This window comes from Alcaligenes nematophilus (assembly GCF_026344155.1).
Taxonomy (GTDB): domain Bacteria; phylum Pseudomonadota; class Gammaproteobacteria; order Burkholderiales; family Burkholderiaceae_B; genus Alcaligenes; species Alcaligenes phenolicus.
This window is the reverse complement of the sequence record NZ_JAPKMZ010000003.1, coordinates 1-57,671: the sequence shown is the minus strand read 5'-3', so window position 1 is coordinate 57,671 and position 57,671 is coordinate 1. Positions and strand designations below refer to the sequence as shown.

Genomic DNA, 57,671 nt, shown 5'->3' with positions numbered 1-57,671 from the left:
GCTGTATTGGCGTTGCAGTGTGGAATAGCGAGAGCCAAACGCGCGGTTTTCCACTGTTTCTTTGCTTAGCGAGGCACTCAGGCGGCTGGTCCACAACTCAGACAGCTTGTTGGTGCTGGTCAGGCCGTAGGCTTGCTGACGTGTTTGCGTGCTGGGGGTGCGGCGTTCGGACAGGCCGTTGTCGAATTGACCATCCATAAAGCTGTTGATGGCAGTCATGCCCAGGTGTTGGCCTTGTGCCCATTCATATCCCAGAGAACCGTTCAGTCCGTGCTGGGTGTAGCCATTTTTGTCCGGGTTGTAGCTGAAGGACAGCGGGTTGGTTGCGTTGAAACCATCGCTGGTGCCGTAGCTGGAAGCCAGGCTGTAGTCCCAGCCTTGGGCCGCACCTGAAAAACCGGCGCTGGCTTTGAAGGTGTCTTGCGAACCCAGGCCTACATTCCCCCATGCGCTCAAGGCACGGTCGCCGCCGCCTTTTTTGGTGATGATGTTCACCACACCACCAATGGCATCCGAGCCATAGAGGCTGCTGCCTGCGCCACGCACAATTTCAATGCGTTCGATCAGGGCGGGGTCAATCGCTTGCCAGTTCACCGAACCACTGGTGGAGCTGTTGATGCGCATCCCGTCGATCATGACACGGGTATGTTGTGGATTGGTACCGCGCAGGTAAATGCCCGTTGTAGTCTGCGGGCCCCCACTGCTGTAAATCTCCACCCCAGGCTGACGTTGCAAAATTTCGGCCACACTGCTTTGACCTGCTTTCTGCAAGGTTTCCTGATCAATCACCGTCACGTCACCCACCACGTTTTTCAGTGGCTGAGCCATGCGGCTAGGGGTAACAACAATTTGATCCAGTTTGGCGACAGGGGCAGTTTGGGCCGTGGCGATCAAAGGCAGGGCGCCCGCCAGGGCGACCATCAAAGGTCTGATGGACAGTAGTGTCATGGAGATTCCTGTGAGATGTGCGTCCCCGCACATCAGTAAGCGAAGCCGCCCACCGTGGGACGGCCATGAATTCAGGGTCGAGAAGCAGGCTGGTGTCGGGCTTTGCGTGTAGCAGGTACCGTTGCGGGGGCAGCACGTTTGGCAGTTCCAGGGCGGAACCGCTCACGTTTCCCATTTGACTTTCCCAGGCCCAAGGCTGCATGGGCCGGAAAGCACCTCTTTCCGAGCGGAAAATGTTACATGCCGCTGGGGCAAAGGTTAAGTGTTTAGGGTGGATTCGCTGTACAAAGCGCTACAATTGTGGCGCCAATCCACCATTCTCGCGGCTCTTGCTGTCAGATGCCGTCAACGTCCCGTTTCGTGTTACGGAGCTTTTAGTGTCCTATCCTGCTTTGCCTTATCCGATCTCTGCCTATTCGCGTGGTGCTGAATTTGCGCGCCGTTTGGGGCAGCAAATTCTGATTCTGGATGGTGCAATGGGCACCATGATTCAGCGTTACAAATTGGGCGAGGCTGATTTCCGAGGCGAGCGCTTCGCGAATCACCATAAGGACGTCAAAGGCAATAACGAATTGCTGTCGCTGGTACGCCCTGACATCATTCGTGAAATTCACGAGAAATATCTGTCCGCCGGTGCCGACGTCATCAGCACCAACACGTTTGGTGCAACGGATATTGCCCAGGGTGACTACGATTTGCAGGGCATCAGCTATGACCTGAACCTGGCTTCTGCCCAACTGGCCTGTCAGGCGCGCGATGCCTTCAGTACACCCGAGTGGCCGCGTTTTGTAGCCGGTGCCTTGGGCCCACAGCCCAAGACGGCTTCTATTTCCCCGGATGTGAATGACCCGGCCGCCCGTAACGTCACCTTTGAGCAGCTGCGTGTAGCGTATACGGAGCAGGTTCGAGCCTTGCTGGATGGTGGCGTCGATATTCTATTGATTGAAACCGTCTTTGACACGTTGAATGCCAAGGCGGCTGTTTTTGCTCTGGAAACGGTCTTTGATGAACGCGGTGAACGCGTTCCGGTGATGGTGTCGGGCACGGTCACGGATGCCTCGGGCCGTATCTTGTCTGGTCAGACCGTGGAGGCCTTCTGGAACTCCATGCGTCATGCCCGTCCTATTACGATTGGCCTGAACTGTGCCTTGGGCGCTGCCTTGATGCGTCCCTACGTGGCCGAGCTGTCCAAGATTTGTGACACCTATGTGTGTGTCTACCCCAACGCTGGTTTGCCCAACCCCATGGCGGAGACCGGCTTTGACGAGACGCCTGCCGATACCTCCAGCCTGCTGCAAGAATTCACGCAAGCCGGTTTGGTGAATATGGTGGGTGGCTGCTGTGGCACGACGCCAGAGCACATTGCCGCCATTGCCGAGCTGTGCCGCAAGCTGCCTCCCCGCATTGTTCCTGACGTTCCTGTCAAAACCCGTTTGTCGGGTCTGGAGCCACTGAATATTGACGAAGAAACCCTGTTTGTGAACGTGGGTGAACGTACCAACGTCACGGGCAGCAAGGCTTTCTTGCGCCTGATTCAGCAAGAAAACTACGAAGAAGCCTTGTCGGTGGCCCGTCAGCAGGTGGAAAACGGTGCACAGATTATCGACATCAATATGGACGAAGGCATGCTGGACTCGGCAGCCTGTATGCATCGTTTCCTGAACATGATTGCCTCCGAGCCGGATATTGCCCGCGTGCCCATCATGATCGACAGCTCCAAGTGGGATGTGATCGAAACGGGTTTGCGTTGCGTTCAAGGCAAGGCCATCGTGAACTCCATTTCCATGAAAGAGGGCATTGAGCCTTTCCTGGAACATGCCCGTCTGTGTCGTAAATACGGTGCCGCCATTGTTGTGATGGCGTTTGACGAGCAAGGTCAGGCCGATAGTTACGAGCGTCGGGTGGAGATTTGTGAGCGCGCTTATCGCTTGCTGGTGGACGAAGTCGGTTTCCCACCTGAAGACATTATTTTCGACCCCAACGTCTTTGCTGTTGCAACCGGCATGGACGAACATGCGACTTACGGTCTGGACTTTATCCGCGGGGTAGGCTGGATTCACAAGAATCTGCCGCATGCACGCTTGTCCGGTGGTATTTCCAACGTCAGTTTCTCCTTCCGTGGCAACGAAGCCATGCGCGAGGCTATCCACACCGTCTTCCTGTACTACGCGATCCAGGAAGGCCTGACCATGGGTATTGTGAATGCCGGTCAGTTGGGTGTGTACGCCGATATCGAACCGCATCTGCGCGACTTGATCGAAGACGTGATTCTGAATCGTGCCGAGCCCAAAGGAAAAACCGATCCGGCTGACGAACGCACCCCCACTGAACGCCTGGTGGAAATGGCCGAGAGCGTCAAAGGCTCCGGCGCCAAGAAAGAGGAAGACCTGAGCTGGCGTGAAACCACCGTCGAACAGCGTCTGATCCACTCTTTGGTGCATGGCATTACCAGCTTCATTGTGGAAGATACGGAAGAAGTTCGTCAGAAGATCGATGCCCAGGGTGGTCGCCCCATCAGCGTGATTGAAGGCCCCTTGATGGACGGCATGAACGTGGTGGGCGACCTGTTCGGTCAGGGCAAGATGTTCCTGCCGCAGGTGGTGAAATCCGCGCGTGTAATGAAGCAGGCCGTGGCCCACCTGATTCCCTTTATCGAAGAAGAAAAGCGCCAGATCGAGGCCGCAGGTGGTGATGTGCGCTCCAAAGGCCGCATGGTGATTGCCACGGTGAAGGGCGACGTCCATGACATTGGCAAGAACATTGTGTCCGTGGTGATGCAGTGCAATAACTTTGAAGTGGTCAATATGGGCGTGATGGTGCCTTGTGCCGAGATCCTCGCCAAGGCCAAAGAAGTGGAGGCCGATATCGTGGGTTTGTCCGGCCTGATTACTCCCAGCCTGGAAGAAATGGCCTATGTCGCTTCCGAGATGCAGCGCGACCCGTACTTCCGTGAGCGCAATATTCCTTTGATGATTGGCGGCGCAACCACCAGTCGCGTGCATACGGCGGTGAAGATCGCCCCGCATTACGACGGCCCGGTTATCTATACTCCGGACGCCAGCCGCTGCGTGGGTGTGGCTACCCAATTGGTGTCGGACAATGTGGAAGAGTTTTTGGCCGAAGTGCGCGAGGAATACGAGCAAGTGCGCCAGCGCCATGCCAATCGTAAAGCCACGCCTTTGATCTCGCTTGAAAAAGCGCGCGAAGACAAGCCTGCCATCGACTGGTCCACCTACGTGCCGCCACGCCCCAAATTCATTGGCCGCCGCACTTTCAAAAACTACGACTTGGCCGATATTGCCCAGTTCATCGATTGGACGCCGTTTTTCCAGACTTGGAGCTTGTTCGGCAAGTATCCGGCCATTCTGGAAGACAAGGTGGTGGGCGAACAGGCCAAGACGCTGTTTGCTGAAGGGCAGGCCATGTTGAAGAAAGTCATTGAAGGACGCTGGTTGACGGCAAACGGTGTGATTGCGTTCTACCCCGCCAACACCGTCAATGGCGAAGATATCGAGGTCTACTCGGACGAATCGCGCAGCGAAGTCCTGTTCACCTGGCGCAACCTGCGCCAACAAGGCGTCAAGCGTGAAGGCGTGGATAGCAAGTGTCTGGCTGACTACATTGCTCCGAAAGAAAGCGGCGTGGCCGATTACATCGGCATGTTTGCGGTTACTGGCGGGATTGGCGTGGACAAGCTGTCCGAGCGCTTCCAGGCTGCCGGCGACGATTACTCGGACTTGATGATCAAGGCACTGGGCGACCGTTTTGCCGAGGGCTTTGCCGAATGTCTGCATGCTCGCGTACGTACCGACTTGTGGGGCTATGTCACCGACGAGCGCCTCTCCAACGAAGAGCTGATCGACGAGAAGTACCAGGGCATTCGTCCTGCTCCCGGCTATCCGGCCTGCCCGGAGCACGTAGTCAAGCACGATATGTTCCGTGTCCTGCAGTGTGAAGACATCGAGATGTTCATCACTGACAGCTACGCCATGATTCCGGCTTCCAGTGTGTCGGGCTTCTACTTCAGCCACCCGCAGTCCAAGTACTTCAACGTGGGCAATATTGGTGAAGACCAGTTGCAAGACTATATCCAGCGCAGTGGTCGTACGGAAGAAGACGTACGCCGCACCTTGTCGGGCGTATTAGGCTGATATGGGAACGACGGGGCCAACAGGGGCTAATCCGGGCGGCGCCGAGAGCGCCTCTCAAACCCGGCGTCAGGCTTTGGGACGATTTTTGCGTAATGCACGCGAGCGTATCCAGCCTGTAGATCTGGGGCTGGCCCCCGGTGTGCGCCGTCGCACTCCTGGTTTGCGTCGCGAAGAAGTGGCGCAGCTGTGCGATATCAGCACCACCTGGTACACCTGGATCGAGCAGGGTCGCGACGTTACCGTGTCCCCCACGGTCTGCGCCCGCCTGGCGACGGTCCTGAAACTGGCCCGGGCCGAGCGCCACTATCTGTTTGAACTGGCTGATTGCGCCGACCCTGAACATTGGCAGGGTGATATTCAACCCTTGCCGCAAGGCTTGAGCGCATGTGTCGATAGCATCTCCGCTCCGGCCTACATTCTGGACCGCAGCTGGAACGTACTGGCCCGCAACGAAGCCTTGTTGGGTTTGTTCGATGGCTGGCCCGACCGTAGCGAGCAGCCCAATCTGCTGCGTTATATCTTCCTGGACCCCGCAGCGCGTGAGCTGGTGGTGGACTGGGAGCAGCGCGCCAGCCGCGTCGTGGCCGAGTTCCGCGCTGACGTAGGCGCCCATGCGGACGAGGCCGATATACAGGCTTTGATCCAGGAGTTGGCGCAGCAAAGTCAGGTATTCGCTTTCTGGTGGGGACGTCAGACCGTAGTGGAGCGGGAAGGGGGCTTGCGGGATTTCCGGCACCCCAGCCAGGGAGTGCGCCGCTTTCAGCAATTTACCTTTCGCCTGGCGATACGGCCGGATTGCAAGCTGGTGATGTTGCTGGAGGATGAGGATAAGCCGGCGTAAGCGCAGCTTGAGCAAGACAGCAGCTTGAGCCGCTGCGTGCCTTGCTCCTTCAGTCTTCCTGGCCTATTTTTTATGTGAGTAAAGCAGACCTACTTTTTCTGCAAAGACTCACCATCGCTGGCTGACAGTCGGGCAAAAGACAGGCTGGAGATGGCGGTGATAGCACCCAGAATCAGAAAGGCCCAGATCGTATCCTGGGTCTCCACGCTGCTGGCTCCGCGCAATGCCATGCTGATATTCAGCGTTACCGCCGCACATGCTACCCCCAGACTGATAGCCAGTTGCTGCGCCATGGCAGCAAAACTGCTGGCCTGGCTCATGGCTTCAGAATCCAGGTCGGCGTAGGTCAGGGTGTTGACTGCGGTGAACTGCAGGGAGCGGAAAAAACCGCCTGCGGTCAGGACGGCAATCATGAGCCACATGGGCGTGGTGGCCTGGAACATGGCACACAGGGCAATGAACAGGCCCGTCAGCCAGGCGTTGACGATCAGGACTTTGCGAAAACCGTAACGCCGGATGATGGGTGGGGCCACCAGTTTCATGCCCAAGGCACCAATGGCACCGGTGAAGGTGATCAGGCCTGCTGATAATGCGCTCATGCCAAAGTTGGTTTGCAGCATGATGGCCAACAGGAAGGGCGCAGCGCCTAGCGAGAAACGACACAGATTGCCGCCAAGCACGGAAATGGCAAAGGTTTTGGTGCGCAGCAAGGACAAATCAATGATTGGGTAGGCAACTTGCCGGGAGTGCCAGACGTACCAGGCGCCAGCGACCAGACCGGCCATTGTCAGCCAGCCCAAGGTATCCCAGCCCAGCGTGCCATGGCCTACGTTCTCGAAGCTGGTCACCAGAGTGGCTAGACAGATGGCGCTCAAGATAAAGCCCAGCCAGTCCAGGGGCGGGCGCTCTGTGGGGTAGTCCTCGCGGATATAGCGCAGCACCAGGGCAATGCCCAGTATGCCAACGGGGATGTTGATCAGGAAAATCCAGTGCCAGCTGGCGTACGTGACTAAAAAACCACCCACGGGCGGGCCGATGATGGGGCCCAGCAAGGCAGGCAAGGTCAGCACCGCCATAGCGCTTAAAAGCTCATCTTTAGGGACGCGCCGCAGTAAGATAATGCGTCCCACCGGCACCATCATGGCCCCAGCCATGCCTTGTATTACGCGGGAAATAATCAACTGAGACAGGGTCTGGGACAGGGCACATGCAACAGAACTGGCGGTAAAGAGTAGAATGGCGGCCAGGAACACCTTGCGAGCACCAAAGCGGTCTGCAGCCCATCCACTGATTGGAACGAATACCGCCACGGCCAGCAGGTAGCTGGTAATGATGGTATTCATGCGGATGACGCTGGTATCCAGCGACAAGGCCATCGTGGGCAGGGCAGTGGCTACAACCGTAGAGTCCAGCATTTGCATGAACAATGCACATCCCACAATGTAGGGAATAATGCGTATGGCTCGACGCTCTTGAGGGGACATGGTCGCCGGTTTGGCGGCTTCGGTCTGTTCAGATGCCATGCGGCGAACTCTCTGGTGTGCGGTGCAGTAAACTCAAACTTTTCTGTTATCCAATTTATTTAGGCGTACAGGTATTATGGCAAAGAATTTCGAATCCGAAATTACCCAGTTTCTTAAACAGTATAAAGAGCAGAACGCGGATACCGAAGCACGGCAGCGTGAAGGCCGTTATCGTCTGTGGGACAAGCAGATTGACCAGGAACTGCAAGACGGTTACAAGGCTGCTCGCACGCCTCAGAAACCTTACGTGTACTACGAAAACAACTAAATCTGTACACCTGCGCCTGTGACTGAGATCGCACAGCAGACTGTTGTGGATACGCCAGCTCCTCAGCCCGAGGATGTGCTGGCGCGTCTTTATGGTGAGCCGCTGTTTGCGATCCCTCAGGATCTGTATATTCCGCCTGATGCGCTGGAAGTATTTCTGGACGCCTTTGAAGGCCCGCTGGATCTGTTGCTGTATCTGATCCGCAAGCAGAACTTCAATGTGCTGGATATTCCGATGGCCCAGGTCACCGGGCAGTATCTGGCCTATGTGGAGCAGATCCGCGCCACCAATCTGGAGCTGGCGGGGGAGTATCTCTTGATGGCCGCGCTGCTGATCGAGATTAAATCCCGCATGTTGCTGCCAGTGCGGCGCGCTGACACGGGCGAAGAGGTGGATGATCCGCGTGCCGAGCTTGTACGCCGGCTGCTGGAATACGAGCGCATGAAGGAAGGCGCGCGTCGTCTGGACGAGCTACCCTTGATGGGGCGCGACTATCTGCTGGCCAATGCCCAGGCCGAACTGGTTATTGAGGCCATTCCGCCGGAAGTGAATGCGGATGATTTGCGCGAGGCCTGGCTGGGCATCTTGAAGCGTGCCAAGCTCAATGCCAGTCACAAGATTACGCGTGAGCAGTTGTCGGTGCGGGATCACATGAGCCAGATTCTGCGACGTTTGCAGCATGTGCGCTTCATGGAGTTTACAGAGCTGTTTAATGAACGCCTGGATCAGGGTGATCCGGCGGCGGTGCTTGTCGTGCATTTTCTGGCGATGCTGGAATTGGCACGAGAGTCACTGCTTGAAATCACGCAGGCCGAGCCCTACGCTCCTATTTATTTGCGCCTGACTTATATTCGAGCGCAGGCCGATGGGCCTGATCTTATTCCGTAGCGGAGAATTTTTTGAAAGTCGTCCATAACATCCAAGAACTGCGCGATCAGCTCCAGGGCCAGACACGCGTGGCATTTGTTCCAACCATGGGGAATCTGCATCGAGCTCACCTGGACTTGATGAAGTTGGCTCGTCAGCATGGCGATCCGGTGGTGGCCAGTATTTTTGTGAACCGCCTGCAGTTTGGCCCTAACGAGGATTTTGATCGTTACCCGCGCACTTTGCAGGAAGATGCGGCCAAGATGGAGCAGGAGCGCGATGTGTATGTTTTGTTTGCTCCTTCGGAGCGCGAGATGTACCCCGAGCCACAGAGTTTTCGCGTCAGCCCGCCTGATCATTTGGGTCGCATTCTGGAAGGCCACTTCCGTCCCGACTTCTTTGAAGGCGTGTGTACGGTTGTGTTGAAGCTGTTTTCCTGTGTGCAGCCGCGTGTGGCCGTGTTCGGGAAGAAGGATTATCAGCAGTTGATGGTGGTGCGTCAGATGGTGCGCCAGTTCCAGTTGCCGGTAGAGATTCTGGCTCATGAGACGGTGCGGGAAGAGGATGGCTTGGCCATGTCTTCGCGTAATCGCTATTTGAGTCCGGAGGAACGCTCCCAGGCTCCGCAGATTTATTACGCACTGCAGGAAATGAATGAGCGTTTGCAGCAAGGTCAAAGCCGCGAGGAGATCGAGGCTTACGCGACTAAGAGGATGACGGATCTGGGCTGGAAGGTGGACTATATGGCCTTGCGTCGTCAGTCGGATTTGCTGGAACCGACGCCAGAGCAAATTGCAGCTGGTGAACCGTTGGTGGCATTGGCCGCTGCCAAATTGGGCGCGACGCGTTTGATCGACAACCTGGAAATGATTAAAGCCTGATTTCTTGTGTTGTTTGGTGAGAAAAGCACAGTTTTTACTGTGCTTTTTTTATATCTGCGTGGTTTATTTTTGCAGTCTTTGTCTTTGTCTGGTTCTTTGATTGGGGTTGTGGCAGTTCAGGCCCATTCATGCCAGGGAGGGACTCAGTAAGACGCCACTCTGACGCGCAGCTCTGGGGGGCGGCTGACTACTTGCCGGTGCTGCGCACCGGTGCCCTTGTCGAGAGATAGCTACGGGCGCACCCTGAACTCACCCGGTACTTGGTCCCCCGGACCAAGTACAAGCGTCGGGTTCAAACAGCAGGGTGCTTGCATCCCTGCGCTATCTCCCGCCGGCGGCAAGCAGTCTGAATCGCCGCCCCCCAGAGCTGCGCGTCAGAGTGGCTCATGGCCGTGAATGCTCATCTCTGCTGGCAGTTTATGGGGCCGGGTTTGTTGTGTTGCGTTGTGGTGAGGTGGGGTGAGGTGTTTGAGCGATCCGGGGGGGGGGACCCAGGTGATTGTTGTGTTTCTTGGGGGGATGAGGCTGTAGCTTTGTCTGCGTTTATCCCCAATTTGAGGCGTAAAAAGATAGTTGTCCGACGCATTGAAAACCGTGTATCTATATTAGTCCTGTGACAAAAACATCCCGTACAAGTTAACAGTCGCGTAGTCCCTGCCTAAAATGACAAACTCTGTCTATGGTTGATTTTTCACATCGCAGGCGGCCTGTTCGCCTGGTACAGATATACGAGACTGACATGGTATTGAATAGTCATTTGCCCGCCTCTGTGCTGTTTGAAAGTCTGACTCCGCGCGAGCGCGACGTGCTGTCTTATATCGCCATCGGCAAGGCGAACAAGGTGATTGCGGCTGAATTGGCGATTTCCCAGCGTACGGTGGAGGCGCATCGGGCACGCGTTTTTCAGAAGTTACGCGTGCGCAATGCGGTTGAATTGACCCGCTTTGTATTTAGCGAGCCGGGTTTGCGCGATGTGCTGCCGCCCAGCCTGGTGGGCAGCCTGTCTATGCCTTAGATTAGCGGCAGGCGGGAGTGGCCTGGCCGTCCAGCTCGCTGATCGGGTCGATGTCGGCTTGGCGAGTCAGGTGGCTCTCCAGCGTAGGGCGTTGCTGGTTAAAGGTGTGAATGCGCAGTACGTTGTTGTTCACAAAGCTCAGATCGGCCAAGGTCGAGTCGTTGTTGGCCAGCAAAGCGATGCGGGTAGGCTGTGTGCCGATAGGTACCCAGCAGCCGCTCATGCGGTGTTCTTCGCCAGCACCCAGCGGGGTGGCACGCAAGCGCCATTGGCCAGCAGGAGCCAGGGTTACGCTGATTTTGTAGGGCTCACATGCGCCGCCTTGTGGTGGGCAGGACAGGGTGCCCAGAAAGGTTTTGGGCTCGGCCAGCTCTGGAACGCTACGGTCGACCATGGCGGCAGGTTGCTGGGCGCGGGCCGGTGTAATGGCGTGCAGGCCTTCCTGGTTACCGAAGCCTAAATTGATTTGCGAGGGGGCACGGGCGGTGCCGCTACCTTGCGCTTGGCGCAGGGCGTCTTTCTGGGTGGAGTCACGACCTTCGTTGGGGGTAGGCTGAACGGGTGCCTGGGCACATGCTGCCAGCAAAACGACCGAAAGCAAGGTAAGGGAACGCAGGGGGGAAATCTTGGTGAAAGACATGGCGGGCTTCCGTGGACTGGTTGATAGCTGAATTCTACGCTAGACCTGGGGCGGCGGGACAGTATCAGGTCTATTCAGGGTAGGAGGATTGGCGCGGGTACGTTACAGTTTTGTTTTTTATCCGTGGATTGCGCATGCTGACAATTGGGCTGACCGGTGGAATTGGTTCGGGCAAAAGCCAGGTGGCCAATTTTTTTGCCTCTTGGGGGGCGGCTGTCGTGGATACGGATGTCATCGCGCATGAGTTGACCGCACCCGGTGGTCTGGCCATTGAGCCGATTCGCGCTGCCTTTGGGGCACAGGCCTTGGCCGCGGATGGTTCCATGGACCGGGATTGGATGCGGGCCTGTGTATTTGCCGATCCTGATGCCCGTCATCGGCTCGAGGCGATCATTCATCCCCTGATTTGGAACGTAACAAAAGCACAGACCTTGAAAGCGCAAGGATGTTATCTTGTTGTGGTTGTACCCTTGCTGGTGGAATCAGGACGATGGCGAGACCGTGTGGACCGGATTTGCGTTGTAGATTGTGATGAAGCGACCCAGATCGAGCGTGTTCAAAAGCGCAACGGGCTGGCAGTGGCCACAATTGAACGTATCATGGCAGCACAGGCGCAACGTCAGCAGCGCCTTGATGTGGCCGACGACGTGGTTCTGAATGACGGGCAGACGACTTTGCCCCTGTTGGAAGAGCGGGCGCGAGCCGTACACCAACGCTGGTGTGCCTTGACTGCCTGACAACACGACGTGTCTGACCCTCCAGTCGACAGAAAAAGGTTTTTAAACGCGTGACTCTATACGAATACCCCTGCAATGAGCGTGTCCGGGCTTTACTGAGAGTCGAATACTTGTTCGATAGGCTGTTTCATTTTTCGGCCAACCAGGATGCGTACTCGCATCAGATCGCTGTAGCGACTTTGTTTGATTTACTGGACATCTCGGATCGAACCGATTTGCGTTCTGCTGTTCTTCAAGACCTGGAGCGTCAACGCGTGGCGCTGGCTGCGCTGCGTGAACACCCCGGTGTTCAGCTGCAGGCGCTGGACAAGATGATTGAACAAATTGTGCGCGCTTCTGCTGACCTCTCGGCCCAGGGACGGGTGGGGCAGGGCCTGCGTGAAAATGAATGGTTAGCCAGTTTGCGGGGCCGGGTTGCTGTGCCCGGTGGTACGTCGCAGGTGGACATGCCTTCTTATTATTCCTGGCAACAGCGCCCCGATGCCGATCGTGTCCAGGATTTGCGCCGTTGGTCCGAGTCTTTCCTGCCACTGTATCAAGGTCTGGCCTTGATTTTGCGCTTGCTGCGTCAGTCGGGTGACTCGGCAGACCAACTGGCCCGTGACGGTTCCTATCAAGAAATGCTGGCAGGCAAGACCTTCCAGTTGCTGCGGGTGTGGGTGGACGCCGGTGCGTGCATCTATCCGGAAATGAGCGCTAACCGCTACGTCATCTGGATACGCTTTGTGCAGCAAGATAATCAATTGAAACCGCAGGCCGTGACGGGGGATATCCCCTTCAGGCTGGCCCGTTGCAACTTCGGCTGAAAACGCTGTTCATATAAGGTTCAGACTGCCGCTTTTATACTTGCTGTGCCAGCGTGGTCTAGCAGGGATGCGGTTTTGTCAGCGCTTGTATCTCTTTATCGTTTGAAACTAATTGCTATCGTGTTTTGGCTGCATAATGCGTGTCGCCGTCACGATCGGTAGTGCTTAAACGCTTATTTAGACCGTGCATAGAGACAATCAAGTTTTAGCCGGGGAGTATTCATGTCGGAGTTGAACACAGGCAGAGGTCGGCGGTCCCGATCCTTCTATGTCTGGGTGGTGGTGGGGCTGCTGGTGACAGCAGGCCTCGTTTATTACGCCCTGTCTTCCCCTTCCAGTACGTCCACTCCCATGCGCGGGCCTCGCGGCATGATGGGGGCGACTAAAGTCCCGGTGCAGGTGGCCACGGTCAAGGAAGGCCTGATCGACCAAACGGTCAATGCGATTGCCACGGTCAAACCTTTGCAAACAGTCGCCGTGCGCGGTGAAGTTGATGGTGTGCTCGAACGCATCCACTTCAAGGACGGCCAACGTGTAAAGGCCGGCGATTTGCTGGCCGAGATTGATCCGCGTACCTATCAGGTGCAACTGGATCAGGCGCGTGGCCAATTGGCGCAGAATCAGGCTCAGCTCAAAGGGGCGCAGCAGGAACTGGCCCGCCACCGCGTCCTGTTTCAACAGAATTCTATTGCTCGCCAGGCCTTGGAAACCAAGGAAACGGCCGTTCAGCAACTGCAGGCACAGATCAAATCCAATCAAGCAGAGGTGGCCCGTGCGCAGGTCCAGCTGGATCGCACTCGTATTACGGCGCCTTTGGATGGTCGCCTGGGTTTGCGCAAGCTGGACCAGGGCAATCTGGTGTCTGCCGGTAGTACCGATGGGATTGTCGTCATTACCCAGACGGATCCCATAGGCGTGGAGTTCTCCTTGCCGCAGAATCAATTGAGCAGCCTGCTGGAGGCCATGAAACAAAGCGAATCGCCTTTGCGGGTGTCCCTGATCGACAGCAAGGGTCAGCTCTTGTCGGACAAGGGCCGTTTGCAGGCACTGGATAACCAGATCGACATCAATACCGGCACGCTGAAAGTGAAGGCCGAATTTGATAATGCCGATGAAACCTTGTTTGCTAATCAGTTTGTCAATTCCCGTGTCTTTTTGGGCCAGGAACAAGGCTTGCTGATCCCATCGCACGCTGTGCAACGGGGGTCGGTGGGCACGTATGTGTACACCCTGGATGCCGAGGACAAGGTCCATATCCAGGTGGTGGAATTGGGTACGGCCACGCTGGAATTGACCTTGATTAAAACCGGCCTGAAAGAGGGCGATCGTGTGGTGGTTGAAGGGACTGACCGTTTGCGTGAAGGCTCGGAGGTCGAGGTCATGCAGCAAGATGGTCAGGCCAAGGAAAAGCCTGCGCCCGATGATGCCGCCGACAAGCCAGAGCAAGGCAAACGTCCGGGTGAGGGTCGCCGTCCACGTCCTGCAAGCGAGTAAGCCGTGAGCATGTCGCGTATCTTTATCCTGCGCCCGGTGGCTACCACCTTGGCGATGGTGGCCTTGCTGGTGTCCGGCTTGCTGGCCTATCGCATGTTGCCCGTAGCCGCTTTGCCGCAGGTGGATTACCCCACTATTCAGGTGGTCACGCTCTATCCGGGCGCTAGCCCGGATGTAGTGGCGGCCTTGATCACTTCACCGCTGGAGCGGCGTTTCGGCAGCATGTCGGGCCTGTCGCAGATGATTTCGTCCAGTTCAGGCGGGGCATCGCGCATTACCTTGCAGTTTGATTTGGGCTTGCCCCTGGATGTGGCCGAGCAAGAGGTGCAGGCGGCGATTAATGCCGCCTCCAATATGCTGCCCAATGATTTGCCTGCACCGCCTATCTATAACAAGGTCAATCCGGCTGATACCCCGGTTATTTCTTTGGCGGTGACTTCCCCCAATATGCCCCTGCACGAGGTGCGCGACCTGATTGATGTGCGGGTCGCACAAAAGCTCTCGCAGGTGACGGGTGTCGGACTGGTCAGCATTGCGGGTGGTCAGGAACCAGCCATGCGCATTCAGGCTGATCCCAACGCCTTGGCCGTCCGCAATCTGACCTTAAGTCACCTGCGGCAGGCGGTGGTCGCGGCCAACGTGAACCAACCCAAAGGCAATCTGGATGGGCCTCAGCGTTCCACCAGCATCGGTGCCAATGAACAACTGAAAACGGTACAGGATTATGAAAATCTGATCGTCAGCTACAAGGACGGTGCTGCCGTGCGTCTGGGCGAACTGGCCAAGGTGGTGCGGGATGCACAGGATGTGCGTCAGGCCGCCTGGATGGGGACTGTGCCTGCGATCTTGCTGAATATTCAGCGTCAGCCTGGCGCCAACGTCATTGATGTAGTGGACCAGATTCAAAGCCTGCTGCCCGAGATACGCCGTTCCTTGCCGGTCGGTGTGGATGTGGAAGTCGCCACGGACCGCACCCAGACCATTCGGGACTCGGTTGACCATGTGCAAAAGGAAATGATGCTGGCCATTGTGCTGGTGGTGCTGGTGACTTTTGTGTTCCTGCGCACCTGGACGGCTACGCTGATTCCCAGCGTTGTCGTGCCTATCTCCCTGATCGCCACCTTTGCCATCATGCTGATGTGGGGATTCAGTATTAATAACCTGACCCTGATGGCCTTGACGGTTGCCACCGGCTTTGTGGTTGATGATGCGATCGTGATGATCGAGAACATCGCCCGCTATATCGAAAAGGGCGAAACCGCCTTGCAGGCCGCCTTGAAGGGCGCGGCGCAAATTGGCTTTACCCTGCTGTCACTGACCATCTCCCTGATCGCCGTGCTGATTCCGCTGCTGTTCATGAGTGATGTCATCGGCCGTTTGTTCCGTGAGTTTGCCATTACCCTGGCCGTCGCCATCCTGCTGTCCCTGTTCATTTCGCTGACGCTCACGCCCATGATGTGTGCGCGTATGCTCAAGCCCGAGGACGAGCGCCAGTATGGCCGTTTCACGACCTGGTTGGGCGATCAGATGGACCGCATCATTGCGGCTTACGACCGTGGCCTGATTGTGGTGCTGCGCCACCAGACGCTGACCTTGTGGGTAGCTCTGGGCACAGTGGTGTTGACGGGCCTGCTGTACGTGATCGTCCCCAAAGGCTTTTTCCCGCAACAGGATACCGGCCTGATTCAGGCGATTACCCAAGGACCGCAAACCGCGTCGTTCCGCGCAATGGGGAATTTGCAGCAGCAAGCCGTTGCGATTGTGCTGGAAGATCCGGATGTGGAAGCCGTCACGTCCTTTATCGGGGTAGATGGCACGAACGCCACCTTGAACAATGGCCGTCTGCAAATTGCTTTGAAGCCCATTGGTTCAGGCCGGGCCAGCGCCAATGAAATCATGGCCAGGCTCGATGAGCGTCTGAAAGATATTCCCGGTTTGTCGGTTTACCAACAGTCCATTCAGGAGCTGACGGTAGACGATCAGATCAGCCGTAATGTGTACCAGATGGCCTTGTCGGACCCGGAAACAGAGGTGCTGACGACCTGGATGCCGCGTTGGCTGGATGCCGTCAACGCCTTGCCGCAGATTAAAGATGCATCCATGAGCCTGCAAAACGATGGCCTGCAAGTGCTGCTGGATATAGACCGGGATGCGGCAGCCCGTGTGGGCGTGACCAAGGCAAATATCGATGATGCACTGTACGACGCGTTCGGACAGCGTTTGATTTCCACGATCTACACGCAGTCTGCCCAGTACCGCGTCGTGCTGGAGGTAAAGGATCAATATCGCCAAGGCCCGCAGGATCTGGAAAATATTCATGTAATGACAGCGGCAGGTACACCTGTGCCGATTACTTCCCTGGCGCGCATTCAGTTGGTTCCCACAACGCTATCAGTAGAGCGCTTGGGACAGTTCCCGTCCGTGAACGTGTCCTTTGACCTGGCTGATGGCTATTCCTTGTCCGACGCCATTGAAGCCATTGAAACCGTGCCCGACCAGATCGGGATGCCCTCCTCGGTGGATACCCGTTACCTGGGTGCCGCCAAGGCCTTCCATGCCTCTTTGTCCAGCACACTGTGGCTGATGTTGGCCGCCGTGCTGACCATGTACATCGTGCTGGGTGTTTTGTACGAAAGCTATATCCATCCCATCACTATTTTGTCGACCCTGCCTTCGGCTGCCATCGGGGCGTTGCTTGCCTTGCTGTTGGCCGGGCGGGATCTGGATATGGTGGGGGTGATCGGGATCATCCTGCTGATTGGTATCGTGAAAAAGAACGCCATCATGATGATCGACTTCGCCCTGGAGGCGCAGCGCGAGCAGGGCATGAAACCACAAGAGGCCATTCATCAAGCCGCCTTGCTGCGTTTCCGCCCCATTTTGATGACGACTCTGGCGGCCTTGTTCAGTGCCATCCCTTTGATGCTGGCCACCGGCTCTGGCGCAGAGCTGCGTCAACCCTTGGGACTGGTCATGGTGGGCGGTCTCTTGGCTAGCCAAGTGCTGACCCTGTTCACGACTCCCGTGATCTATCTGTTTTTTGACCGCTTTACCCGTAATGGCGCCAAGTCGGTACGCGAGTCGACATGAAACGCTTGTTAGGGCTGTTTATCTTCCGGCCAGTGGGCTCCAGCCTGCTGGCACTGGCGATGGTCTTGGTGGGCGCATTGGCCTTGCGGCTCTTGCCCGTGGCGTCTTTGCCGGAAATGGATTTTCCGGTGATTGCGATTTCGGCCAATTTGCCCGGTGCCAGCCCTGAAACCATGGCTTCCAGTGTGGCCACGCCACTGGAGCAGGCTTTAGGTTCTATTGCCGGGGTGTCGGAAATGAGCTCTCGCAGCAGCGAGGGTTCCACCCAGATCATGCTGGTATTTGAACTGGACCGAGATATTGAAGGGGCTGCACGCGATGTGCAGGCCGCTATCAACCAGGCCCGGCCCATGTTGCCTTCGGGCATGTCCAGCGTGCCCACCTACGAGAAGGTCAACCCGTCGTCCATGCCTATCATGGTGCTGGCGCTGACCTCGCAGACGGCCAACAAGGCCCAGCTGTTTGATATGGCCAGCGGCATTGTGCAGCAGAAGCTGGCACAGATTCCGGGCGTGGGTTCGGTAGACGTGGGCGGTGGCTCCTTGCCAGCGGTACGGGTGGGATTGAATCCCAAGGCATTGGCCTCGGCTGGCATTGCGCTGGACGATGTGCGTTCGGTGATCAATAACGCCAACAGTTTGCGTCCTAATGGCTACCTGGAAAGTGAGCAGGGCCAGTGGCAGATCAACTCGGGCAAGCAGTACAACCAGGCACGGTTTTTTGACCCCTTGATTCTGAAGAATCAGGACGGGCAGGTTATCCGTTTGGGAGATGTGGCCAAGGTCGAGGACTCTGTTGAGAACATTCACAGCATGGGTTACTGGAATAACCAGGAAGCGGTGCTGTTGATTGTGCGTCGTCAGGCGGGCGCCAATATTATCGAGACGGTCAATACCATTCGTGAACGCCTGGCTGGTATCGAGGAAATGCTGCCCAGCCAGGCGCAATTGACAGTGGCTCAGGATCGTACGCCCAGTATTCGCGCCACGCTGGAAGAGGCTCAACTGACACTGATTATTGCGGTGGCCCTGGTGGTGCTGGTGGTCCTGCTGTTCCTGCGAAACTGGCGCGCTGCTTTAATTCCGGCCATTGCCGTCCCGGCGTCCTTGATCAGTACCTTTGCCTTCATGCATTTGTTCGGCTTTACGCTGAACACCATTTCCCTGATGGCTCTGATTGTCGCTACTGGTTTTGTGGTGGATGACGCCATCGTGGTGCTGGAAAGCATTATGCGTTACCTGGAAAAAGGCTTGTCCCCCATGCGGGCGGCCTTGCGCGGGACGCGGGAGGTGGGCTTTACCGTCACGGCCATGAGTTTGTCGTTAGTGGCCGTGTTCATTCCCTTGTGGTTGATCGGGGGGCTGGCGGGGCGCTTGTTCATGGAGTTTGCCGTCACCTTGTGTACCGCCGTGCTGGTGTCCCTGGTGATCTCCTTGATGCTGACTCCCATGATGTCATCGCGCCTGCTGCGTCCTGGGCCGCAAGAGCATGAGTCCACCAACCCTATCAGCCGCTTTTTGGGCTGGATAGGCAGCGTCAGCTGGCGTGGCTACCGTCGTTCATTGGGGTGGGCGCTCAAGCACCATCGACTGATGTTGTTCTCCTTGTTCGTCACAATTGGCCTGAATGTGTACCTCTACGCCGTAGTGCCCAAGGGGCTGTTCCCACAGCAGGATACTGGCCAGTTGATGGGTTTTTTCCGAGTCGACCGGGGGACCTCTTTCCAGTCCATGGTGCCCAAGCTGGAATACTTCCGTTCCATCCTGAATCAGGACCCGGACATTCGTTCGGTGGCCGTGTTTGCCGGTGGCCGCAGTGGCAGCACCTCGTCCTTTATTCTGGTTGAGCTCAAACCTATGGACGAGCGCAAGGCCAGCACGACGGATATTGTGAATCGTCTGCGCGAGCCTTTATCTACCACGCCGGGGGCGCGCATGTTCATGGTGCCGCAGCAGGATATTCCGGTCGGTAGCGGGGGCGGTGGGCGCAGTGGCTCTTACGACTATTCCTTGCTGGGCAGTGATCTGGAGCTGTTGAAAACCTGGTTGCCCAAGGTTCAGCAAGCCATGGCCGAATTGCCAGAGCTGGTGGACGTGGACACTGGCACGGACGATAAGGCCGGTCTGGTCCAGCTGGAAATTGACCGCGATATGGCCACGCGCCTGGGCATTGATATGTCCATGGTGGCGGGGACCTTGAATAACTCCTTTTCCCAGCGTCAGGTTTCCACGATTTTTGGCCGCTTGAACCAGTATTACGTAGTCATGGAAGTGGAGCCGCGTTTTGCGCAGGATCTGGAGTCCCTGAAGGAAATCGAGGTTGTTGCCAAAGACGGCACCCGCGTTCCTTTGTCTGCCTTTACACGCTTTACGACCGGCACCGCGCCGCGCAGCATTAACCATATGGGCTTGCTGGTGGCCGAGTCTGTGTCCTTCGGTTTGGCCGAAGGCGTCACCCTCAGTCAGGCAACGGCGGCCATTGAGCAGGCCATGGCTCGTATTCAGCTTCCTACACGCGAGATCCAGGCCGGGTTTGAAGGTAATACGGCGCAGATGCTCGATGCCCTGGCCAAGCAACCCATGATGTTCCTGGCTGCTTTGGTGGCTTTGTATATCGTGCTGGGGATGTTGTACGAGAGCTATATGCACCCGCTCACCATTCTGTCCACTTTGCCTTCGGCTGGGATTGGAGCATTGCTGGCCCTGATGATGACCAGTGGCGAGTTCAACCTGATTGCCATGATCGGGGTGTTCTTGCTGATTGGTATCGTCAAGAAGAACGCCATCATGATGGTGGATTACGCCTTGCAAATGGAGCGTGAGCGCGGCATGGGTTCGCGTGAAGCTATTTACGAAGCCTGCCTGGTGCGATTCCGCCCCATCATGATGACGACCTTGTCCGCCATTTTTGGTGCTATTCCTTTGATTCTGGCATCCGGGCCGGGCGTGGAAATGCGCCAGCCCTTGGGCGTCACCATTGTGGGTGGTTTGGTGCTCAGTCAAATCCTGACCTTGTACACCACGCCGGTGGTTTATCTTTATCTGGATCGTTTGCGCCATCGCTTCATGCGCCGCAAGAACCAGACAACTTTGAATATATAAGCTGATATGCCTACTTCTAACGCCATGATTCTTCCGCGCTTCGCACTGGCTGGGATGGTGCTGCTCCTGTCCGCATGTGCTGTTGGCCCTGATTATCAGCGGCCCGAAGCGCCGGTGGGCGAGCACTTCAGGGAAGAGGTACGGTCCACGGCCTGGAAGCAGGCCGAACCGGCTGATTTGAAAGACCGCGGCCCCTGGTGGGAAAGCTTCAACGATGGCGTGCTCAACACCCTGATGCAAAGCCTGAACGAGCAGAACTTCACTTTGCAGCAGGCACAGGCACGCGTTCGTCAGGCGCAGGCCACCCTGTCCAACACGCGTTCGACCCAGTTCCCGCAAGTAGGCAGTTCGGTCGGCACGACACGGCGTGGCAGTGGGTCGGGTGATACCAGCCAAAGCAGCAGCGCCTATGACGCCAGCATCACGGTGAATTGGGAAGTGGACTTGTGGGGGCGGATTCGCCGTCAGGTAGAGGCCGGTGATGCGGGCCTGCAAGCCAGTGCAGCGGATATGGCTGCTACACGCTTGAGCCTGCAGTCTCAATTGGCACAGACTTATTTGCAGTACCGCAGTGTGGAGTCCAGCGAGCGAGTGCTGGATGAAACCGTGGCCGCGTACGAGCGTTCTTTGCAAATCAATCAGAATCGCCTGGACGCCGGGTTTTCGGCACCGGGAGATGTGGCTGCAGCCTTAAGCCAGCTAGAGGGGGCTCGCACCCAGCGCTTGGCCTTGAATCGCGAGAAGGCCACCTACCTGCATGCGATGGCTGTGTTGGTAGGCCGCGCACCTTCCCAGTTTGAGGTGGTGCCTCATGCGCCCTGGCCTGTTGCTCCGGATATTCCGGTGGGTCTGCCATCCAGTTTGCTGGAACGTCGCCCCGATGTGGCCCGTGCCGAGCGTCGCATGGCGCAGGCCAATGCCCAGATTGGTGTGGCCAAGGCTGCCTGGTTTCCCAGTCTGAGCCTGAAGGCCAGTGGGGGGTTCAGCAGCAGTGATCTTAGCGAATGGCTGACGGCACCCGCGCGTGTCTGGTCCCTGGGCCCAGCCTTTGCCCTGACTTTGCTGGATTTTGGGGCACGCCGTGCGCAAGTCGAGCAGGCCGAGGCCAGCTATGACGAACAATTGGCTGCCTACCGTCAGACGGTGCTGGATGCGTTGAAGGAAGTGGAAGATGCCTTGTCTGAACGCAATGGCCTGGAGCTGGAGCAAGCCAGCCAGGCGCGTTCTCTGGCCGCGGCACGCGAATCCCTGCGGCTGACGCGCAATCAGTTTGATGCTGGTCTGGTGGATTTCCTGAGTCTGGCACAAACCCAGGCTACGGCACTGTCGGCCGAGCGGCAGGCTTTGGACCTGGAGTCTCAACGCCTGCGGGCGGCGGTCAAGCTGATGGTGGCCTTGGGTGGTGGCTGGGATGTAGCGACGGGTCTGAATCCCGAAGAGCCGAAAGCGGTGGAAGTTGATCCAGCTGCGAAAGCAGAATAGGTTTGGCCTGACCTACACTAATCTGACCTGACCTGACCTGACCTGACCTGACCTGACCCGATCCAATCTGGTCTTAATCAAGTTTGGTTTAGTTTGGTTTGATGTGGTTCGGCGTTGGCTGAACTTCTTGGCGCTTGGTTTGGTTTGGCCGTTTCACCGTGCTCTCCGGCCTGGCTGGGCCGGAGCTTCAACGCCCGGTTTGCTTCGTATGGACCAAGCAAGGATTGGATTACCGCCCAAGCTTTGGGCTGCAGTTTGCTTGCTTGTAGTTCAATAGCGGCTCATTCCTTGCTTGATAGTGCGCGGAAACCGCCTCAGTCCTGGTCCATCCAGGCATACAGTCCGTCAACCCATTCCTCGCCGTCGGCCAAGCCCAGGGTGGCGTGGATTTCTTCGGCCCGCTGGTACAAATCATCAAAATCAATTTGCGGCGGGTCAGCAAAGGCCAGGGCAACCAGATTGCCATCATGGGTTTCAGGTAACCAGACCACGGCCGGGAAACTCTCTTGCAGCGCATGCAGATTGCGCGCATGGACCAGTTCCGAGCCCAGCAAATTCACCGTTAACAGTCCTTGTGGCCCCAGAGCCTTGCGGCAGGCCTGATAGAAAGCTGCGCTTTCCAGGGCAGGGTGTTCGGCCTGGTCGGAGTACACATCAATTTGCAGCACATCCAGCTCGCCGTAGACGGCATCCAGATAGTCCAGCGCGTCTACCGTGTGCACGTTCAGGCGTTCGTCGTCGGGCGGCAGATTGAATAGCAGGCGACTGGCCTGCACCACTTCCGGGTTGATTTCCACGGCGTCGATGCGCGCCTGGGGGAAGTGCTGGTAGCAAAAGCGTGTCAGGCTGCCTGCGCCCAGGCCAAGCTGAGCAATACGGCGCGGATCGGTCTGGAACAAGGTCCAGATCATCATTTGACGAATGTAGTGCAGCTCTAGCTGATCGGGAGCATCCAGGCGCATGGCACCCTGCACCCAGGCAGAGCCCAGGTGCAGGTAGCGTACGCCTTCGTGTTCCGAAATAGTGACGTGTGGCGTCATGCCGGGTCGTTGTCCAGCATGTGGCGTATACCGGCAATACCGTGTGCACCGTGGTTGCGGGCGTCAGCCAAGGTCTTGGCCGATTGTCCGCCTATGGCAAACACAGGTAGTCCAGCCTGTTCCGCCAGGCTGGCGAAACGGGCCCAGCCCATGCCGGGATCGCCGGGATGGGAGGAGGTTTCCAGGACATGGCCCAGAACCAGAAAGTCCGCCTGGATTTTGCGGGCTATTTCAATATCACTTTCATTGTGCGTGGACATGCCGATCAGGCCTTTGCTGATTGCGGGAAATGTCGTCAGGGTGTCGTGGCATTTCGCGGACAGGGCTTGGGCGTCGCTGGCGCGCAAATGCACACCATCGGCATGGTCCCACCAGCTCTCGGGGTGCAGGCTATTGACCAGGCAGCGCGCTTGGTAGCGCTGGCACAGGTTCACAACTTGCAGGAACGCCTGGTGCAAATGGAATTCGGCATCGGGCCGGGCAGCCCAGGCTGGCTCACGAAACTGGACCAAGGCCGGGCCTTGTTGCAGGGCTTGTTCCAGTTGTTCCAGATAGGCGGGTAAGCGGGCCGGCTCGTCGATGTTGGTAATCAGATAGCGTTCGGGCAGTTGCAGCCATTTAAGCGGCGGTTCGGTAGCAGGCAGTACAGGGCCGACTTCCAAAGGACCTTTAGGGTTGACCCAGGCAAGCTCTTGGCCTTCCAGGCACTGGGGTTCGCCTTCCCATTCCCGCACCAGGCAGAAAGAGAGTTTGACGAAATTCTTGGGGTATTCGTGTGTATAGGTAACCCAGGGGTGTGCGTGGGTGGTTTCAATGCCGAGTTCTTCGCGCAGTTCCCGTACCAGCGCCTGTATGACGCTCTCGCCCGCCTCAATCTTGCCGCCTGGCAGTTCCCACCAGCCCGGCCAGGGTTTATCGGCTGGGCGTTTTCCCAGTAGCACTTGGCCGTGTTGGTTCAGTAAAACGCCAACGGCCACTTCCAACGTGGGTTTAGACATGTCTAGCGGTCCAATCTCTAGCAAATTGACGTGCTACCCGGCCGGAGCGAGAGCCACGTTCCAGAGCCCATTGCAAGGCTTCCATACGCGAGCTTTCGATGTGTTCTGCAGGGCAACCCAAAGCGCCAAGCCAGTAATACACAATGTCCAGGTAGTCGTCTTGTTTAAAGGGGTAAAACGACAACCATAGTCCAAAGCGCTCGGACAGGGATACCTTTTCTTCAACGGCTTCACCAGGGTGGATCTCGCCGTCTGCAGACGTGGAGGCACTCAGGTTCTCTTTCATGTACTCGGGCATCAGGTGACGTCGGTTGGACGTGGCGTAGATCAGTACATTGTCGCCAGGGGAGGCCAGCGAGCCGTCCAGCACGGATTTAAGCGCCTTGTAACCGGCTTCACCTTCTTCAAAGGACAGGTCGTCGCTGAAGATGATGAAGTGTTCGGGGCGGGTGCTGATCAGGTCAATGATGTAGCCCAGGTCGCCCAGATCGGATTTGTCCACTTCGATCAGACGCAGGCCCTGATCGGCAAATTTGGCCAGCATGGCTTTGACCAGCGAGCTTTTGCCCGTACCGCGAGCACCTGTCATCAAGACGTTATTGGCCGGTTTGCCTGCCAGGAAATGGCGGGTGTTGCGCTCAATAATGCCCTTTTGGCGTTCGATATGATGCAGGTCTTCGGTCTGGATGGTGGCTACGTGCTGGACACCTTCAAGCCAGCCGCGCGAACCATTGGTACGCCAGCGAAAAGCAATGGAATCCCAGTTGATAGGGGGTGGAGCAGGGGGCAGCCAGGCTTCCAGTTGAGCGAGAACCCGCTCGGCCCGGCTGATCAGGGTACTAAGGTCTTGCGAACTCAAGACAGTCTCCGTTTCAGGTTGAAATGCTTATTATCGCTAATTTGGCCCCTTTTTCTGTGATCACTGTTGTGCTTGACGCGTAACAATAGGCCCAAAGCGATTCAAAATCGTATAATCATCAAGTTACGGTTGGCCGATAGCGGCCCCCTCCCTTACTCGTCCGGAATTCTGTTTTGAACCTGTCCACCCTGATTGAACCTATTGCCGACGACATGAAGGCTCTTGATGTCGTCATTCGTGAGCGCTTGAATTCGGATGTGGTGCTGATACGCACAATCGGCGAATACATCGTTAGTGCTGGCGGCAAGCGCATGCGTCCTGCGCTGCTGTTGCTGGTAGCCCGTGCGCTGGCTTATCAGGGGAGCACGCACCATCTGTTGGCAGGTGTGGTGGAGTTCATCCACACCGCCACCTTGCTGCACGACGATGTGGTCGATGAATCCGATATGCGACGCGGTCGCCACACGGCCAATGCGGTCTACGGTAATGCCGCCAGCGTGCTGGTTGGCGACTACCTGTACTCGCGCTCCTTCGAGATGATGGTGCAGTCGAACTCCATGCCGGCCATGGCCGTGCTGTCGGCAGCCACCACGGTGATCGCCGAAGGCGAGGTCTTGCAGCTGCTGAACGTACACGACCCGGACGTTTCCCTGGAACGTTATCTGCAAGTCGTACGCTACAAGACAGCCAAGCTGTTTGAAGCGGCGGCGCAAGTGGGGGCGATTGTGGCCGGTGCTTCGCCTGAAATGGAAGAAGCCATGGCCGCCTATGGCCGCCACCTGGGTACCGCCTTCCAATTGGTCGACGACGTCCTCGATTACACCGGTGATGCCCAGGCCTTGGGCAAGAACGTGGGTGACGATCTGCGCGAAGGCAAACCCACCATGCCACTGATCCGTGTCATGGAAGTTGGCACACCCGAGCAGGTTCAACTGATCAAGTCGGCCATTGAAACCGGTGATGCGGATTTTGCCGCTGTTGCACAGGCTATCGAGCAAACCGATGCTTTGGCCTATACCCGTGAAGCGGCCAAGGCAGAAGCCCAGCTGGCTGTTCAGGCCTTGGCTGATGTTCCCGAGAGCGAATTCAAGCAGGTATTACTGAGCTTGTGCGCGTTTTCCATCGAGCGCGACCGCTAAGTCTCCAGCCTTTCCCAACCCGCCACATGGCGGGTTTTTTTGTAATAAAGCGGGCCGATTCAGGGAAATTGGCGTCATTAGGCGCCTGTTCATGTTATTTTTCTCGGTTTTACTACGCTGTTGGTGGTCATGCCTTTGTCCCACAAGGACGAAGTAGCGACGATAGACATGCCTATTTGAACAAATTGGTTTGAAGCCTCTGTCAGACACAAAGGTGCAGGCCCCTTATTCCAAAGATGTAAGGAACGGATAGATGAACATTCAGCTCGATATCGCGCAAACGGTAGGTTTGGCGGCTGTCTTTCTCGTGCTGGGAGAATATATAAAGAATCGCGTTGCTGTATTGGCCCGCTATTTTATTCCCAGCCCCATTATCGGCGGATTGATTTTTGCCTTGATTGCCTTGGTTGGACATCAGACCGGCTCGTTCAACTTTACGTTTAACGACGATATACGCAATTTCTTGCTGATGGCCTTTTTCACGACCATCGGTTTTTCAGCCAGCTTCGAGTTGCTGAAAAAGGGTGGTCTGGCCGTTGCTTTGTTCCTGGGCTGCGCGGTTGTCCTGATTATTTTGCAGAACGTGATGGGCGTGACCTTGGCGACCCTCATGGACGCTAACCCCTTGCTGGGTCTGGCCGCTGGTTCGATCTCCATGACGGGGGGCCACGGTACTTCGGCTGCCTTTGGTCCAATGCTGGAAAATGCCGGTGCTGTTGGGGCTTTGCCTGCTGCCATTGCTGCTTCGACATGGGGGCTGGTAATGGGTTGTGTCATCGGCGGCCCCTTGGGCAAGCGCTTGATGAAAAAATACAATATCGACGGCCCTGCTCCACACCGTCGTCATCGTCGTCAGCATGAGGGTGCAGATGCGCCTCATGTGGTGGAAACCACGGTTAAGGAAACCGTTAAGGTTGACGATGGTGGCTTTGAAATGCCGGTTTACGCCGTAGTCCTGTTGTCCATCGCGATTGGGGTGGGCAGTGTCATCATTGAATGGTTGGGCGAGCGCGGCATTGTGTTGCCAGCCTACCTGGGCTCCATGCTGGTGGCAGCCATCATCCGTAATGTGATCGACTGGCGTCGTTATCGCTTGCCGGAAAAAGAGTTTGAAACCATGGGCAATGTGTCCCTGGCTTTCTTCCTGGTCATGGCGCTGATGGTGATGAAGCTGTGGGAGCTGGCTGAAGTAGCGGGCCCGCTGTTGATCATCCTGATTGCCCAGACGGTGCTGATGTTCTTCTTTGCCAGCTACGTGACTTTCAAGGTCATGGGCAAGGACTACGATGCTGTGGTGATGTCGGCTGGTCATTGTGGTTTTGGTATGGGCGCAACGCCTAACGCCATGGCGAATATGCAGGCCTTTACGGAAGACAATGGTCCATCACGCAAGGCCTTCTTTGTGATCCCGCTGGTGGGCTCCTTGTTCATCGACTTCTTCAATGCCGTGATCATTACCGGTTTTGTGAATTTTCTGACTTAAGTACCGAGAAGTGGGCGCAATCAGCAATATCGCGGCCCTTGTCAGACAGCCCCTTGGATCGATATCCGGTCCCAGGGGCTTTCTTTTTACCTGTGTTGTTGAATCGTGAATCTTGGATCGCTTCTATTTTTGAGTCCTTAAGGACTCTGTTTGCCTTGGCGCAAGGACGCCTGCAGGCGCTTGGGCTTCAATTGTGCTTGTCTTTAGGGAGTGCGCAATGCGAAGCCATGTAGTGGGATCCGTGCTGTTAGTGGCCATTCTGGCCGGATGTTCGTCTGGCGAGCCCAGCAATCCAGCGGGTTTGCCCGAGCTGGTTGAAGTGGCCGGTCCGGCGCGTGAAGTTATGCAGGCCGGTGAATACTTGCTGGATGGGCGTCTGATTGCATCCGACACGGTGATGTACGCTCCTGTTCCCACCTTGAAAGCCATGAAGTATCAGGTCAGTCAGTTTGAGTACGATCAGTGCGTTCGTGCCGAGCGTTGTAAAGCTGCCGATGCGGTGGGCCAAGGACAGGCCAAGAATATGCCGGTGGTCGGTGTCAGCTGGCAAGACGGCCAGGATTACGCCGCCTGGTTAAGTGAGCGCACCGGCAAGCAATTCCGTCTGCCGGATTACCTGGAGTGGAGCTATTTCGCAGACCAGAAAGTGCCTGAGTCGGCCCAAAGCGGTCTGGACGAAAACGAGCAAGCTGCCTTGTGGCTGCAGGAGTATCAGGAGAGCTACAAACGCAAGCAGGAACAGGAAGTTCCCTTGGCACCCTTGGGGCAGGGCGTTGCCAATGCTTATGGGGTGTTTGATGCGGGCGGGCAGGTGGCTGAATGGACCAATACCTGCCATGTCCGGGTACACCGTATCAGCATGCCACGCGCAGAGTCTCGCCTGGAAAACTGCGGTGTCCGTACCCTGGGGGGCGAGCACATTGCGGTGATGCCCGACTTTATTCGCGACCCAAAAACCGGGGCGTGTTCGGTGGGTGTGCCACCGCGTTACTTGGGTCTGCGACTGGTCACTGAAGACTAAACCCGCGCTTAGCCGCGTTCCAGAACCGCTTGTGCAAACTTGTCCAGGTCCGCAATCGTAATTTGCTTGCGGCCTGCCAGAATCAAACCTTGATGATCCCAGCTGCTGACGACGCGGCTGGCCGTGTACAAGGTGGTTCCGGCCAGGTCAGCCAGATCTTGCCGGGTTACCGGAATACTCAAGGACGTCCCTTGTGCACCGCTTTGGCCCACCTGACGAATCAAGCGCAGCAGGCTGTGAGCCAGTCGCTGCTCCACTTCCAGACTATGAATTTCCAGCAGGCGATCATCGGCATCGCTTAGTCGTTGCGCGACCGTGTCTTGTGCAGAGCTGAGCAGGCAAGGAAAGCGTTGCGTCAGGCTGTCCCAGGACTTTTCAGGCCAGGCTAATGCGGCGCTGGTGGTTACGCTAATGGCGGTTGCCGGATAGTTGCGACGGCGCAGGGCAGGGGCAATGCCAATCACGTCGCCGGGCAAGGCAAAACGTACCAGGAGTTGTGAGCCATTGGGCATGGTGCGTACGACTTTGATCAGGCCTTGCAGCAGAACAAAAAAGTGGTCGCTGCTTTGTTCCTGACGAAAGACCTGGCTGTCCTTGTCGTAGTGGATCAGGCGTCCCTCTTGCCACAGTTCGTTAATGCTGGCTGCGTCCAGCTGGGAGAAAACGGGCAGGCTGGCTAACAAGGAGGGGTAGGATATGTCAGTCATCACTTAAGCTTTCTGAGCGGGTTTTAAGCCCTAGTTTGCTGGCCAGCTTGTGCAGATTGCTGGGGTCTATGCCTAGCTGCCGGGCAGCCTGGCTCCAGTTACCGTCAGTCTCATCCAGAGCTTGCCGAATCAGCCGGCTTTGCAGCTGCTCAACGGACTGACGCAAGGATGGGCGAGGTGAGCCAATAGCCGTACTGGTCGCTGCGACAGGCTGGTGGGTAGAAGGTAACAAATTGAGATTATCGGCGCTAAGCGTAAATATTTGGTTACGATCTGGCGTATCGACCAGCAGGCGGATGGTTGCCCGACTGATTAAATGTTCTAGTTCGCGAACATTACCTGGCCAATGATAAGCCAGTAAAGCGGCTTCTGCGTCGGGGGATAAGCGAATTCCGCGCAATCCCAAACGAGAACGGTTGGTTTCCAGAAAGTGGCCTGCCAGCAGCAGAATGTCCTGATGGCGCTCGCGCAAGGCGGGGATCGTGAGGGGGAAAACCGACAGACGGTGAAACAAGTCCGCCCGGAAACCACCTTGGGCGATCTGCTGGCTCAGATCACGGTTGGTGGCAGCAACCAGACGTACATTCAATTTGATGGGGTGGTCCGCCCCCAGGCGCTGAATCTCGCCGTTCTGCAAAGTACGCAGCAACTTGGCCTGTATCGTCAAAGACAACTCGCCGATTTCATCCAGAAACAGGGTGCCGCCCTGGGCCGCTTCAAAGCGCCCGGCCCGATTCTCATGGGCACCCGAGAATGCTCCCTTTACGTGCCCGAATAATTCGCTTTCTGCCAGAGACTCGGGCAGGGCAGCGCAGTTCACGTAGATCAAGGGTTTGTTGTGGCGTGGTGAGCGTTGGTGCAGGCGTTGTGCAAATAACTCCTTCCCCACGCCGGTCTCACCCAGCAAGAGCACAGGCAGCTCGGAGGTGGCCACCGTGTCCAGCAATTGAATGACCTCCAGCAGGGATTTGCTGTTGCCAATGATGGCGGCCGAGTTATTGCGCGACAGGTAATCGGGCGGCAAGGTGGAGAGCAGACGCAAGCTGCGGTTTTCTTCTTCTAGCTCGCTGATGCGAATTGCGCTTTCCAACACCAGACACCAGTGCTTGAGTTCCACCAGCGTGGAGGCTGAAAACGTCCCTGGTCGCAAGGCATCCAGCGTCAGAATGCCCCAGGGCGTGCCCTGGACTTGCAAGGTAATTCCCACGCAATCATGCACCGGCAGGGGCTGGCCCAGCTTGTCATCAAGCAGGCCGTCATACGGGTCCGGCAGGGCACAGTTGGGTTCAAAGCGGGTCAGGCTGGGGGAGTTCAAGATCCGCGTCAGTCGGGGGTGATCTGCAATGACAAAGTGACGCCCCAGGGTGTCATGGCCCAGACCACTGGCCGCCACAATGCGCAGCACCGTGTCGTCCAGCTTCAGCAAACCTGCCGCATCACAGCCAAAGTGCCGTGCCAGCAAATGCACCATGCGCTGCAGGCGTAACGGTCCCGGAATCTCGGTGGCAAGGTCGGCAATCAAGAGATCTAGCATGGGTGAAAAATACCCTTATGGTGAAAAATACCCAGTTTTGTCGAGGTAGTTTATACCCAGGCTGACGGCAACCCTTTGATCTATGTCGTCCGGGACTTGGCACGGTCTTTGCTTTAGATGTTTTGTCATACATTTTTAAGGACTATGACATGACCCCCGACTTAGCAGAACATCGCTACAAGGCGTGTACTTCGGTCCGTCCCCCGTTCCGGGGCCGTACCCAAACAGGTTTTGACCAGGTAACTGGGTCCTGCCAGGACTTGTTTGGATTGGGTCGTTTGATTCATCAGCGAGACGGAGAAGAAAATGCGTAGCTATAAAAAACTATGGTGGTCCCTGGTGGCAGTCACCATGGTCACCTTTGCCATCCTGGGATGGACAGGTGTAGAGGTGTATCGTCAGGCACCCCCCATGCCCGTCAAGGTAGTCACACCGGATGGCCGTGAATTTACCTCACAGGAACAGATACATCGTGGCCAGTCCGCCTGGCAAAGTACTGGCGGTATGCAGCTGGGCTCGATCTGGGGGCATGGGGCCTACCAGGCCCCGGACTGGAGCGCGGACTGGCTGCACCGGGAGGCTCTGGCCTGGCTGGATCTGGCCGCCCAGCAAACCTACTCGCTGAACTATGATCAGCTGACATCCAGTCAGCAGGCCACCTTGCGGCAGGAACTGCAGGACGAATACCGTCCTAACCGCATTGATGAAGCGACGGGCGTATTGCAGATCAGCGATCGCCGCGCCAAGGCCATCGACACCACTGCCCAGTATTACATCGACCTGTTTGGTGATGCGCCCGAGCTGAAATCCAGCCGCGAAAGCTTCGCCATGAAGGACAACACCTTGCCAGAGCTGCAGCGCCGTCAGGACATGACCCGCTTTTTCTTCTGGCTGTCCTGGGCCACGGTAACGGAGCGTCCTGGCACTACCGTCAGCTATACCAACAACTGGCCACATGAGCCCTTGGTGGATAACCATCCTTCCACGGCCAATATCGTCTGGTCCATTGTCAGTATCGTGCTCTTGCTGGCCGGTATTGGTTTGCTGGTCTGGATCTGGGCCTTTACGCACAAAGAAGAGGAAGCCCCTGTTGCACCGGCCACTGATCCGGTTCTGGCATTTCGCCTGACCCCTTCGCAGCGTGCCCTGAAAAAATATGCCTTCCTGACGGTTGCCCTGTTTGTCATCCAGGTCTTCCTGGGCGGCTTTACGGCGCACTACACGGTTGAAGGCCAGATGTTCTATGGCATAGACGTGTCGCAGTGGTTCCCTTACTCCTTGACCCGTACCTGGCATATTCAGGCAGCCCTTTTGTGGATTGCCAGTGGCTTCCTGACCGCTGGTCTGTTCCTGGTGCCATTGATTAATGGGGGCGAGGATCCGAAGTTTCAGCGTCTGGGTGTGGACGTTCTGTTCGGCGCTCTGGTTGTACTCTTTATTGGTTCTTTTGCCGGCAACTTCCTGGCCATCAAAAACATCCTGCCCCCCGAGCTGAACTTCTGGTTCGGTCACCAGGGTTATGAGTATCTGGATCTGGGCCGTTTCTGGCAGATCATCAAGTTCATTGGCTTGGCTTTCTGGCTCTTGTTGATGTTGCGTGGCATGTGGCCTGCCTTGCGTCGTGACAAGGGCGACAACCATTTATTGGTTCTGTTGACCATCTCTACCGTGGCCATTGGTCTGTTCTACGGTACTGGCTTGTTCTATGGCGAGCACACCAATATCACCATCATGGAGTACTGGCGCTGGTGGGTGGTTCACCTGTGGGTTGAGGGTTTCTTCGAGGTCTTTGCAACGGTTGCCATGGGCTTTATCTTCCTGACCTTGGGTCTGGTTTCCAAGCGTAGTGCCACGATTGCGGGTTTGGCAGCGGCCTCGCTGTTCCTGGTCGGTGGTGTGCCTGGTACTTTGCACCACCTGTACTTCTCGGGTACGACCACGCCGATCATGGCCATTGGTGCTTCCTTCAGCGCGTTGGAAGTGGTGCCTTTGATCATGTTGGGCTACGAAGCTTTCCATAACTGGAAGATGCAGAAACAAGCCAGCTGGATGAGTGATCTGCGTTGGCCCGTCATGTTCTTTGTGGCCGTGGCCTTCTGGAACATGCTGGGTGCTGGTGTGTTTGGCTTCCTGATCAACCCACCTATCTCGCTGTACTACATCCAGGGTTTGAACACCACGCCATTGCATGCTCACGCAGCCTTGTTCGGTGTGTATGGCTTCCTGTCTTTGGGCTTTGTCTTGCTGGTGGTGCGTTATATCTCGCCCGAGGTTCGTTACAACGATCGCCTGATGAGCTGGGGCTTCTGGACGCTGAACCTGGGTCTGGTGCTGATGATGTTCGTCAGCCTGCTGCCAGCCGGGATTATTCAGGCCTGGGCCAGCATCTCGGAAGGCATGTGGTATGCCCGTAGCGAAGAGTTCATGCAGCAGCCTATCCTGCAATCTTTGCGCTGGTGGCGCACCTTGGGTGACGTTGTGTTCATTGCCGGTGCCTTGATTGTGTTCCAGCAGGTTTGGGTACGTATCATGGCTGGCCGTCGCGGTGCCGCTGCCAATGCTGCAGGTGCAGTAAAAGCATCGTGATCTTGTTTAAGGACGGTCTGTTTTTTCTGTGAGATTCCGTCTATGAAAAAAACCGCCTTCGGGCGGTTTTTTTTGTTGCTTATGCGAGATGCTTGCGCTGCAGCAAAGAGCGGGAAGTCTGATTGCGGTCCAATACATCCTGTAACTGTTAGATCTGAATAACATTTAATCAGCAGGCATCACGCCTGGATCAAACCGGAGGTAGTATGGAACGTCGTCATTTCTTGAAAAGTGCTGGCCTAGGTGTCGCCGCAGGAACGACTTTGCTGGCGGCTCAAGTACAAGCCCGCGAGACGGCTGCACCAAAAAAGAACGCGCCCTGGCTGGCCGCGCGTACAGAAGCCCAGATCGCCAAGCTGGAGCGGGTCAAGGTGGATCTGGTTGCGCCTCCTATGGTCCACAAGCACGAGCAGAAAGTAGGTCCCGAGCCTCGCGTGGTGGAGTTCCGCATGAGCATCGTGGAAAAAGAGATCGTGGTCGATCGCGATGGCACCACCATGCACGCCATGATGTTTGATGGCTCCATGCCCGGCCCCACCATGGTTGTGCATGAAGGCGACTACCTGGAGCTGACTCTGGTCAACCCGGCCAGCAACACTATGCCGCACAACATCGACTTTCACGCCTCGACTGGCGCGCTGGGCGGTGCCAAGTTGACCAACGTGAACCCCGGCGAACAAGCCACCTTGCGCTTCAAGGCCGACCGTACCGGTACGTTTGTGTACCACTGCGCACCCGAAGGCTCGGTAGCCTGGCACGTGGTCCAGGGCATGCACGGTACCGTCATGGTGCTGCCACGCGACGGCCTGAAGGATTCGGCGGGCAACTCGCTGCATTACGACCGTGTCTACACCATTGGCGAGTTTGACCTCTACATCCCTCGTGATGAAAAGGGCAACTTCAAAAAGTATGGTTCCTCGGCTGAAAGCTATGGCGACACCCTGGAAGCCATGCGTGGTCTGATCCCCAGCCACGTGGTGTTCAACGGCAAGGTCGGTGCCTTGATGGGCGACGGTGCCATGAAGGCCAACGTGGGTGAAACCGTGCTGTTCATTCACTCGCAGGCCAACCGCGACACCCGTCCTCACCTGATCGGTGGTCACGGTGATTGGGTTTGGGAACTGGGCAAGTTTGATGATCCACCTGCCAAGAACCTGGAAACCTGGTTCATTCGCGGCGGTTCGGCCGGTGTGGCGCTCTACACCTTCAAGCAGCCTGGTGTGTACGCCTATGTGAACCACAACCTGATCGAAGCCATGGAACTGGGCGCAGCAGGTCACGTTCTGGTCGAAGGCGAATGGAACGACGACTTGATGAAGCAAGTCAGCCCTCCCGGCCCGATCAAGGGTTAAGCAGGGTTGGCACCCGGTACGCGGAATTGAGGACCAGAAGCACCTATCAATTCCGCCGGGCTTCAAGGCAGTTATTGGATCGTGAGTAGTTAGTGAAAACGCAAGAGGCGCGAACCATGAAAAACGGGCCTCTTGTACAGAAAACGAAGTATCAGCCAGGCATGCATTCATGCCGACTGTTTAAAGGGTAAACCCATGAGAACCTATCGCCCCGCCACCATGATGTACTCCGCAATGGCCGCTTTGTTTTTGCTGGCCGCCGCACCTGCAGCACATGCCAACTCGGACGAAGCTCTCAAGCTGTACAAGTCTTCGTGTATGGTCTGTCATGCATCGGGTATGGCCAATGCCCCTCGTTTGGGTGACAAGGCTCGTTGGGAGCCCCTGATCGCCCAAGGCGAAGACGCCTTGATGCAAGTTGTGCTGAACGGCAAGGGCGCCATGCCCCCACGCGGTGCAGCACCCAAAGCAACCGATGAACAATTGCGTAGCGTTGTGCGCTACATGATTGAAAAAGCCAGCTAAGGCGCTGGCTTTTTCAGGCTGGATTTACAGGCTCCAGTCGTAATCAACCGTCAGTGGTGCGTGGTCGCTGAAACGCTCTTCCTTATAGACCGTTGCACTGCGCGCCTTGGCAGCAATACCTGGGGTGGCAATTTGATAATCAATGCGCCACCCCACATTTTTGGCCCAAGCCTGGCCGCGGTTGCTCCACCAGGTGTAGCACTCGTCCGTGGTATCGGGATGCAGGCTGCGGTACACATCCACCCAAGCCAGTTCGCCCAGCACTTTGCTCATCCAGGCGCGTTCTTCTGGCAGAAAACCGCTGTTTTTCAGATTGCCTTTCCAGTTCTTCAAATCGGCTTCGTGGTGCGCAATATTCCAGTCACCGCAAATGATGAACTCGCGGCCGGTATCGCGGTGTTCCTGCATCAAGCCATTAATCCATTGCTCAAAATGATCCAGAAAGCGGTACTTGGCGGTTTGACGCTCGTCGCCCGATGAACCCGAGGGCAGGTAGGCGCTGATCACACTAAGGTCGTTCCAGTCGGCGCGGATAATGCGGCCTTCAGCATCGAACTCTTCGCAGGCCATGCCTTCGGCCACGCTTTCTGCCTTGTGGTTCAGGTACAGGCCTACACCGCTATAGCCTTTTTTCTGAGCATGGTGGAAATGCCCGTGGTATTGACCGGGGTTGGTCAAATCGGGGGTCAGATCAGGCTCGCTAATCTTGATTTCCTGCATGCAGACAATATGAGGTTTCTGGGCTTCCAGCCAGGCGGGCAGGCCTTTACGAAAGGCGGCCCGAATACCGTTGACGTTTAACGAGGTGACGCGTAACACGTGGCAATTCTCCTTATAGCGTCAGCACTTTAACCCGTAACCTGCCTGGATGTCAGTGGCCGTCAGAGCTTGTTACGACGCTGAGCTGAAGCGGTAGCTGGACACGGTCAAGCCACCAAAGGCCTGGGTTTCGTGGTGGAAGCGATGCGCTGCGTCGCCACGCGCAGCACCAGCGGCCACCATGAGGGGAACCAGGTGATCTTCGCGGGGATGGGCAATACGTGCGGCCGGGGCCTGTTCCCAGTCCATCAAGGCCTGACGACGGGCGGCAGGGTCCTCCAGGCTCAGGCTTTGATGCAGCCAGGCATCAAACTGGGCAGAGGGCTGCACACCGCCAGGGCCCATATTGCGCAGGTTGTGATAGCTCAGACCGCTGCCAATAATCAGCACCTCTTCGTCTCGTAAAGGCGCAAGCGCCTCGCCCATGGCGTAGTGCAGGGCCGGGTCGTAGTTCGCGTGAATGGACAGTTGCACCATAGGCACTTTGGCTTGCGGATAGATCACATAAGCCGGTACGAATGCACCGTGGTCAAAGCCACGCTGCGAATCCAGATGAGTGGGCAGGCCAGCGCCTTCCAGCAAATTACAGACCTGTTGGGCCAGAGCAGGATCGCCTGGTGCAGGGTAGTGAATCTCGTACGTGTGGGACGGAAAGCCGTAATAGTCGTACACCATGCTCGGTTGTGCTGCGGCGGCAACCAGCAGATTGGCTTGTTGAGCTTCCCAGTGGGCGGAGACCATCAAGATCGCTTTGGGTGTGCGCCCCAATTGGCGTGGAATATCCTGCAAGGCAGCACGCAGCGGGGCGTACATGGTTTGCGCTTCAGGCATCCAGGGCCAGGGTCCGCCACCATGCGAGATGAAGTAGGTGGGCATTGTCATGATGATCTCCTGCCCCTGCCCTGATAGGGGCAGGGGATAAGGGGTTGGTTAAGGCGTCAGGCTTTGCCGCGGCCTGCGTCAATACTCCATGGGCCTGGGCCGGCAAAGGCCAGGTACAGGAAGGCAAAGCAGAACAGAACTGCCGCCTCACCGCCATTGAGGATAGGGGTTGCGAAGGTGCTGCCGCTGGCGTGGCCAATAAAGTAAGCGAAAGCGCACAGGCCCGAAGCAATAAAGGCCGCAAAACGAGAGAACAGACCAATCACCAGCAAGACACCCAGAACCAGTTCCAGAATGCCCGCAATGCCGTAAATGGAGCTGATTTGCAGGTTGGCAAACATGTCTACTTTGGGGAAACCCAGGATCTTGGCAGTACCGTGTGTCAGCAGGAGGTAGCCTGTAACGATGCGCAGCAGGCTAAGGATGCGAGGAGTCCAGCTAGAGGTAAGGGCGCTCATGTATGTTCCTTTGGAAAGTTGACAGTATCGGTAAACGAAGCACTGGCCCGGCGTAGTGACAAAAGCTCTGTGTCAGGCATGACGTGATGTCATCCTGGTGCTGGTCCCGCCCATTCAAGGCCCAGACAGGCACCGGGTTAGCGCTCGTTCAAGATTAATCAATTACTATCAGGAAATAAACAGGCCTATTTTCATTAGTTACTTTCTTATTAGGAAAGCATGGATACGATTCAGAGTTTGCGGGTGTTCCGGGAAATCGTCGCAGCGGACAGCTTTGCAGCGGCGGCGCAACGCTTGGATATGTCTGCGCCCATGGTCAGCAAGCACTTGGCCAATCTGGAAAAACAGCTGGGCGCCCGCTTGCTCCATCGCAGCAGCCGTCGTTTGAGCCTGACGGAGTTGGGGCAAACCTACTTTGATTATTGCTTGCAGGCACTCGATACTCTGGAGCGCGGACAGCAGGCATTATCGGGTTCTGAGCATCAGCCCCAAGGTGTGTTGAGAGTGACGGCCCCCGTATGGTTTGCCAACCGCAAAGTGGCGCAGCTGTTGCAGGATTACCAAACACGCTATCCGGAAGTGACTCTGGACATGAGCCTGAGCAATCACAAAGTGGATTTGGTGGCGGAAGGTTTTGATCTGGCCTTGCGGGTGATGCGCGAGCCTGCGCCGCATCAGATTGCACGTCTTATTTGCCCCACGCCCTTTCATCTGGTGGCCAGCCCGGAGTTTGTGGCCCAGCACGGCATGCCGCGTAACTGTGCGGAGGTGATGCGTCTGCCGGCTATCAGCCCCAGTTATTTACAGCAGCCCAGTTTTGAATTTTTGGGGCCGGACGGGCCGGAGTCCTTGCGCCTGAATCCTTTCATGCGTTCGGATAACACCAATCTGACTTATTACAGTGCGTTGGGTGGAGCAGGGCTGGCCTATTTGCCGGAGTGGCTGGTGATGGATGATCTGGAAAGTGGTCGGCTGGTTCGCCTGTTGCCCGATTACACCGAAGAGCTGCAGCAGCTGCATGCCGTCTATGCCAGCCGTCGCTATTTGACACCTAAAGTGCGCAGTTTTATCGACTTCTTGCTGGAAGAGCTGGCCGAACCTGCCAAGTGATGGCTCACATCACGCTAAAATGCCTTTCGTCTCTATCTTTTTCATACTCTGTCATGTCGGCTAATAACGATAATCGTCGCAATTTTGTGCGCTTCTCCCTGGAACAGGGAGTGCTGCGTTTTGGGGAATTCAAGGTCAAGTCTGGCCGTTTGAGCCCTTACTTCTTCAATGCCGGCCTGTTCAATACGGGACGTAGTGTGGGTCAGCTGGCCCGTTTCTATGCTCAGGCTTTGCTGGATTCGGGCGTGTCTTTTGACATGCTGTTTGGTCCCGCCTACAAGGGGATTCCTCTGGCTGCCGCAACCTCAATTGCCCTGGCCGAGCATCCACAAATCGGTGATCGTGATGTGCCTTTTGCTTTCAACCGCAAGGAAGCCAAAGACCACGGTGAAGGCGGCACCCTGGTGGGCGCTCCCTTGCAAGGCAAGGTCGTGATTATTGATGACGTGATCACAGCGGGTACGTCCGTGCGTGAATCCATGCAGATCATCAAGGCCGCAGGTGCAGAACCTGCCGCGGTGCTGATTGCTCTGGATCGCATGGAGCGCGCCGGTAACGATCAGGAACTGTCCGCGCATTCTGCAGTGCAGGAAGTGGAACAGACTTACGGTATTCCTGTGATCAGCATTGCCTCTTTGGCTGACATCATGGCGGTGCTGGCGGATGACACCACCTTGGCTGCTCATGCTCCTCAAGTGAAAGCCTACCGCGATCGCTACGGTGTCTGATCATCTGCGTTTGGCAAGCAAAGTTCAGCAGTAAAAAAACACCAGGCCAAGGCCTGGTGTTTTTGTATCCGTTAAGCGCAGAGTCCGGACTTAGGCGTCCAGCTTTTGCTTGAGCATTTCGTTGATCTGCTGCGGATTGGCCTTGCCCTTGGCCACCTTCATCACCTGGCCGACCAGAGCGTTGAAGGCTTTTGGCTTGCCGGCACGGTGCTGCTCGACGATGCTGGGGTTGGCGGCCAGTACTTCGTCCACCATGGCCTCAATGGCACCTACGTCATTGATCTGCTTCAAGCCACGGGCGTCGATAATGGCATCCACATCGCCATTGAGCTCGCCATCCCACTGTGCCGCAAACACGTCACGGGCAATCTTGTTGGAGATGGTGCCGTCCGCAATACGGGCAATCAGCTTAGCCAATTGTGCTGGGCTGACTTTGGACTGCTCAATGCTCAGCTCTTCACGGTTCAAGGCAGCCGACAGTTCGCCCAGAATCCAGTTGGCGGCCAGTTTCGCGTTCGCCTTGGAGCCCGCCTGCAAGATGGCTTCGAAGAAGTCAGCCGTTGCACGATCTACCGTCAGTTGCGAGGCATCGTAACGGCTCAGTTCAAACTCTTGCTCGAAGCGAGCCAGTTTCTGGGCGGGCAGTTCAGGCATGTCCTGACGAACCTGTTCGATCCACTCTTCACTGATAAACAGAGGTGGCAGGTCAGGATCGGGGAAGTAGCGGTAATCGTGTGCGTCTTCCTTGCTGCGCATGCTGCGGGTCTCGTCACGGTCCGAGTCGTACAGGCGCGTTTCCTGGATGACTTTGCCACCGTCTTCGATCAGCTCGATCTGGCGGCGTGCTTCGTATTGAATGGCACGTTCCAGGAAGCGGAAGGAGTTGATGTTCTTCAGTTCGCAGCGAGTGCCAAATTCTTTCTGGCCTTTAGGGCGTACCGATACGTTGGCATCCACACGGAAAGAGCCTTCCTGCATATTGCCGTCGCAAATGCCCAGCCAGACTACCAGGCTGTGCAGGGCGCGTGCATAGCCCACGGCTTCAGCCGCCGAGCGCATTTCAGGTTCGGACACGATTTCCAGCAGCGGAGTGCCTGCGCGGTTCAAGTCGATCCCGGTGCTGGACTCGCCGTAAGGACCACGGAAGTTTTCATGCAGGGATTTACCGGCATCTTCTTCCAAGTGGGCGCGAGTCAGATTGATGGTTTTTTCTTCACCGTCCAGCATGAAGCTGACCGTACCGCCGCTGACGACAGGAATTTCCATCTGGCTGATCTGGTAGTTCTTGGGCAGATCCGGGTAGAAGTAGTTCTTGCGCTCGAACACGGAGCGCGGCGCAATGTGGCCGCCTACGGCCAGACCCAGGCGAATTGCCCGTTCGGCAGCGCCACGGTTAAAGACAGGCAGAGCGCCGGGCAAGGCCATATCGACTTCGTTGGCTTGCGTGTTGGGCAAGGCGCCAAAGCGAGTGCTGCTGCTGGAGAAGATTTTGGATTCGGTCGAGAGCTGGGTATGAGTTTCCAGCCCGATCACAATTTCCCATTCCATTATTGTTGTCCTGGTTGACGTTGATGCCAGTCGGTGACTTGCTGGAAGCGGTCGGCAAAGGCCAGCAACTGGCCTTCACGGAAGTAGTTGCCAATGATTTGCAGGCCGATGGGCAGGGGGCGCTCATCCTTGCTGAAGCCGCAAGGAATGGACATGGCGGGCAGGCCGGCCAGGCTCACGCCCAGTGTGTAGACGTCGCCCAGCCAATCGGTGGTGGGATCCTCGATGGTGGCACCCAGCTTGCGGCCCAGAGCCGGTGTGACGGGGCCCAGGATCAGGTCGCACTGTTCAAAGACTTTCTGGAAGTCGTCCACAATCATGCGGCGCACGCGTTGGGCTTGCAGATAGTAAGCGTCGTAGTAGCCATGCGAGAGCACATAAGTGCCGACCAGGATGCGGCGTACCACTTCAGGGCCAAAGCCTTCCGAGCGCGAACGCGAAATCATGCTGTTCAGATCGGTGTACTGGCTGGCGCGGTGGCCAAAGCGTACGCCGTCAAAGCGCGACAGGTTGGTGGAGGCCTCAGCGGGGCTGATGACGTAATAAGTAGGGACAGACAGCTCTGTCAGGGGTAGTTGCACGGTGACGCGCTCTGCACCCAGGCTTTCGTAGGTTTTCAGGGCGGCTTCAATGGCGTCGGCAACGACCGGGTCCAGACCGGGGCCAAAGAACTGGGCGGGCACACCAATACGCAGGCCTTTCAGTGGCTGGCTGCCTTGGGTTTCTTGTTGAGCCTGTTGCTGTTCAAATTGCTGACGAATGCGCGCGCCGTTATTGGGCTGGTCGTCGCAAAACTCCAGGCTGGTGGCGTCTTGCGGGTCGAAACCACACATGTTCTCCAGCAAGTCCAGCAAGTCGCGTGCATTGCGAGCGATAGGGCCGGCCTGATCCAGGCTGGAGCCGTAGGCAATAATGCCGAAGCGGGAAATCGTGCCGTAGGTGGGCTTGATGCCGCTGACACCACACAGGGCGGCAGGCTGGCGAATCGAACCACCGGTATCGGTTGCAGTCGCACCCGCTACCAGGCCAGCAGCGACAGCGGCGGCAGAACCACCCGAGGAGCCACCGGGCACCATGGAGTGATCCCAAGGGTTGCGCACGGGGCCAAACACCGAGCTTTCGTTGCGCGAGCCCATGGCGAACTCGTCACAGTTCAGCTTGCCCAGCGAGACAGCACCGGCTGCCTGCAGCTTGGTCACGACCGTGGCGTCAAAGGGGCTGACGTAGCCTTCCAGCATTTTGCTGCAGGCGGTGGTCTGCCAATCCTTGGTGACAAACAAATCTTTGTGGGCGATAGGGATGCCGGTCAGTGGACCGGCCTTGCCTTGAGCAATCAGGGCGTCAGCGGCATCGGCCTGGGCCAGGGTCAGGGCAGCGTCCTGCTGCACGAAGGCATTGAGCTCTTTTTGACGGGCGCTGTTGTCCAGGGCTTGCTGGGCCAGCTCGCGGGCACTGACGGTTTTGTTTTGCAGAGCTTGGCGCAGCGCTGCAATAGTCGCGAATTCAGGGGTAAAAGACATGGTTTTGCTTTATTCGATGACCGTGGGCACCAGAAACAGGCCATCCTGCTCGGCGGGGGCGTTGCGCATCATGGCCTGGCGGCTTTCTACCGTTCCGGAAGGCAGGGCCTTGTCCTCGCGCAGACGCAGACTGATCTGCTGGCGGGCGGACAAAGGGTGGGCCATGGGCTCAACGCCTTGAGTATCAACGGTTTGCAAGGTCTGGATCAGGCCCAGGATGCGCGTCAAATCGTGCTCGACCTGGGAGGCTTGTTCAGCAGAAAGATCAAGGCGCGCCAGTTGCGCTATACGGGCAACATCCTGTTCAGTGATAGACATGTGGGTGGGTACTGGAAAATGAGTAATAAAAAAAAGCGGAAATCCGTCAGTTAGGGACAGTTTGGCACTTTTACAGCAAATGCGGGGGTTACAGAACTTAACTGACCATTAAAACAGTCCTAATGTAGAGCAATTATAAGTTATCATTGACCGTTTCCTTCCCAGGTATTTTTGAATTCGTTGCCTGGTTCTTGTGCCTGTCGTTTTACGCTTGAGTTCCGCGCCGAATTTACCTGCCTTTTCCCCAAACACTTTACACTTTGCGCGCCCATGTTCGGATTCCTACGCAGTTACTTTTCCAGCGATATGGCAATCGACCTCGGTACGGCCAATACCCTTATCTATGTACGCGGCAAGGGTATCGTACTGGATGAACCGTCCGTTGTAGCCATCCGCCATGAAGGTGGACCTAATGGTAAAAAAATCATTCAGGCCGTTGGGCAGGAGGCCAAGCAAATGCTGGGTCGGGTGCCTGGCAATATTGAAGCCATCCGGCCCATGAAGGATGGTGTGATCGCGGACTTTACGGTTACCGAGCAAATGCTCAAGCAGTTCATCCGCATGGTTCACCCACGCAGCATGTTTGCTCCCAGCCCACGCATTATCGTGTGTGTGCCTTGCGGTTCCACCCAGGTGGAACGCCGTGCCATCAAAGAATCTGCTCTGGGCGCTGGCGCCAGCAAGGTCTACCTGATTGAAGAGCCCATGGCGGCCGCGATCGGTGCAGGCCTGGCCGTGTCCGATGCCAGCGGCTCCATGGTGGTGGATATCGGTGGTGGTACAACCGAAGTGGCCGTGATCTCTTTAGGCGGTATGGTCTATAAAGGATCGGTTCGCGTCGGTGGCGACAAGTTTGACGAAGCCATTATTAATTACATCCGTCGCAATTACGGAATGCTAATTGGTGAACCTACGGCTGAATTGATCAAAAAAGAGATCGGTTCCGCATTCCCTGGCACTGAAATTCGCGAGATTGAAGTCAAGGGTCGTAATTTGTCCGAAGGGGTGCCACGCAGTTTCACGGTGTCCTCCAACGAGATTCTGGAATCGCTTACCGATCCCTTGAATCAAATCGTTTCCGCGGTTAAAACCGCTCTGGAACAAACTCCTCCAGAACTGGGTGCGGACATCACTGACAAGGGCATCGTCCTGACGGGTGGTGGTGCTCTGGTTCATGACCTGGACCGTCTGCTGCAAGAAGAGACCGGCTTGCCCGTCGTGGTGGCTGAAGATCCTCTGACCTGCGTGGTACGGGGTTGCGGTGAGGCTCTGGAACATCTGGAGCGTCTGGAGTCCGTATTCATTTACGATTGATCTTTGCTTGGCCTTCACGGCAGTGTCTGCCTGTGGGGGCAAGCGATCGAGTGCTTGAGTAATGCGAGAACAAGGCTCCATCCGGCTATTTAGGCGCGGCTCATCAGCTGAGCTGCGTCTGGCCGCTCTTTTGGTGCTGGCTGTGGGCTTGTTGATTACTGACGCTCGTTATGCTGTGCTCGAACCCGTGCGGCAGGCCGTGGCCACTGTGCTGTATCCCTTTCAGCGTGTCATGCTGGCCCCTCGTGATCTGGTTACTTATTTCAGCAGCTGGACCGACGCGGCCTCCACCGCCCGTTCCGAAAAAGAAGCCTTGCAACGCCAGCGTATCGAGCTGGCTCAGTTGTCTACCCATGCCGCCCAGCTGTCTGCTGAGAACGAGCAGCTGCGCCGTTTGCTGCAAGTGGCCGATACGGTTACCCAACCGTCTGTCGCGGTAGAGGTTCTGTACGAACCGCCTAATGGGTACGCCCGTCACCTGATCTTCAATAAAGGCTCGGCCAGCGGCATTCGACCCGGTATGCCGGTTATTGACGAAGGCGGCGTGGTTGGCCAGGTGGTGCGCGTCACGCGCTTTACCTCGGAAGCTGCGCTGATCACGGACGATAAAGTCTCGGTGCCGGTCCAGGTGTTGCGCAATGGTCTGCGTTTGATTGCCTTCGGTGGCAACCCCGGTGGCAAAGTGGAAGTGCGTTTTCTGACGGCTGATGTGGATCTGGAGCCGAACGATACCTTGATCACCAGCGGTATCGGGGGCTTGTTCCCTGCTGGTCTGCCGGTGGGCATGGTCAGCAGTATCGAGCGCGATGATGCGTCCGGTTTTGCGCTGGCCTTGGTGACGCCTTTGTCGCACCCCGAGCGTTATCGCCATTTTCTGATTTTGCTGGTGCCCGAGAGCGAGCGCCCTCTTGAACAGGACGATGCCAATGATGCGACGCGCTGAGTCCTCGGACACCTCTGGCCGCAAAACCCGGTCCTCATCCTTGAGTAGTTTGCAGCCTATTGATAGCAGCCCGTTTTCGCGCGCTTCCAGCCCCTGGTTGGTGTGGGGCTCGATTTTGCTGATGTGGCTGGTTTCCATGCTGCCCTGGCGGCTGCTGCCCTTTGCGCCCGATCTGTTGATGCTGGTGCTGGCCTTCTGGGCTGTACACGAGCCGCGCCGTGTTCCCATGTCACTGGCATTTATTGTGGGCATTCTGGTGGATGTGCACGATGGCAGTCTGCTGGGCGAACATGCCTTGGCTTATATTCTGGTCGTGTACGGCGCATTGCTGCTGCGCAAGCGCATCCTGAACTTTGGCATGTGGACTCACTTCTTGCACATGGCAGTTGTCATGCTGCTGGCCCAGTTGATTGTGCGGGTTCTGCACGCTTGGCTGGTAGGGGAGTGGTCTGGCTGGGAGTGGGCCGGAGGCGCCTTGTTGACCGCCGCCCTGTGGCCGCTGGCCGATAGCGTGCTGTTCTTGCCGCAGCGACGTCTGGACGAGTCCGACTCCGGTTCGTCCTGACGGGTAGGGCGGCCATGTTTGAATTCAAAAAAACTTCGCATCAGTTGCGCCAGCGCATCCTGTTTCGCGCTTTGGTAGCGGCCGTTCTGGCCTGCGTACTGTTAGGGGTGCTGGGCGTGCGCTTGTGGTATTTGCAAGTGGTGCGCTACGAAGGCTTTGCCGCCCGAGCCGATCAAAACCGTATTGCTGTTATCCCGATTACCCCTCGTCGAGGCGAGATTCTGGACCGCAATGGCGAGGTGCTGGCCCGTAATTACCGGGACTACACCTTGTCGGCCGTACCCGCCAGTCTGGGCGAGCCGGTAGACGATATGCTGGATCGTGTCGGCGAGCTGGTGGAGCTAAGTCCACGTGATCGTCGTCGATTCAAGCAGAACGTCGCGCAAAACAGTCGATATTCTGAAATTCTGTTGCGCAATAACCTGAGCGATGATGAAGCCGCCTGGTTTGCTGCCCATGCTTTCAAGTTCCCGGGGGTGACCTTGCAGGCTCGCTGGGTGCGCGAATATCCGCAAGGCGAGGCGGCGGCGCACGTGCTGGGTTATGTGGGCCGTATTTCCGAGGGCGATCAGCAGCGCCTGGAAGAAACCGGGCAAACCGGTAATTACCGTGGCACGCAGGTCATTGGCAAAAAAGGGATCGAGAAAACCTGGGAAAAGACCCTGCACGGTCGCACAGGGATCGAGGAAGTGGAAGTGGCTGCTTCGGGCCGTCCAGTACGTACCTTGAGCCGGGTCGACCCCGTACCGGGTGCCAGCTTGCGTTTATCGCTGGACATTGGCCTGCAGAAAATGGCTGAAGCCCTGTTTGCAGGACGACGCGGTGCGCTGGTGGCGATCGAGCCCAGCACTGGCGAAGTGCTAGCTTTTGTGTCGGCCCCGTCTTTCGACCCGAACCTGTTTATTGACGGTATTGACGTAGAGAACTGGCGCAAGCTGAATGACTCGCCCGACCACCCGCTGATTAACCGCCCACTGTACGGCACCTATCCTATCGGCTCGACTTACAAGCCCTTTGTGGCCTTGGCGGCTCTGGAAACTGGCAAGCGCAAGGCAACAGACCGTATTTCTGACCCTGGTTACTTTGAGTTCGGAGGACAGCGTTTCCGTAACGCGGGTGGCGCTGTGTATGGCTCTACCGACATGCACCGCGCCCTGGTGGTGTCTTCGGATACTTACTTCTACTCTTTAGGCCCGGAAATTGGCGTTGATAATCTGCACGATTTCATGAAGCAGTTTGGCTTTGGTCAGCAAACCGGCATTGATCTGGATGGCGAGCGCCAAGGCATTCTGCCCTCTACCGAATGGAAACGTCAGGCCTACAAAAAACCGGCCCAACAGCGCTGGTATGCAGGGGAAAGCATCTCGGTGGCCGTGGGCCAGGGCTATAACTCGTTTACTGTGCTGCAACTGGCCCATGCGACTGCCGTGTTGGCCAGCAATGGCATTGTGCGGCCTCCGCATCTGGTCACCCAGACACTCAGCCCCCATGATCCGGAAATTGAACAGCCCGTGCGTATTGATGCCAAGCTGATCCCCCTGAAGCAGGCCAATGTGGATGTGGTCAAACGTGCTCTGGTGGATGTGGTGCGTTTGGGCACCGCCCGCCGGGCTTTTGCGGGTGCGGCGTATCAGGCCGCTGGCAAAACGGGTACGGCACAGGTCTTTAGCTTGCGCGGTGCCAAGTACAACGCCAACGCCATTGATGAGCGTTTGCGCGACCACGCCTTGTTCATGTCCTACGCCCCGGCAGAGAACCCCAAAATTGCTGTTGCCCTGATCGTGGAAAACGCAGGTTGGGGTGGTTCGGTTGCGGCACCGATTGTGCGCAAGGTCTTTGATTACTGGTTGGTGGAACGAGGGCAGATGCAATGAAGCGACTTTTGCAACTGGGCCTGAGAGCCGTCACCGCCTTTGATTGGCCTTTGCTGCTTTTGCTGGTGCTGATGGCTGCGCTGGGCATGACCGTCATGCATTCCGCTGTGGGCGGTACAGACTGGCGCTTTGCCGATCAGGTGCGTAATTTCCTGTTGGCCTTTGGTGTGATGTGGCTGGCCGCCCTGATTCCGCCAGCCTTGTGGATGAAGCTGGCTCCGGTGGTGTATTCGATCGGGGTCGTTTTGCTTTTGGGGGTGGAGTTCTTTGGCGAAACCAGCAAGGGCGCAACGCGCTGGCTGGACCTGGGGGTGGCACGTATTCAGCCCTCGGAAATGCTCAAAATTTCCGTGCCCTTGATGTTGGCCTGGTATTTCCACCGCTATCAGCGGCCCAAGATGAGCTTGCTGGACTTCATGGTGGCAGGCATCTTGCTGATGATTCCGTTCCTGCTGATCGTGCGTCAGCCGGATTTGGGTACGGCTTTGCTGGTGTTTGCGGCCGGTTTCTGCGTGATTTACTTTGCAGGCCTGTCCTTCAAGCTGATCGTGCCCATTGTGGTGGTGCTGGTGCTGGGCATTAGCGCCTTGCTGTACTACGAAGACTATATCTGCGTACCAGACCTGGATTGGGTGGTGTTGCACGACTATCAAAAGCACCGTGTCTGCACCTTGCTGAACCCCGGTAGTGACCGTTTGGGCAGAGGGTTCCATACCATCCAGTCCATGATTGCGATCGGTTCTGGTGGTGTTTACGGCAAGGGCTACATGATGGGCACCCAGTCCCATCTGGATTTCGTGCCCGAGCGCACAACCGACTTTATTTTTGCAGTGTTTGCCGAAGAATTCGGTTTGTACGGCGGCATCATGCTGCTGGTGCTGTACGCCTTGTTGATCCTGCGCGGCTTGTCGATTGCTGCTGTGGCTCACACCCAATTCAGCCGTCTGCTGGCCGGTTCCATGTCCATGATGCTGTTCGTTTATGTGTTCGTGAACATAGGCATGGTGACGGGAATTCTGCCCGTGGTGGGCGTGCCTTTGCCGTTCCTGAGCTATGGCGGTACGGCCCTGATGACCTTGGGTGTCGCCTGCGGGATGCTGATGAGCATCAGCAACGATAAGCCAGCGCGGCCTGCATAGGCGCCGCTCCCCCCGGATTAGGCCGGGGATCTTGGCATCAGCTTAGCAGTAACTGTTCACTATCCTTGCTCTGGTACAAACCCAGCAGCAGCTTGCGTATGGGCGCAGGTAAAGCGGTCTGCTCCAGTGCTTCATGATCCTGCCATTGCTGGCCTGCCACTGGCTCAGCCAGTACAGATTCATCGACTTGCAGTAACCAAGGGGTGATGTGCAGCTTGAAGTGCGAGAACACATGCTGGAAAGAGGCCAGCGCGATAGCCTCCTTGTTAGACCAATGCAGTGCCGCCGTTTGCAGGCTGATGGCATCGTCAAACTGGGGCAGGGTGAGCAGACCACCCCAAATTCCCTTGTCAGGACGTTGTTCCAGCAAAACCTGGCCATTCAGTTCCAGAATCAGCACATGTGCATAGCGCTCATCCTGACGAATGCGTTCTTTGGGGCTGGGTAGCTCGGACTGTGCCTGATGCGTGTGGGCGTAGCAGTCGCTTTGCAGTGGACAGAGACTACAGGTGGGCTTGCTGCGGGTACAGCATTGCGAGCCCAGGTCCATCAGCCCTTGAGTGTAGGCCGCCATATTCAGGCTGGCGGGGGCAAGTTCCACGACCTCATCTGCCTTGGCCCACAAGGTGTTTTCCACGGCCTTTTTCTGCGTGGGCCCATAGATCCCGAAGTAGCGTGTGAACACGCGTTTCACGTTGCCGTCCATGATGGGACTGCGTTCGCCAAAACAGAAGGCGGCGATGGCACAGGCGGTAGAGCGGCCAATGCCGGGTAAGGTCGCCAGATCTGTGGCATTAGCCGGAAAACGGCCGCCCCATGTCTCCATGACCTCGCGGGCACAGCGGTGCAAGTTACGGGCGCGGGCGTAGTAGCCCAACCCGGCCCAATAGGGCATGACTTCATCTTGCTCGGCCTCGGCCAAATCCTTGACGGTGGGGAAGCGTTCCAGAAAGCGCTCGTAATAACCCAGTACGGTAGCGACCTGGGTTTGCTGCAACATGATTTCGGAAAGCCAGACGCGGTAAGGATCTTGCGTGTTCTGCCAAGGGAGGTGGTGGCGGCCGGAGGTTTTTTGCCAGGCCACCACTTTTTCGGCCAGATCTTGGGGACAGGGTTCAGGAAGTGACATCAATATTGGGTACTACGGGTAACAGACCAGCGTGCTGCCAGGGCGCCCAAAATGGCGACCAAAATAGCCGCTGTCAGCAACAGAGAAAATTCCGGCAGCCGGAGCGTCAACTGGACGCCATAGCTTTGGGCCAGACTGGATAAGGCTTTGTTCAGCGGGGTCAGTGCCAGCAGGGCCAGACCGCATGCCAGAGCGCTGGCCGTCAGGCCGGTTAGCGCGCCCATATACAGGAAGGGGCGGCGTACAAAGGCTTCGGTGGCGCCGACCAGACGGGCCACGGCAATTTCTTCACGTTGGTTCAGGGCTTGCAGACGGACGGTATTGAACACAGTGGCAATCACGACTACGCCCACGCCTGCCATCAGAATCCATAAGCCAATACGGATGAAGCTCAGAATTGCAGCCAGACGCTGCACCCATTCGCTATCCAGTAACACACTATCCACGCCTTCGCGGTCTTGCAAGGTCTTGGCCAGGGTGTCGGCACGCGTCACCAAGTCCGGGGTTTCATGCAGAGTCAGCACAATGGCGTGTGGCAAGGGGTTGCTGGGCAAAGCGCCCAAGGCATCTGTCCAGCTGGGGTTGCTCTGTAATTGCTTGAGCGCCTGTTCCTTGCTGACCAGCCTGATCTGGGCCAGTTCAGCTTGAAACTCTTTGCCCACGGCCTGGCTGAAAGCTTGCGCCTGTTCCAGCGTGCTGTTCTGTTTCATGAACACGGTCATTTCGGGCGAGGTCGGAATCTCGCGCACGACAGGTTGAGCGGCCAGCAAGATACTGGCTCCCAGAACGGGTACAGCCAGGGTCAAGGCAATGACCAGCAGGTTGGACAGGGAGGAGAAGGGTTGCACTTTCAGGCGGCGCAGGGCCACCAGAAAGGCGTATTGATGATGACGCAGCCAGGTTCTCATGCCAGCACTCCTGGGTGATCGGAAAAACGGCCGTCCTGAATCAGCAGGGTTCGACGTGCATAGCGTGCCATCAAATTCAGATCGTGCGAAGCAATTAAGGTGGTGACACCCACCCGGTTAAAGTCCATCAATACATCCATGATGCGTTTGGCGTTATCAGCGTCCAAATTGGCAGTGGGTTCGTCGGCAATCAAAATAGCCGGGCGATTCACAATAGCGCGGGCAATCGCCAGCCGTTGTTGTTCACCCCCCGACATTTCCACCGGCTTTAAATCTTCTTTGCCACGCAGGCCCACTTTTTCCATGGCGGCGCGAGCACGTGCCTGGGCGGTGCTGGGCTCCAGGCCCATGACGGCCAGGGGCAGGAGCACATTGGCCAGGGCGCTGCGGTCTTGCAGCAAGTGCGTATCTTGTAGAACCACACCCACCGCGCGTCGCAGATAGGGACGGGCGCGGGCCGGCAGCTTGTCCAGCCTGTGCCCATTGACCTGAACCGAGCCACGGCTAGGCAGCTCCAGGCCTCCGATCAGACGCAATAAAGTGGATTTACCTGCTCCCGAGGGGCCGGAAACAAAAATGAATTCGCCGTCATCAATGCGAAAATTAATGTCGGCTAGAATATTTTTACTGCGGCCATACGATTTAAAAACGTGTTGGAACTCGATCATCGCGACGCACAATTAAAGAGGAATCTGCTTGGAAAGCCCCTGGGGAATGACCGCCGGGGCTCGCATGAAAATGTCGGCGTAGGTAAAAGTATTAGTCAGATTGTTAGAGGGAAACCCCCGATTTGTGTTTGGACAGTCTGGCTCTACGATTGGACACCACAGCTTAGCTGCAATTGTAATCTGCATCCATTTACCAAAAGTAAACAGGAGGTGATATTCCATGACCTTAGTGAAAACCATTGCATGTAGTGTTGCGTTGATGGCCTTGGCCGCTAATGCACAGGCAGGTGAAACCCTGGACTCGGTGAAGAAGAAAGGCTTTGTTCAGTGCGGTGTCTCAACCGGTATTGCAGGATTCTCGCTGGCAGACAGTAAGGGTGTCTGGTCCGGCATTGACGTGGACATGTGCAGTGCGATCGCCGCTGCTGTTTTTGGGGATGCCAAAAAATACAAGGTTACGCCTTTGACCACTCAGCAGCGCTTTACCGCCCTGCAATCGGGTGAAGTCGATGTGCTGACCCGTAATACCACCGCGACGATCTCTCGCGATACGACCTTGGGTTTGGTCAGCACTGGCATTAACTACTATGACAGCCAGGGCGTGATGGTGAAAAAATCCCTGGGCGTGAAAAGCGCTAAAGAGCTGGATGGGGCCGCTGTGTGCGTACAGCCCGGCACCACGACCGAGCTGAACCTGGCGGACTGGTTCCGTGGTCAGGGGATCAAGTTCAACCCTGTGGTGATCAACAACCCTGAAGAAGCCATGCGCTCCTTTACCTCCGGTCGTTGCGACGGCTTTACCAGCGATAAATCCCAGCTGGCAGCCATGCGTGCCGCCCAGGCTACGCCGGATGAGTTCGACATCCTGCCCGAGGATTTCTCCAAAGAGCCGCTGGGCCCATTCGTGCGTCAGGGCGACGAGGACTGGTTCACCCTGGTGCGCTGGACTCTGAACGCCATGCTGGAAGCCGAAGAATATGGCATTACCAGCGCGAACGTGGATGAAAAGACCAAGAGCGATAACCCGAACATTCAGCGCATTCTGGGCGTGTCCGGCGAGCTGGGCAAAGGTCTGAAGCTGGATAACAAGTGGGCCTACAACATAATTAAACAGGTCGGCAACTACGGCGAAAGCTTCGAGCGCAATCTGGGTAAATCGACCGCCTTGAAGCTGGAGCGCGGTTTGAATGCGCAATGGCGTGACGGTGGTGTGATGTACGGCTGGCCAGTGCGTTAAGATTTCGGTCTTCGCTGTTTGTTCTTGCGTCTGGCTTCGGCCAGACGCGCGCCACCTCGCAGGGCTACGCGTAGTGCTGCATCCATGGGTTTTACGCTATGGCACAAAATACACCTGCCGCGCCAGCCCCCCCTAAACGGCGCCTGTCCTGGAATGATCCGTTCACACGCGGCATTATTTACCAGGTGCTGATTTTGGGTGTGCTTGGCTTTTGTGTGTGGTATCTGGTCTCCAATACCTTGCACAACCTGGCTGTTCGCAATATTTCTACAGGCTTTGATTTCCTGAATCGAGAGGCTGGCTTTGCCATTGGCGAGTCGGCGCTGGCTTATAAGCCCTCGGATACTTATGGGCGGGCCATTCTGGTCGGTCTGGTCAATACGCTGAAAGTGGCGGTGATCGGCATTATTGCTGCCACCGTGTTTGGCACCTTGCTGGGCATTGCACGCTTGTCCAAGAACTGGCTGGTCTCCCGGCTGGCGGGCTTGTACGTGGAAGTGATGCGTAACGTGCCTTTGCTGCTGCAACTGTTCTTCTGGTACGCCCTGATTACCGAGACCTTGCCCGGACCGCGGCAGGCTTTGAATCCGCTGGGCGGCGTATTTTTATCGAATCGTGGTTTGAAGCTGCCCACCCTCCAGGGCGATGGCATGGACTGGATCTTCATGGGTCTGGGCCTGGCGGTGGTGCTGTGGGTCTTGATGGCGCACTGGGCGCGTCGTCGTCTGGAAAAAACGGGCCGTCCTTTCCCCACCATTCGCTTTGGCATTTTGCTGCTGGTTCTGATGCCGGTTCTGGCCTTGCTGATCAGCCCCGAACCCTTGGCGCTGGATGTGCCCCGTCTGCAAGGTTTCAACTTTGTCGGGGGCGTGACCTTATCGCCTGAGTTTGCCGCCTTGCTGGCCGGTTTGATCACCTATACCTCGGCCTTTGTGGCGGAAGTGGTGCGTTCCGGTATTCAGGCCGTGGGCAAAGGACAATGGGAAGCGGCGCAGGCACTGGGTCTGTCCCGTGGCCGCATGATGCGTCTGGTGGTTCTGCCCCAGGCTCTGCGCGTGATTGTGCCTCCCATGACCAGCCAGTACCTGAACCTGACTAAAAACAGTTCCTTGGCCGTGGCCATTGGCTACCCCGATATTGTGTCTGTGGTGAACACCACCTTGAACCAGACAGGGCAGGCGATTGAAGGCATTTTGATCATCATGGCGGCTTACCTGACGGTCAGCTTGTCGATTTCGATCTTCATGAACTGGTACAACAACCGAATTGCTTTGGTGGAGCGCTAAATGAGTCATACGCCTACATCCACCCTAAGCGGGCCACCGCCACTGCAGCGGGGCACCCTGGGTTGGCTGCGCCAGAACCTGTTTTCCTCTCCCTTGAACGCCATTTTGACGGTGTTGTCGGCCTGGCTGCTTTTGATGACTGTGCCAGCCATGATCGATTGGCTGTTCATCAAGGCCAATTTCGATGCGCAAACCGCGCAGGATTGTCGGGCCAGTGCGGGTGCGTGCTGGGCTTTCATTCGTGAAAAGCACCGTCTGATCCTGTTTGGCATCTATCCCTATGACGAGCAATGGCGACCCTTGTTGGCCTCCATCCTGCTGACCTTGCTGATCGTGTGCAGCTGCGTGCGTTGGTTCTGGAAACCCTGGCTGCCTGTGATGTGGCTGGTTGGCCTGACCGTTGTGGGTATTTTGATGTGGGGCGGTGTGCTGGGCCTGAGCTATGTGGAAAACAGCCTGTGGGGCGGTTTGCCGCTGACCTTGATTCTGGCTACCTTCGGCATCGCGTTCGCCTTTCCTTTGGGCTTGTTGCTGGCCTTGGGACGTACCTCGCGCTTGCCGGCCGTCAAGGCAGTGTGCGTGGTTTACATCGAACTGATTCGTGGCGTGCCGCTGATCAGCTTGCTGTTCATGTCCTCGGTAATGCTGCCTTTGTTCATGCCCGAGGGCTTTAACATCGACAAGCTGCTGCGTGCTCAGATCGCCATCATTTTGTTTGCGGCGGCGTACATCGCGGAAACCGTGCGGGGCGGCTTGCAGGCCATTCCCAAGGGACAGTATGAAGGCGCGGCTTCGCTGGGCTTGAGCTACTGGCGCACCATGCGTCAGATCATCTTGCCGCAGGCGCTCAAGATCGTGATCCCGCCACTGGTAGGCATTTTCATTTCCCTGTTCAAGGACACCTCCCTGGTCGTGATTATCGGTATTTTCGATTTGACCCAGGCGGCCAAAGTGGCCCTGGCCGATGCGGCCTGGCGCGGCTTTAGCCGGGAAGCCTATCTGTTCATCGCACTGATTTATTTTGTGTTCTGCTACTCCATCTCTCGCTACAGTCGTTCGCTGGAGCGACGTTTGCAAACGGGTTATGAACGCTGACACAGGTAGTAAAGCCTTGGGTAAGTCCCATTGCTTTGCTGGCCAGACAAGGAGTTTTGCATGGCAGACGCCATTATTCAGCTAAAGAACGTCAATAAATGGTACGGGCAGTTCCATGTGCTGCGCGATATCAATCTGGATGTGGCCCCCGGCGAGCGCATCGTTATTTGTGGGCCTTCGGGTTCGGGCAAGTCCACCCTGATCCGCTGCATCAATCGCCTGGAAGAGCATCAGAAAGGGCAGATCATTGTGTCCGGCGAAGAGCTCACCAACGATGTGCGTCAGGTCGAGGCTATTCGGCGTGACGTGGGCATGGTGTTTCAGCACTTCAATCTGTTTCCTCACCTGACCGTGATGGAAAACCTGACTTTGGGGCCGATGTGGGTTCGTCGCAAGACCAAGGCCCAGGCTCAGGAGCTGGCCATGAAGTATCTGGAGCGTGTACGTATTCCAGAGCAGGCCAACAAGTATCCCGGACAGCTCTCTGGCGGACAGCAACAGCGGGTGGCCATTGCGCGTTCCTTGTGCATGGAGCCTAAAATTATGCTGTTTGACGAGCCGACCTCGGCGCTGGACCCGGAAATGGTCAAGGAAGTGCTGGAAGTGATGGTCGAGCTGGCCCATACCGGCATGACGATGTTGTGCGTGACCCACGAGATGGGTTTTGCGCGTAAAGTGGCTGATCGGGTCATTTTTATGGATCAGGGCGAAATCATCGAGCAAAATACGCCTGATGAGTTCTTTGACTCGCCACGCAGTGAAAGAACGCGTGAGTTCTTAAGCCAGATCATTCATTAAGGATCAGTGGCTGCTCTGTATGGGCTGCCTTGTGCAGCCCATATGCATTTTTATTTCAAGGAAAAAAAGTGATGTTTCGAGTCTGTAAGTGGCTGCTGGCTGTCTCTGGTGTCGCGGCTGTCATGGCTGCCCCGGCTGTAATGGCGGAGGATGCTTATCCTTCCAAACCTATCCAGTTCGTGGTGCCTTATCCACCGGGTGGTCCTTTGGATAGCATGGCTCGCTTGCTGGCTGAACGCGTCAAAGGCGACTTGGGCACGGTTGTGGTGGAGAACAAGTCGGGTGCGGGTGGCAATATCGGTGCCAGCATTGTGGCCAAGGCCGCTCCGGACGGCTATACCCTGATGATGGGGGCGGTGGCGATCAATTCCATCAACCCCTGGCTGTACAAGACGGTGCCTTTTGACCCGGTCGAGAGCTTTGCGCCTATCGCCCTGGTTGCCTCGGTGCCTAACATTCTGATCGTGAACAAAGAGTTTGCCGAACAAAACAAGATTGCTTCGGTGCAGGATCTGATCAGCTACGCTAAAGAGCATCCCGGTCAAATGAACTTTGCTTCGGGCGGTAATGGCAGTGCGGGTCATCTGGCCGGTGAGGTCCTGAACACCCGTGCCGAGATCAATTCTGTGCATGTGCCTTACGCCGGTGCCAACCCTGCCAAAACGGCCTTGCTGGCAGGCCAAGTGCATTTCATGTTTGATAACCTGGCTTCGGCAGCGCCGTTGATCAAGGCAGATACCGTCAAGGCCCTGGCTGTGACGACTCTGGAGCGTTCCAGCTTCCTGCCTGATGTTCCCACCATGGAGCAGGCTGGCGTGAAGCCTTTTGATCTGGGCACCTGGTTTGGAGTGTTTGCTACGGGCGGTACACCACAGCCTGTGCTGGACAAGCTGCATGCCGCTTACTCCAAGGCTTTGATGGACCCGGCCGTGCGTGAAGCACTGGCTACCATGGGCTCGGATGTGCAGCCTGGTACCATGGCTGAATTCAGCGAGCTTGTCAGCAGTGATCTGAAGAAGTACAAAGAAGTCGTTGCCGACTCGGGTGCCGAGTTGTTCTAAGCTTTCAAGTACTTAGCCCCCAGGCAATCAGTGACTGCAGTTTGTGTGGTCGCTGGCAAGATCAAGAATTGTTAAAGAAGGCAGTGAAGTCTGTTTTGAAGTACCTGCTTGCGGTGCCTCTTGCTAGTATTGGAGGCATTCAAGCGGTCCTGGTACTTAATTTGAGATTACGGAGCCAATAATGACAATTTCCATTCGTTCTGCAAAATTAGCAGCATGTGCTGGTGCTCTTTCCCTTTTGGCCGCTTGCGGCACGATGGACAATATGAGCACAGGTGGTCGTACCGCAGTGGGTGCGGGTGGCGGCGCTGCTGTGGGGGCTGGTCTTGGGGCTTTGATTGGTGATAGCAGCAAGGCCGCCATGATTGGTGCAGGTATCGGTGCACTGGCTGGTGGTATTGCAGCGTACAACTGGTCTGGCATTAAAAAGGATGTTCAGCAGTCTGGCGCAACTGGCCTGGGTGTGGATGTGACCGAAATGCCCGATGGCAGCTTGCGGGTCAATATTCCTAGCAGTGTGTCGTTTGATACCGGCCATTATCAGTTAAAGCCTGCTTTGCTGCCTGTTCTGGATAGTGTGGCTCGCGCCATGAATCAGCATCCAGAGCTGCGTGCCAAGGCTGTCGGTCATACCGATAGCACCGGGTCGGCACAGACCAATCAAACTTTGTCGGTTAACCGCGCAAGCGCTGTCACGAATTACCTGACGCAACAAGGTGTGGGACAAGGTCGTTTGATGGTAGAAGGCCGTGGCCCGAACGCTCCTATTGGGGATAATGCGACGGCTGAAGGCCGTGCCATGAACCGCCGCGTGGAGTTGTATTTGTACGCTCCGCAGAAGTAAGTCTCTGCTTGCCGCCTTAAGGTGTGCTGACAAAAGGCCCGGTTTTCTAACCGGGCTTTTTTTTGTTTGATCGGGGAGTGAGGGCATGGTTTGAGGGCAGCATGTTCTGTCAGTTGTCAGTTGTCAGTTGTCAGTTGTCAGTTATTAGTTGTGAATTGCTGATTGGTGGTTATCTGTTGTCGTTGATGGCATTAACGTTATTTGAGAGGGGCAGGGCTGATTATTGAGTAGAACCCAGTAATGAGCACGCCCTTGGGGGCGGTGGGCACCCGGAGGGGCTTGAGCACTTGCCGGTGCTGCGCACCGGTCCCCTTGTCGAGGGCATCATCCGGGCGCCCT

General features: G+C 56.7%; 48 protein-coding genes and 1 riboswitch (1 of these 49 running past the window's edge). Of the genes, 31 read left to right on the top strand and 17 right to left on the bottom strand.

What is annotated here, in order from left to right:
• Window positions 1–948 carry the 5' portion of a TonB-dependent receptor domain-containing protein gene (locus tag OSH04_RS08995; protein ID WP_266108295.1) on the bottom strand. It extends 897 nt beyond the left edge of the window, so only the first 948 of its 1,845 coding nucleotides appear in the window; the start codon lies at window positions 946–948; its stop codon lies beyond the left edge, outside the window.
• 70 nt (window positions 949–1,018) lie between these two features.
• Window positions 1,019–1,183: riboswitch (cobalamin riboswitch) on the bottom strand.
• 142 nt (window positions 1,184–1,325) lie between these two features.
• Between OSH04_RS08995 and metH the strand changes: the two genes are divergently transcribed.
• Both metH and OSH04_RS08985 read left to right on the top strand, forming a co-directional pair.
• On the top strand, window positions 1,326–5,099 hold the full coding sequence (gene metH, locus OSH04_RS08990) for a methionine synthase (RefSeq protein WP_266108294.1): 3,774 nt from the start codon (window positions 1,326–1,328) through the stop codon (window positions 5,097–5,099).
• Window position 5,100: 1 nt separating this feature from the next.
• The gene (locus OSH04_RS08985) at window positions 5,101–5,940 is read left to right on the top strand and encodes a helix-turn-helix transcriptional regulator (protein ID WP_060185322.1); all 840 of its coding nucleotides are present in this window, start codon (window positions 5,101–5,103) and stop codon (window positions 5,938–5,940) included.
• 89 nt (window positions 5,941–6,029) lie between these two features.
• Here OSH04_RS08985 and OSH04_RS08980 read toward each other — a convergent pair whose 3' ends face one another.
• Window positions 6,030–7,463 (bottom strand): DHA2 family efflux MFS transporter permease subunit, encoded by a 1,434-nt coding sequence (locus OSH04_RS08980; RefSeq protein ID WP_238441739.1) that lies wholly within the window; start codon window positions 7,461–7,463, stop codon window positions 6,030–6,032.
• 76 nt (window positions 7,464–7,539) lie between these two features.
• On the opposite strand from OSH04_RS08980, the gene OSH04_RS08975 reads away from it, so the two are divergent.
• The 4 genes from OSH04_RS08975 to OSH04_RS08960 all read left to right on the top strand — a co-directional run bounded on the left by OSH04_RS08975 (window position 7,540) and on the right by OSH04_RS08960 (window position 10,494).
• A complete protein-coding gene (locus tag OSH04_RS08975; protein WP_009458738.1) occupies window positions 7,540–7,731 on the top strand; it encodes a DUF3460 family protein in 192 nt (63 codons plus the stop codon).
• A gap of 45 nt (window positions 7,732–7,776) precedes the next feature.
• A complete protein-coding gene (locus OSH04_RS08970) occupies window positions 7,777–8,619 on the top strand; it encodes a segregation and condensation protein A (protein ID WP_009458739.1) in 843 nt (280 codons plus the stop codon).
• Between the two features lie 11 nt (window positions 8,620–8,630).
• The gene (panC, locus tag OSH04_RS08965; RefSeq protein ID WP_266108293.1) at window positions 8,631–9,479 is read left to right on the top strand and encodes a pantoate--beta-alanine ligase; all 849 of its coding nucleotides are present in this window, start codon (window positions 8,631–8,633) and stop codon (window positions 9,477–9,479) included.
• A gap of 739 nt (window positions 9,480–10,218) precedes the next feature.
• A complete protein-coding gene (locus tag OSH04_RS08960) occupies window positions 10,219–10,494 on the top strand; it encodes a response regulator transcription factor (RefSeq protein WP_035270375.1) in 276 nt (91 codons plus the stop codon).
• Between the two features lies 1 nt (window position 10,495).
• Here OSH04_RS08960 and OSH04_RS08955 read toward each other — a convergent pair whose 3' ends face one another.
• The gene (locus OSH04_RS08955) at window positions 10,496–11,134 is read right to left on the bottom strand and encodes a hypothetical protein (RefSeq protein WP_009458742.1); all 639 of its coding nucleotides are present in this window, start codon (window positions 11,132–11,134) and stop codon (window positions 10,496–10,498) included.
• 134 nt (window positions 11,135–11,268) lie between these two features.
• Here OSH04_RS08955 and coaE point away from each other — a divergent pair, with 134 nt between their 5' ends.
• From coaE to OSH04_RS08925, 6 genes are all read left to right on the top strand, one after another.
• Window positions 11,269–11,871 carry a dephospho-CoA kinase gene (gene coaE / locus OSH04_RS08950; protein WP_009458744.1) on the top strand — a complete coding sequence of 201 codons (603 nt, stop codon included), beginning with the start codon at window positions 11,269–11,271 and terminating at the stop codon, window positions 11,869–11,871.
• A gap of 50 nt (window positions 11,872–11,921) precedes the next feature.
• Window positions 11,922–12,677: a cell division protein ZapD gene (zapD, locus tag OSH04_RS08945; RefSeq protein WP_026484449.1), complete on the top strand. Its 756-nt coding sequence runs from the start codon at window positions 11,922–11,924 to the stop codon at window positions 12,675–12,677.
• Between the two features lie 222 nt (window positions 12,678–12,899).
• Window positions 12,900–14,171, top strand: a complete 1,272-nt coding sequence (locus tag OSH04_RS08940) for an efflux RND transporter periplasmic adaptor subunit (RefSeq protein ID WP_035270381.1) — start codon at window positions 12,900–12,902, stop codon at window positions 14,169–14,171.
• A 3-nt stretch (window positions 14,172–14,174) separates the two neighbouring features.
• The gene (locus OSH04_RS08935) at window positions 14,175–17,261 is read left to right on the top strand and encodes a multidrug efflux RND transporter permease subunit (protein WP_026484447.1); all 3,087 of its coding nucleotides are present in this window, start codon (window positions 14,175–14,177) and stop codon (window positions 17,259–17,261) included.
• Complete coding sequence (locus tag OSH04_RS08930; protein ID WP_035270387.1) at window positions 17,258–20,362, top strand: efflux RND transporter permease subunit; 3,105 nt, start codon at window positions 17,258–17,260, stop codon at window positions 20,360–20,362. Before OSH04_RS08935 ends, OSH04_RS08930 begins: the two co-directional genes overlap by 4 nt.
• A 6-nt stretch (window positions 20,363–20,368) precedes the next feature.
• Window positions 20,369–21,844: an efflux transporter outer membrane subunit gene (locus OSH04_RS08925; RefSeq protein WP_035270390.1), complete on the top strand. Its 1,476-nt coding sequence runs from the start codon at window positions 20,369–20,371 to the stop codon at window positions 21,842–21,844.
• Window positions 21,845–22,158: 314 nt separating this feature from the next.
• Here the strand turns inward: OSH04_RS08925 and OSH04_RS08920 are convergent, their stop codons facing one another.
• From OSH04_RS08920 to OSH04_RS08910, 3 genes are read right to left on the bottom strand one after another with little or no spacing between them, the layout of a single operon-like run.
• Window positions 22,159–22,884: a spermine/spermidine synthase domain-containing protein gene (locus OSH04_RS08920; protein ID WP_022983621.1), complete on the bottom strand. Its 726-nt coding sequence runs from the start codon at window positions 22,882–22,884 to the stop codon at window positions 22,159–22,161.
• Window positions 22,881–23,882, bottom strand: a complete 1,002-nt coding sequence (locus OSH04_RS08915) for a Nudix family hydrolase (protein WP_083054679.1) — start codon at window positions 23,880–23,882, stop codon at window positions 22,881–22,883. The genes OSH04_RS08920 and OSH04_RS08915 overlap by 4 nt, the downstream gene beginning before the upstream one ends.
• The gene (locus OSH04_RS08910) at window positions 23,875–24,741 is read right to left on the bottom strand and encodes an ATP-binding protein (RefSeq protein WP_009458756.1); all 867 of its coding nucleotides are present in this window, start codon (window positions 24,739–24,741) and stop codon (window positions 23,875–23,877) included. The genes OSH04_RS08915 and OSH04_RS08910 overlap by 8 nt, the downstream gene beginning before the upstream one ends.
• Window positions 24,742–24,914: 173 nt before the next feature.
• On the opposite strand from OSH04_RS08910, the gene ispB reads away from it, so the two are divergent.
• The 3 genes from ispB to OSH04_RS08895 all read left to right on the top strand — a co-directional run bounded on the left by ispB (window position 24,915) and on the right by OSH04_RS08895 (window position 28,384).
• Entirely contained in the window at window positions 24,915–25,880 is a 966-nt protein-coding gene (gene ispB, locus OSH04_RS08905) for an octaprenyl diphosphate synthase (protein ID WP_009458758.1), read from the top strand.
• 253 nt (window positions 25,881–26,133) lie between these two features.
• Entirely contained in the window at window positions 26,134–27,363 is a 1,230-nt protein-coding gene (gene gltS / locus OSH04_RS08900) for a sodium/glutamate symporter (protein WP_035270394.1), read from the top strand.
• Between the two features lie 217 nt (window positions 27,364–27,580).
• Window positions 27,581–28,384 (top strand): formylglycine-generating enzyme family protein, encoded by an 804-nt coding sequence (locus OSH04_RS08895; protein ID WP_052159303.1) that lies wholly within the window; start codon window positions 27,581–27,583, stop codon window positions 28,382–28,384.
• A gap of 8 nt (window positions 28,385–28,392) precedes the next feature.
• On the opposite strand, the gene OSH04_RS08890 is transcribed toward OSH04_RS08895, so the two are convergent.
• The gene (locus tag OSH04_RS08890; protein ID WP_009458784.1) at window positions 28,393–29,091 is read right to left on the bottom strand and encodes a Crp/Fnr family transcriptional regulator; all 699 of its coding nucleotides are present in this window, start codon (window positions 29,089–29,091) and stop codon (window positions 28,393–28,395) included.
• The gene (gene norR, locus OSH04_RS08885; protein WP_137430652.1) at window positions 29,084–30,625 is read right to left on the bottom strand and encodes a nitric oxide reductase transcriptional regulator NorR; all 1,542 of its coding nucleotides are present in this window, start codon (window positions 30,623–30,625) and stop codon (window positions 29,084–29,086) included. The genes OSH04_RS08890 and norR overlap by 8 nt, the downstream gene beginning before the upstream one ends.
• A 306-nt stretch (window positions 30,626–30,931) precedes the next feature.
• Here norR and OSH04_RS08880 point away from each other — a divergent pair, with 306 nt between their 5' ends.
• The 3 genes from OSH04_RS08880 (at window position 30,932) to OSH04_RS08870 (ending at window position 35,088) form a co-directional block, all read left to right on the top strand.
• Window positions 30,932–33,211 (top strand): nitric-oxide reductase large subunit, encoded by a 2,280-nt coding sequence (locus OSH04_RS08880; protein ID WP_035270396.1) that lies wholly within the window; start codon window positions 30,932–30,934, stop codon window positions 33,209–33,211.
• A 206-nt stretch (window positions 33,212–33,417) separates the two neighbouring features.
• Window positions 33,418–34,563: a copper-containing nitrite reductase gene (gene nirK / locus OSH04_RS08875; RefSeq protein ID WP_009458792.1), complete on the top strand. Its 1,146-nt coding sequence runs from the start codon at window positions 33,418–33,420 to the stop codon at window positions 34,561–34,563.
• 195 nt (window positions 34,564–34,758) lie between these two features.
• Window positions 34,759–35,088 carry a c-type cytochrome gene (locus OSH04_RS08870; RefSeq protein ID WP_035270399.1) on the top strand — a complete coding sequence of 110 codons (330 nt, stop codon included), beginning with the start codon at window positions 34,759–34,761 and terminating at the stop codon, window positions 35,086–35,088.
• Window positions 35,089–35,112: 24 nt separating this feature from the next.
• On the opposite strand, the gene OSH04_RS08865 is transcribed toward OSH04_RS08870, so the two are convergent.
• The 3 genes from OSH04_RS08865 to OSH04_RS08855 all read right to left on the bottom strand — a co-directional run bounded on the left by OSH04_RS08865 (window position 35,113) and on the right by OSH04_RS08855 (window position 37,247).
• Complete coding sequence (locus OSH04_RS08865; protein WP_026484438.1) at window positions 35,113–35,907, bottom strand: exodeoxyribonuclease III; 795 nt, start codon at window positions 35,905–35,907, stop codon at window positions 35,113–35,115.
• 72 nt (window positions 35,908–35,979) lie between these two features.
• On the bottom strand, window positions 35,980–36,789 hold the full coding sequence (locus OSH04_RS08860) for a DODA-type extradiol aromatic ring-opening family dioxygenase (RefSeq protein ID WP_035270400.1): 810 nt from the start codon (window positions 36,787–36,789) through the stop codon (window positions 35,980–35,982).
• A 56-nt stretch (window positions 36,790–36,845) separates the two neighbouring features.
• Complete coding sequence (locus OSH04_RS08855) at window positions 36,846–37,247, bottom strand: DoxX family protein (protein ID WP_026484436.1); 402 nt, start codon at window positions 37,245–37,247, stop codon at window positions 36,846–36,848.
• 219 nt (window positions 37,248–37,466) lie between these two features.
• Here OSH04_RS08855 and OSH04_RS08850 point away from each other — a divergent pair, with 219 nt between their 5' ends.
• On the top strand, window positions 37,467–38,357 hold the full coding sequence (locus OSH04_RS08850; RefSeq protein ID WP_266108291.1) for a LysR family transcriptional regulator: 891 nt from the start codon (window positions 37,467–37,469) through the stop codon (window positions 38,355–38,357).
• 53 nt (window positions 38,358–38,410) lie between these two features.
• A complete protein-coding gene (gene pyrE, locus OSH04_RS08845) occupies window positions 38,411–39,085 on the top strand; it encodes an orotate phosphoribosyltransferase (RefSeq protein ID WP_026484434.1) in 675 nt (224 codons plus the stop codon).
• Between the two features lie 90 nt (window positions 39,086–39,175).
• On the opposite strand, the gene gatB is transcribed toward pyrE, so the two are convergent.
• From gatB to gatC, 3 genes are read right to left on the bottom strand one after another with little or no spacing between them, the layout of a single operon-like run.
• Window positions 39,176–40,633, bottom strand: coding sequence for an Asp-tRNA(Asn)/Glu-tRNA(Gln) amidotransferase subunit GatB (gatB, locus tag OSH04_RS08840; protein WP_266108290.1), 1,458 nt, complete (start codon window positions 40,631–40,633; stop codon window positions 39,176–39,178).
• Window positions 40,633–42,153, bottom strand: a complete 1,521-nt coding sequence (gatA, locus tag OSH04_RS08835; RefSeq protein ID WP_060186652.1) for an Asp-tRNA(Asn)/Glu-tRNA(Gln) amidotransferase subunit GatA — start codon at window positions 42,151–42,153, stop codon at window positions 40,633–40,635. Before gatA ends, gatB begins: the two co-directional genes overlap by 1 nt.
• Window positions 42,154–42,162: 9 nt before the next feature.
• A complete protein-coding gene (gene gatC, locus OSH04_RS08830; RefSeq protein WP_003801948.1) occupies window positions 42,163–42,471 on the bottom strand; it encodes an Asp-tRNA(Asn)/Glu-tRNA(Gln) amidotransferase subunit GatC in 309 nt (102 codons plus the stop codon).
• Window positions 42,472–42,741: 270 nt separating this feature from the next.
• On the opposite strand from gatC, the gene OSH04_RS08825 reads away from it, so the two are divergent.
• The 5 genes from OSH04_RS08825 to rodA all read left to right on the top strand — a co-directional run bounded on the left by OSH04_RS08825 (window position 42,742) and on the right by rodA (window position 48,306).
• Window positions 42,742–43,785 carry a rod shape-determining protein gene (locus OSH04_RS08825; protein ID WP_003801946.1) on the top strand — a complete coding sequence of 348 codons (1,044 nt, stop codon included), beginning with the start codon at window positions 42,742–42,744 and terminating at the stop codon, window positions 43,783–43,785.
• 61 nt (window positions 43,786–43,846) lie between these two features.
• Complete coding sequence (gene mreC, locus OSH04_RS08820) at window positions 43,847–44,728, top strand: rod shape-determining protein MreC (RefSeq protein WP_009460381.1); 882 nt, start codon at window positions 43,847–43,849, stop codon at window positions 44,726–44,728.
• Entirely contained in the window at window positions 44,712–45,293 is a 582-nt protein-coding gene (gene mreD / locus OSH04_RS08815) for a rod shape-determining protein MreD (RefSeq protein WP_080748006.1), read from the top strand. The genes mreC and mreD overlap by 17 nt, the downstream gene beginning before the upstream one ends.
• 14 nt (window positions 45,294–45,307) lie before the next feature.
• Entirely contained in the window at window positions 45,308–47,167 is a 1,860-nt protein-coding gene (gene mrdA / locus OSH04_RS08810) for a penicillin-binding protein 2 (protein WP_035270408.1), read from the top strand.
• Window positions 47,164–48,306 (top strand): rod shape-determining protein RodA, encoded by a 1,143-nt coding sequence (rodA, locus tag OSH04_RS08805; RefSeq protein ID WP_035270410.1) that lies wholly within the window; start codon window positions 47,164–47,166, stop codon window positions 48,304–48,306. The genes mrdA and rodA overlap by 4 nt, the downstream gene beginning before the upstream one ends.
• A gap of 37 nt (window positions 48,307–48,343) precedes the next feature.
• Here rodA and mutY read toward each other — a convergent pair whose 3' ends face one another.
• From mutY to OSH04_RS08790, 3 genes are read right to left on the bottom strand one after another with little or no spacing between them, the layout of a single operon-like run.
• Window positions 48,344–49,435, bottom strand: a complete 1,092-nt coding sequence (gene mutY / locus OSH04_RS08800; RefSeq protein WP_266108289.1) for an A/G-specific adenine glycosylase — start codon at window positions 49,433–49,435, stop codon at window positions 48,344–48,346.
• Window positions 49,435–50,343: a cell division protein FtsX gene (locus OSH04_RS08795; protein WP_266108287.1), complete on the bottom strand. Its 909-nt coding sequence runs from the start codon at window positions 50,341–50,343 to the stop codon at window positions 49,435–49,437. The genes mutY and OSH04_RS08795 overlap by 1 nt, the downstream gene beginning before the upstream one ends.
• Window positions 50,340–51,011, bottom strand: a complete 672-nt coding sequence (locus tag OSH04_RS08790) for a cell division ATP-binding protein FtsE (protein WP_009460544.1) — start codon at window positions 51,009–51,011, stop codon at window positions 50,340–50,342. The genes OSH04_RS08795 and OSH04_RS08790 overlap by 4 nt, the downstream gene beginning before the upstream one ends.
• A gap of 220 nt (window positions 51,012–51,231) precedes the next feature.
• On the opposite strand from OSH04_RS08790, the gene OSH04_RS08785 reads away from it, so the two are divergent.
• From OSH04_RS08785 to OSH04_RS08760, 6 genes are all read left to right on the top strand, one after another.
• The gene (locus OSH04_RS08785) at window positions 51,232–52,248 is read left to right on the top strand and encodes an amino acid ABC transporter substrate-binding protein (RefSeq protein ID WP_035270417.1); all 1,017 of its coding nucleotides are present in this window, start codon (window positions 51,232–51,234) and stop codon (window positions 52,246–52,248) included.
• 98 nt (window positions 52,249–52,346) lie between these two features.
• Window positions 52,347–53,534, top strand: coding sequence for an amino acid ABC transporter permease (locus tag OSH04_RS08780; protein ID WP_022983606.1), 1,188 nt, complete (start codon window positions 52,347–52,349; stop codon window positions 53,532–53,534).
• A complete protein-coding gene (locus OSH04_RS08775) occupies window positions 53,535–54,629 on the top strand; it encodes an amino acid ABC transporter permease (protein ID WP_254002283.1) in 1,095 nt (364 codons plus the stop codon). It begins immediately after the preceding gene.
• A gap of 60 nt (window positions 54,630–54,689) precedes the next feature.
• Window positions 54,690–55,427 carry an amino acid ABC transporter ATP-binding protein gene (locus OSH04_RS08770; RefSeq protein WP_060186656.1) on the top strand — a complete coding sequence of 246 codons (738 nt, stop codon included), beginning with the start codon at window positions 54,690–54,692 and terminating at the stop codon, window positions 55,425–55,427.
• A gap of 71 nt (window positions 55,428–55,498) precedes the next feature.
• Complete coding sequence (locus OSH04_RS08765; protein ID WP_266108285.1) at window positions 55,499–56,488, top strand: Bug family tripartite tricarboxylate transporter substrate binding protein; 990 nt, start codon at window positions 55,499–55,501, stop codon at window positions 56,486–56,488.
• 265 nt (window positions 56,489–56,753) lie between these two features.
• Window positions 56,754–57,332 carry an OmpA family protein gene (locus OSH04_RS08760; protein WP_088453170.1) on the top strand — a complete coding sequence of 193 codons (579 nt, stop codon included), beginning with the start codon at window positions 56,754–56,756 and terminating at the stop codon, window positions 57,330–57,332.
• The last annotated feature ends 339 nt before the right edge of the window (window positions 57,333–57,671 follow it).

What these genes read in the sequence shown, in the direction of transcription:
- OSH04_RS08870 (WP_035270399.1), top strand. Translation starts at nt 34,759, where the DNA reads ATGAGAACCTATCGCCCCGCCACCATGATGTACTCCGCAATGGCCGCT.
- OSH04_RS08930 (WP_035270387.1), top strand. Translation starts at nt 17,258, where the DNA reads ATGAAACGCTTGTTAGGGCTGTTTATCTTCCGGCCAGTGGGCTCCAGC.
- mreD (WP_080748006.1), top strand. Translation starts at nt 44,712, where the DNA reads ATGATGCGACGCGCTGAGTCCTCGGACACCTCTGGCCGCAAAACCCGG.
- OSH04_RS08765 (WP_266108285.1), top strand. Translation starts at nt 55,499, where the DNA reads ATGTTTCGAGTCTGTAAGTGGCTGCTGGCTGTCTCTGGTGTCGCGGCT.
- OSH04_RS08955 (WP_009458742.1), bottom strand. Translation starts at nt 11,134, where the DNA reads ATGTCTTTCACCAAGATTTCCCCCCTGCGTTCCCTTACCTTGCTTTCG.
- OSH04_RS08790 (WP_009460544.1), bottom strand. Translation starts at nt 51,011, where the DNA reads ATGATCGAGTTCCAACACGTTTTTAAATCGTATGGCCGCAGTAAAAAT.
- OSH04_RS08920 (WP_022983621.1), bottom strand. Translation starts at nt 22,884, where the DNA reads ATGACGCCACACGTCACTATTTCGGAACACGAAGGCGTACGCTACCTG.
- OSH04_RS08825 (WP_003801946.1), top strand. Translation starts at nt 42,742, where the DNA reads ATGTTCGGATTCCTACGCAGTTACTTTTCCAGCGATATGGCAATCGAC.
- norR (WP_137430652.1), bottom strand. Translation starts at nt 30,625, where the DNA reads ATGCTAGATCTCTTGATTGCCGACCTTGCCACCGAGATTCCGGGACCG.
- OSH04_RS08940 (WP_035270381.1), top strand. Translation starts at nt 12,900, where the DNA reads ATGTCGGAGTTGAACACAGGCAGAGGTCGGCGGTCCCGATCCTTCTAT.
- OSH04_RS08780 (WP_022983606.1), top strand. Translation starts at nt 52,347, where the DNA reads ATGGCACAAAATACACCTGCCGCGCCAGCCCCCCCTAAACGGCGCCTG.
- OSH04_RS08925 (WP_035270390.1), top strand. Translation starts at nt 20,369, where the DNA reads ATGCCTACTTCTAACGCCATGATTCTTCCGCGCTTCGCACTGGCTGGG.
- mrdA (WP_035270408.1), top strand. Translation starts at nt 45,308, where the DNA reads ATGTTTGAATTCAAAAAAACTTCGCATCAGTTGCGCCAGCGCATCCTG.
- gltS (WP_035270394.1), top strand. Translation starts at nt 26,134, where the DNA reads ATGAACATTCAGCTCGATATCGCGCAAACGGTAGGTTTGGCGGCTGTC.
- OSH04_RS08880 (WP_035270396.1), top strand. Translation starts at nt 30,932, where the DNA reads ATGCGTAGCTATAAAAAACTATGGTGGTCCCTGGTGGCAGTCACCATG.
- coaE (WP_009458744.1), top strand. Translation starts at nt 11,269, where the DNA reads ATGCTGACAATTGGGCTGACCGGTGGAATTGGTTCGGGCAAAAGCCAG.
- OSH04_RS08855 (WP_026484436.1), bottom strand. Translation starts at nt 37,247, where the DNA reads ATGAGCGCCCTTACCTCTAGCTGGACTCCTCGCATCCTTAGCCTGCTG.
- OSH04_RS08960 (WP_035270375.1), top strand. Translation starts at nt 10,219, where the DNA reads ATGGTATTGAATAGTCATTTGCCCGCCTCTGTGCTGTTTGAAAGTCTG.
- OSH04_RS08775 (WP_254002283.1), top strand. Translation starts at nt 53,535, where the DNA reads ATGAGTCATACGCCTACATCCACCCTAAGCGGGCCACCGCCACTGCAG.
- OSH04_RS08915 (WP_083054679.1), bottom strand. Translation starts at nt 23,882, where the DNA reads ATGTCTAAACCCACGTTGGAAGTGGCCGTTGGCGTTTTACTGAACCAA.
- OSH04_RS08985 (WP_060185322.1), top strand. Translation starts at nt 5,101, where the DNA reads ATGGGAACGACGGGGCCAACAGGGGCTAATCCGGGCGGCGCCGAGAGC.
- gatA (WP_060186652.1), bottom strand. Translation starts at nt 42,153, where the DNA reads ATGTCTTTTACCCCTGAATTCGCGACTATTGCAGCGCTGCGCCAAGCT.
- OSH04_RS08760 (WP_088453170.1), top strand. Translation starts at nt 56,754, where the DNA reads ATGAGCACAGGTGGTCGTACCGCAGTGGGTGCGGGTGGCGGCGCTGCT.
- mutY (WP_266108289.1), bottom strand. Translation starts at nt 49,435, where the DNA reads ATGTCACTTCCTGAACCCTGTCCCCAAGATCTGGCCGAAAAAGTGGTG.
- OSH04_RS08850 (WP_266108291.1), top strand. Translation starts at nt 37,467, where the DNA reads ATGGATACGATTCAGAGTTTGCGGGTGTTCCGGGAAATCGTCGCAGCG.
- mreC (WP_009460381.1), top strand. Translation starts at nt 43,847, where the DNA reads ATGCGAGAACAAGGCTCCATCCGGCTATTTAGGCGCGGCTCATCAGCT.
- OSH04_RS08890 (WP_009458784.1), bottom strand. Translation starts at nt 29,091, where the DNA reads ATGACTGACATATCCTACCCCTCCTTGTTAGCCAGCCTGCCCGTTTTC.
- OSH04_RS08975 (WP_009458738.1), top strand. Translation starts at nt 7,540, where the DNA reads ATGGCAAAGAATTTCGAATCCGAAATTACCCAGTTTCTTAAACAGTAT.
- nirK (WP_009458792.1), top strand. Translation starts at nt 33,418, where the DNA reads ATGGAACGTCGTCATTTCTTGAAAAGTGCTGGCCTAGGTGTCGCCGCA.
- OSH04_RS08980 (WP_238441739.1), bottom strand. Translation starts at nt 7,463, where the DNA reads ATGGCATCTGAACAGACCGAAGCCGCCAAACCGGCGACCATGTCCCCT.
- rodA (WP_035270410.1), top strand. Translation starts at nt 47,164, where the DNA reads ATGAAGCGACTTTTGCAACTGGGCCTGAGAGCCGTCACCGCCTTTGAT.
- gatB (WP_266108290.1), bottom strand. Translation starts at nt 40,633, where the DNA reads ATGGAATGGGAAATTGTGATCGGGCTGGAAACTCATACCCAGCTCTCG.
- OSH04_RS08785 (WP_035270417.1), top strand. Translation starts at nt 51,232, where the DNA reads ATGACCTTAGTGAAAACCATTGCATGTAGTGTTGCGTTGATGGCCTTG.
- gatC (WP_003801948.1), bottom strand. Translation starts at nt 42,471, where the DNA reads ATGTCTATCACTGAACAGGATGTTGCCCGTATAGCGCAACTGGCGCGC.
- OSH04_RS08795 (WP_266108287.1), bottom strand. Translation starts at nt 50,343, where the DNA reads ATGAGAACCTGGCTGCGTCATCATCAATACGCCTTTCTGGTGGCCCTG.
- OSH04_RS08860 (WP_035270400.1), bottom strand. Translation starts at nt 36,789, where the DNA reads ATGACAATGCCCACCTACTTCATCTCGCATGGTGGCGGACCCTGGCCC.
- OSH04_RS08895 (WP_052159303.1), top strand. Translation starts at nt 27,581, where the DNA reads ATGCGAAGCCATGTAGTGGGATCCGTGCTGTTAGTGGCCATTCTGGCC.
- pyrE (WP_026484434.1), top strand. Translation starts at nt 38,411, where the DNA reads ATGTCGGCTAATAACGATAATCGTCGCAATTTTGTGCGCTTCTCCCTG.
- OSH04_RS08770 (WP_060186656.1), top strand. Translation starts at nt 54,690, where the DNA reads ATGGCAGACGCCATTATTCAGCTAAAGAACGTCAATAAATGGTACGGG.